The sequence below is a fragment of the Neorhizobium sp. NPDC001467 genome (assembly GCF_050275975.1).
Lineage (GTDB): Bacteria > Pseudomonadota > Alphaproteobacteria > Rhizobiales > Rhizobiaceae > Neorhizobium.
Genome location: NZ_JBNNPS010000002.1, coordinates 1 through 56,649, shown reverse-complemented (window position 1 = coordinate 56,649; position 56,649 = coordinate 1). Strand labels below are relative to the sequence as shown.

Below are 56,649 nucleotides of genomic sequence, written 5' to 3'. Positions count from 1 at the left end.
TCTATCGTCACGCGCTGGCGGCGCGCACCGCTTTTTAGCCAGTAGCGCTTGCCGGGCTCGATGCCGCCCTGCTGGAGGGCTACCAGTTGCGCATCGAAGGCGGTGCCGGTCATCGGCTGGGCATCGACGGACACGATGGTATCGCCGCGCGCAACATCCACTGGACGATCGAGAACCAGTGTTACCGCGTCGCCGGCGACGGCGGCGTTGCGCACGAGGTCGAAGGTTACAATCTGGCTGACATTGGCAATCGTGCCGGAGGGAAGGATGGCGACGCTGTCTCCGGGCTTGATCGAGCCGCCGGCAACCGTACCCTGATAGCCGCGAAAGCTTTCGCCGGGTCGTACCACACGCTGCACGGGCAGGCGGAAACCGCCGGTCTGCGATGACCGTACGGTCGCCAGTTCCAGCGCCTCGATCAGCGTCGGACCGTCATACCACGGCACGGCGTCCGATGCCGGCAGAACGACGTTTTCCCCCTTCAGAGCCGACATCGGAATGGCGATGATCTGGCGTACCCCGATCGATAGGGCAAATTCCCGGAATTCATGGCTGATGCGTTCGAAGATCGCACGGTCATAATTGACGAGGTCGAACTTGTTGACGGCAAGCACGAACTGTCGAATGCCCATCAGCGCGGCGATCGTCGCGTGACGGCGGGTCTGTTCCAGCAGGCCGGCGCGCGCATCGGCGAGGAGCACGGCGAGGTCGGCCGTCGAGGCGCCCGTCGCCATGTTGCGGGTATATTGTTCGTGGCCGGGCGTATCGGCGACGATGAATGAGCGCCGGTCGGTCGAGAAATATCGATAGGCGACGTCGATCGTGATGCCCTGTTCCCGTTCGGCCTGCAATCCATCCAACAGGAGCGCGAAATCCGGCAGGCCGAGATCGTTCTGGGCGCCGCTGTCGCGCGCAAGCGTTGCCGCCTGATCTTCCTTGACGGCCTTCGTGTCCCAAAGGAGACGGCCGATCAACGTCGATTTGCCATCGTCGACGGAACCGCAGGTGATGAGACGCAGCGGTCGCGCGTCGCGTGTCATGCGTGCGGCTGATTCCGCAAAGGGAAGAATGGTGGCGGACGGGGATGCAGCTGTTGCGCTCATCTCAGAAATATCCTTCGCGCTTCTTCTTTTCCATGGAACCGGACTGGTCGCGATCGATGGCGCGGCCCTGGCGTTCGGAAACGGTGGCGATTTCGAGTTCGGCGATGATTTCGTCCAGCGTGCCGGCGCTCGAGCGAATGGCGCCCGTCAGCGGGAAGCAGCCGAGCGTGCGGAACCGGATCATGCCGTGCTGCACCGTTTCACCCGGCAGCAGCTCCAGCCGCGGATCCTCGGCCAGGATCATCATCCCGTCGCGTTCCACATAAGAACGCGTTGCCGCGTAATAAAGCGGAACAAGCGGGATGTCCTCCGCCTGGATGTAACGCCAGATATCGACCTCAGTCCAGTTCGACAGGGGAAAGGCACGCACGCTTTCGCCGTTGCGGATCATGCCGTTATAGACATTCCATAGTTCGGGACGCTGGTTGCGCGGATCCCATTTGTGATCGGGCGTACGGAACGAATAGATGCGCTCCTTGGCCCGGCTCGCTTCCTCGTCGCGTCGCGCGCCTCCGAAGGCGGCATCATATCTGCCGGCATCGAGTGCCTGCTTGAGTGCTTCGGTCTTCATCACGTCGGTGTAAAATGCCGAGCCGCGCGTGAAGGGGGTGATGTTCTCCTGAGCGCCACGCTTGTTGGTATGCACGACGAGATCGAGGTCGTATTCTTCGGCAATCCGGTCCCGGAACTCGATCATTTCCCGGAATTTCCAGGTCGTATCGACATGCAGAAGCGGAAAGGGCACACGGCCGGGGTAAAAGGCTTTCCGCGCCAGATGCAGCAGAACGGACGAGTCCTTGCCGACCGAGTAGAGCATGACCGGATTATCGAACTCGGCGGCCACCTCTCGGAAAATATGGATGGCTTCGTTTTCCAGGGCTTTCAGATGCGGATCGAGCGGGGGTCTGGAAACGGGCGGGTTCTTGATTTCCGTTTCCTGTACGGACAGGGGCATTTCAGTCTCCGGGAATTCTCTACAAACACAAAATTTTGGCCAGGCCTTGAAGATCGTCGGGATCAGCGACAGCCGTTCTCCGTTGCAAGGCTCACGGGGCCAGGCTGAGCGGCGTTTCGGGCTGCCGGGGTGCCATGCGTGTTGTCGGGCACATGCAGACCGCATTCGCGCTTTTCATCGTTTTCCCACCACCATCGGCCGGCCCGTTCGGGTTCGCCGGGCTTGATGGCGCGGGTGCAGGGTTCGCAGCCGATCGAGGGATAGCCACGACCATGCAGCGCATTGACAGGGATGGCCTGCGCGTCCACATGCGCCTTGATGGTTTCCAGATCCCAGTCGGCCAGCGGATTGACCTTGAGCAGATTGCGCTCGGTATCGAACGCCACGAAAGGCGTTGCCGCGCGATTGCCGGACTGGCCGCGCCGCAGGCCGGTAATCCAGACCTCCGCACCCGAAAGCGCGGCCGCAAGCGGGATCAGCTTTCGCACATGACAGCAGGCATGGCGGGCCTCGATGCTGTCGTAAAAGCCGTTGAGGCCATATCGTGCGGCATAGGCATCGATGGCGTCCTGTTGCGGCCGGAACCGCTCGATGGAGATATTGTAGCGCCCTTCGGTCTCCGCGATCAGATCGACCGTTTCGTGGAACAGGCGACCGGTTTCCAAAGTGGAAACGGTGATGGGGAGGCGGTGCGTGCCGATCGCCGCCGTGATGACCTGATCCTCGATGCCGAGGGAGGTGGTGAACACGGCGCGACCAAGGCTTGCTGCAAGCGAAAGCCGATCAGCAAGGTCGAGATCTGCAAATCGGGTATCGAGAGAGGCAATCTCCGCTGGGGCGGCATGAACTGACATGACTTCATTCCGGTTTGAATGGCTGGATTATCCGTCATCATCGACGGTGGAGGCCAGGAAAACGGGTTTCAACCTCGACGCGCCAAGAGCAAATATCTCTCCAAACGTCGAGCAGCGCAGAAAACTGACGTTTTAGGAGCTCGACCCCGCAGCGAGCGCCCGGCCGCGCCGGTCCTGTGGTTGTCGCGTCAAAAGGCCCTTTTTGTCTCATCCCGGGCCTCGTCGGCGGGCCGCTGCCATGCAGGCGGAGACATTCTCACCGAAGGGCGAATTGCGTTAATCGCCGTCAACAAACTTTACCTCCCCCAAGCCCGTATTTGTTTGTACTCGTTCACCATTGGCGTTAGTCAAGGATAGTCCCGCGGCGCGGCTTTCAGGGGTCGCGGCGACGGGTGTGGCTCTCCACTGCAAGGACGGGCGCAACAGCAATCTGTCGCGTGCGTCCGAGCATGCGGTGCGTGTGAATATGATGGTCGCGTTGTTATGATATCGCAGAGGGCGAAATATGCTTTGAGAGCGCTCACCGCGCTTGCGCAGGCGCATCCGCATGAACCGATGATGATCTCGGAAATTGCCCGGCAGCAAAGCATTCCAAAAAAATTCCTTGAGCAGATTCTGCTGGACCTCAAGCGTTCGGGCATGGTTGTCAGCCGGCGCGGCAAGCAGGGCGGTTACCTGCTCCTCAAGCCCGCGAACGAGATCAGCTTCGGCGAAGTTCTGCGTCTGGTCGACGGACCTATCGCGCCGCTGCCCTGCCTCTCGCAGACCGCCTATCGCAAATGCGAGGATTGCGATGGAGAACATCTCTGCGAAATCCGCCATGTCTTTGCGCGCGTCGCCGATGCCAGCCGGGACGTCCTGTTCAATACCACGATTGCCGATGCAGTGGCCGGGGCGGGATCGACGCACATGCCGGTGCGGGAACTGATGACGGCGTGATGTTCACGTCGGTTTTCCCGCAACGTGCTGCTCCGGTGGTGTATAAGGCGCGGTCGGCGCCTCAAGCGTTTCCCCGATCGCACCTGTCAGCGTCGAAAGCTGGCAGCCCCAGTATGGGTCGCATCCGTTTCGAAGGTCAGATGACGTTGCAAAACACCGGTTTGTCCTCTCCGAAACAGGGCTTACGGACGAACGGCCATTTCCCTTCACGTTGATTTTTCGACCGATGCGTTCTGTTCCCGGGCACTGGCGTAACGCATTCTTTGTCGTCCCGGTCCCCGCAAGCGAAACAGTTTTGCCTTCTTTTCGCCGCGAATTGACTAACACGACCTGATCACTAGTGTTTAGCGTGAGACAAGGAGAGACCTCATGCTGAACTTTACCGACGGAATTGGAAAGCGACTGCTGGCTGTCGCACTCGGTGTGACGCTCGCCGCCGGCAGCGTGGCGCCGGCTTTTGCGGCCTCCCAGCTGCTCAACGTGTCCTACGATCCGACCCGTGAGCTGTACAAGGATTTCAACGCCGCCTTCATCAAGCACTGGAAGGCCGAGGGCGGCGATGACGTGACCATCCGTCAGTCGCACGGCGGCTCCGGCGCGCAGGCGCGTTCGGTGATCGACGGGCTCGATGCCGATGTCGTGACGCTGGCGCTTGAAAGCGATATCAATGCCGTCCAGCAGACCGGCAAGATCAAGGATGACTGGCGCTCGCGCCTGCCCAACAACGCTTCGCCCTATACGTCGACGATCGTCTTCCTCGTGCGCAAGGGCAATCCCAAAGGCATCAAGAACTGGGGCGATCTGGTCAAGGGCGACGTACAGATCGTGACGCCGAACCCCAAGACATCGGGTGGCGCCCGCTGGAACTACCTGGCCGCCTGGGCTTGGGCAAATGAGGAATTCAAAGGCGATCAGGACAAGATCAAGGCCTATATCGCCGATCTCTACAAACGCGCACCCGTGCTCGATACCGGTGCCCGCGGCGCGACCGTGACCTTCGCGCAGCGTCAGATCGGCGATGTTCTGCTTGCCTGGGAAAACGAAGCCTATCTCGCTGGTGAGGAATTCGGCAAGGATGCGTTCGAGATCGTCGTCCCGCCGATTTCCATTCTGGCCGAGCCGCCGGTCGCTGTCGTCGACAGCGTGGTCGATGCAAAGGGGACGCGCAGGGTCGCCGAAGCCTATCTGCAATATCTCTATTCCGACGAAGGCCAGAACATCGCCGCCAAGCATTTTTATCGCCCATCGAAGCGCGAGGCGGTGAAGCCTGAACTCCTGAAGCAGTTGCCGGATATCAAGCTCGTCACCATCGACGATCCGCTGTTCGGCGGCTGGAAGAAGGCACAGCCGGACCATTTCGGCGATGGCGGCATCTTCGACCAGATCTACAAGCCCGGCGCGCGGTGATGCCGCTGCACGATCCGTGACACTGACGGCACGGTGCGGTAGTCTCGACCCGCACCGTGCCATGTTGGGCTTAAGAGAAACTCGGAACCAAGCATGACCGCATCCGCCACCGCGTCCAGCGCGCGCTGGAGACTGAAGCAGCCGAGCATCATTCCGGGTTTCGGTTTGACGCTCGGCTTTTCACTCGCCTACCTGTCGCTGATCATTCTCATTCCCATCGCCGGCCTTCTCTGGCGCACTGCCGAGCTCGGCTGGTCCGGCTTTTTCGGCATTCTGTCTGACGAACGCACGTTGCGGGCGCTCTACGTGTCCTTCGGTACGGCTTTTGCCGCCGCCTTCGTCAATGTCATATTCGGCACGCTTCTCGCCTGGGTGCTTACCCGTTACCGCTTCCCCGGGCGTCGGCTGATCGATGCCATGGTCGACTTGCCCTTCGCCCTGCCAACCGCCGTCGCCGGTATCGCCTTTGCAGCGCTTTACGCGCCGAACGGCTGGATCGGCGCGCTGTTCATGCCGTTCCGCATTGCCTTCACCCCCTATGGCATCGTTATCGCTCTGATCTTCATTGGCCTGCCCTTCGTCGTGCGTACGGTGCAACCGGTCATGGAGGAAATAGACCGCGAAGTGGAGGAAGCGGCAGCCACACTCGGTGCCAACCGGTTCCAGACGATCTTTCAGGTTCTGCTGCCGGGCCTGACACCTGCGCTTCTGACCGGTTTCGCACTGGCCTTCGCCCGCGGCGTCGGCGAATACGGCTCGGTCATCTTCATCGCCGGCAATATCCCCTATGTTTCGGAGATCGCACCCCTCCTGATCGTCATCCGATTGGAGGAGTTCAACTATGCCGGTGCCACCGCGATCGCCACGATCATGCTGGCGATCTCGTTTGCGATGCTGCTGGTCATCAACCTTATTCAGGCCTGGAGCCGCGGAAGGTATGGCCATGTCCGATAACCGCCGCCGTTTCCGCAATCCGGCTGATGAAGGCTTTGCGACCAAGCTCGTCCTTGTGGGACTGGCGCTGCTCTTCCTCGCCTTTTTCCTGTTTTTGCCGCTGGTGTCGGTCTTCGTCGAGGCCTTTCGGGAGGGCTGGGTCACCTATGAGGAGGCCCTGACCGAACCCGATGCCTGGGCCGCAATCCAGCTGACGCTGACGGTGGCCGCCATCGCCGTGCCGCTCAATGTGATTTTCGGGGTCGCCGCTGCCTGGGCCATCGCCAAGTTCGAGTTCAAGGGCAAGGCGTTTCTGATCACGCTGATCGATTTGCCGTTTTCCATCTCGCCGGTGATTTCGGGTCTGGTCTACGTCCTGCTGTTCGGGAGCGCCAGCCTGCTCGGCCCCTGGCTGAAAACCTACGGCATTGAGATTCTCTTCGCCGTTCCGGGTATCGTGCTTGCCACGGTCTTCGTTACCTTTCCCTTCGTCGCGCGCGAGCTCATCCCGCTCATGCAGGACCAGGGCACGGGCGACGAGGAAGCGGCTCTGTCGCTCGGCGCATCCGGCTGGCAGACTTTCTGGTATGTCACCCTGCCCAATATCAAGTGGGGGCTGCTTTACGGCGCGCTGCTCTGCAACGCTCGCGCCATGGGTGAATTTGGTGCGGTCTCGGTCGTTTCCGGCCGCATCCGGGGTCTGACCAACACCATGCCGCTGCATGTCGAGATCCTCTATAACGAGTATAACATGGTGGCCGCCTTTGCGGTGGCCTCGCTGCTGGCACTGCTGGCGCTCGTCACGCTCGCACTCAAAACCCTTCTCGAACTTCGCTTCGGTGCCGGCGCCGCCGGCGGCAGACATTAGAGGCCCCGTCCCGCATGGAAGTCACCATCAACCATCTCCACAAGGAATTTGGCCGGTTCGCAGCGCTGGACGACGTGTCGCTGCAGATCGCCTCCGGCGAACTGATCGCTCTGCTTGGTCCGTCCGGCTCCGGCAAGACGACGCTGCTGCGCCTGATCGCCGGATTGGATCATCCGACGGCAGGTCAGGTCCTGTTCGGTCAGGACGACGCGTCGCATCGCCGCGTGCAGGAACGCAATGTCGGCTTCGTGTTCCAGCATTACGCGCTGTTCCGGCATATGACCGTCGCGCAGAATATCGGTTTCGGCCTCAAGGTTCGACCGTCTGCGACCCGGCCATCCAAGGCCGAAATCCGCAAACGCGTCCTCGATCTTCTCGACATGGTACAGCTTTCGGGTCTGGAAGATCGGTATCCGAACCAGTTGTCCGGCGGCCAGCGCCAGCGTGTGGCGCTGGCCCGCGCCATGGCCATCGAACCACGCATCCTCCTGCTCGACGAACCGTTCGGCGCGCTGGATGCCAAGGTCCGCAAGGAGTTGCGCCGCTGGCTGCGCGAATTTCACGATCGGACCGGCCACACCACAGTGTTCGTCACCCACGATCAGGAGGAGGCGCTGGAACTGGCCGATCGCGTCGTCGTCATGAGCCAGGGGAAGATCGAGCAGGTCGGTTCGGCCGACGATGTCTACGACCGGCCGCAATCGCCCTTCGTCTTTTCCTTCATCGGAGAATCCTCTCACCTGCCGGTCGAGGTCAAGGGTGGCACGGTGCTGTTCCAGGGCGAGCCGATCGGCGTGTCCGAAGAACGCGAAGTCCAGGGTGACCTGTTCTTCCGGCCGGAAGATGTCTTGCTTACGCAGGAGCGCGACGCGTTGTTCGGCAAGGTTACCGCAAGCCGCCGTCTGGCGGGCACCCGTATCGCCGAGATCGATATCGCCAATAACGGTCACGCTCCCTTCCATGTCGAAGTGGAGGTGCCGCTGCATGCGCCGGTCGAACTGGGATCGGACGTGCGCTTCCGGCCGACACGCTGGAAGATCTTTCCGCGGTGAACGCGGAGGTGGCCGGACAGCTGTAATGAACCCTTGAGGGCCAGACGCAAGTTTCGCTAAATGAACGTCTGCTAAATAACGACCTGTTCATGTCATTGGCAGGTCTAAAATGGCGCAGAGTGCCCCTTCTTCCGCAACGCGCGATGCGCATCCGGGCGCGTCACCGTCGGCAAACCCACCCCAGCAAAGCCGAGGCCCGGACAGAAGTCACTTCTTTTTTTTCCTGCTGCTGGCGGGCACGGCCTTTTTTGCAACGATGTTGCTGGTAGAAGGCAACCTGTTTGTCCAGGGCTGGCAGTTGCTGCTCGTCCTGCTCGTCGGCAGAAGCGACCTGGCGGATGTCGCATCGCTTCTCGCGGGAACGGCTTGAAACGCTACATGCTTTGTCCCCGCCGCCAGCGTGGCCAAGAACGATTCTGATGGAGAGCAGCCGCGGCCGAACTCCAGCGTCGGCTGCTTGGCACGTTGAGGGCCGACACGAAACCGGCTAGGACATCCATTCGCGTTTTTGGTTGGGAGGCACCATGACATCCGTTCGAAGCGCCGATGCGCCGGCAATATTCCCCTTGGATCACATCGACCGTTTCTGCCGCGAGGTGCTGGCTGCCTGCGGAGCGTCCGCATCCACATGCGAGGCGGCAACGAGGGCGATGATGCACGGCACGCGCTACGGCGTCGACAGCCACGGCGTGCGCCTGCTCAACCATTACGTCACTGCGCTCGAAGGCGGTCGGGTCAACAAGACCCCGAACCTGTCCTATGCCCGACAGTTTGGCGCCATCGCCACGCTCGATGCCGATCATGCTCACGGCGCGCTTGCAGCCTATACGGCCATGGAAAAGGCAGCCGAACTATCGACAATGTTCGGCATCGGCGCTGTCGCCATTCGCAACAGTTCGCATTTCGGTGCGGCTGGTGCCTATGCGCTGGAGGCTGCGCGCCAAGGTCTGATTGGTTTCGCAACCTGCAATTCCGATAGTTTCGTGCGCTTGCACGACGGCGCGATGCGCTTTCATGGCACCAATCCGCTCTCCTTCGGCGTTCCGGTCGCCGGGGAAGATCCATGGCTTCTCGACATGGCCACCAGTTCCATCCCCTATAATCGTGTCATGCTCTATCGCAGTCTCGGTATTCCGCTGCCGTCGGCTGTCGCATCGGATGCCAGGGGCATCGATACATGCGATCCGGACGAGGCGGACATGCTGGCGCCGCTGGGGGGCGCCTTCGGCTTCAAGGGAGCGGCGCTTGCCGGGGTCGCCGAAATTCTGAGCGCCGTCCTTTCGGGCATGCGGTTGAGTTTCGATATCGCGCCGATGCCTGGTCCGGATTTTGCAACGCCCCGGCAGATGGGCGCCTTCGTCCTGGCGATCAACCCGGAAGCCTTTGTGGAGAGGGACGTCTTCGAAGCGGGCATGGGGCGCTACCGCACGGTGCTGCGCCAATCCGCCGCCCGGGAGGGTGCAAGCATCATGGCGCCTGGCGACCGCGAATGGACGGTCGCAAGGGAACGCGAACGCGACGGCGTGCCGGTCGATCCCGAAACCCTTGCGGCTTTCGAGAGGCTTTCCGTCCGATACGGGGTGGATTTGCCGAGCTAGGACGAAGCTGGCTTGCCTCACCTACCGAGGCAGCCGGGCTATTTGGACAAAGCGCCGCCCAAAGCGATGCGACCGGGTGTTTCCACCGTGCAATATATGCCGAGCGTGCGCTTGTTATGGCGCAGGATCGCCCGCAAGATGTCAGGCTCTTCTTCCAGTTGCGGCTGAGCGACCAGCGTCAGGCCGCAGCGCTTGGTCGCTTCCGTGGCCCGCAGCGTGACGTCGGCCAAGCAAAGCGCCCGGCCGATCCACTCGGTCTCGGCAAAACCTGCACAGGTTCCCGTTCTAATCAGGACATTCGGCCGGAACCGGCGCTGGTCGATCGTTACGTCCGGCAATATCGCCTGCAGCGCTGCCAGCGACGCCGTGGTGATCACATGCAGCGGCGCAAGGTCGTAGCGGTTGCCGATCTGGGGCAGGAACGCGGTTGATTGGCACTCGCTGCCATATCTGCCGATCGCGACCTTGAACCCGAAATGCGCCTCCAGCATCGGCAGCAGACGCCGGTCGTGAAGGTCGAGCCAGCAGCCGTCAGGAAAGCCGATCCTGACGGCGTCACCAGATCCGGCACTGCGCAGAAAAAGCGCGGCGCGCCATCGCGGCTCCTTCTCAGGCGCGGCAACAACACCGGATGCCGGATCGAACAGCGCGTATTGGCGGTCGCCTTCGATCCCGCGCGAACCGACCACGGTGCTCTCGCAAAGCTCGCCGCCAAGCGAACTGACGGGATAACGCCATATTTCTGCAATCTTACCGACCGTGTCCATCGCCTGCCAACGCACGAGAAATCAATGCCGTTCCGTCATTTTCTCATGCGGTCAGGCGCTGCGGTGTGACCGTGCCCGCTACATCGGCAAGAATGGCATCGGCCGCCGTTTCGGCAAGCTCCGCTGCACTCGTCATGCCCTGAACGAACGGGTGCTTGTGCAGAAGGAACGGGATGGCGATGCAATAAAGCCTGTTCGACAAAAGGCCGGTTCCCCGCGGGCGGTAACAATCGTCAAGATCCATGCCGCCGGTCCTTTTCATGCGTGCCGCATCGTCGCTGATCAGGCCCCTGGTGGGATAGGGCGTGGCTGCGGGTTTGATGCCACCTTGCTGGAGGAGCGTCGGGAAAGGCAGGTCGCGGGCGGAAAGCGCCGTCTGACCGGTCGCATCGATAAAGCTGTCGAACAGTTCTTCCCCGCTTGCAAAGCGCACCCGTGCGCCTCGGGCAAGACCGTCCCTGTCGATATCGTAATCCTCGCCGAGGCGAAGGATGTCCAGCCGGCCGGCATTGTGCAGCGCCAGCAGACGCTTGATCGAAAGATGCGGTACCGTGGCATATTCATCGACGAAAATGCTCTTGAACGATCGGTTGAACCGTTTCAGGTCCTCCGTGTCGAGGTGGCGGATAGCGCGCTCGATGACTTCATGCGTGATGAGAATGGCGTAGCGCCAGGGCACGGTATAGCGCAGCCGCACATTGTGCTCCGCCTCGGCCAGATTGGCGCCGGCCCAGGCGAAGGGATCGACGTCGGACCGGCGCCCGTAATAGGCTTCGGCAAACGTGTCGGCGGTCAGATCGTGTAGCCCGATTTCCGCGGCATAATCCGCGTCTGCCGCGACGATCTCTTGGCGGAAGAGCTCGAAAACACGATCGAGCAGCCCATGGGAGCCGCGGGCGATTTCTGCCGCCACCGCCTCTTCGGTACAGATCCTCGGTGCGAGATAGGGAAGGGGGCAATAGAAATCGGCTTCCGGCAGCAACCCCTTGCGCGACATCATCACGGCGTGAAAGTCCTCGCTGCCGGATGAAGCCTGGAATTGCAGGGCGCCTGCTTCATCATGGACGAACGCGCCGCAGGCCGTTGCCACCGTCATCAGCGCATCGATACCGCTCAACGATGTTCCAAGAATGCCAAGGCGTCCGGAACAGGCAGACTTAAGCGCTGCCGCAGGCCAGGGCGAGGCGAAATATCCGGGCGCGACCTGCGTATCCTCGGCCCAGTTATGCCCGGTCGCCATGACGACATGATCGAAGACAGCGCCGAATTCGCCGCCCGGCTCGATGACGCTCAGGCGAATTTCGTCAAGGCCGAGCGCGATATCGCTCACCCGGTGCCCGGCACGAATATCGACGGCATGGCCGCGCGCACGGACCTGCCGGACAATGGTTTGAAACTGGTCCTGCAGATAGTCGCCCAGCACGAGCCGCGGATAGAATTGACGCCCGTTGATCCGCGATCGGATGATGGCGAAACTGTCGAGGTAATCGTCGTTCCGACGATTGAGCCAGTCGACCAGCGTTTCGGGTAGCGGCGGGATCTCGATGCTCGGAATGTTGGAAAGCATGGCCGGATCGTTGTTCCCCGGGAGATAGGGCGTGCCTTTCCCGGCCTGCGCCTCGGCCTCGAAAAGGGTGATCGACAGCGGGATTTCCGATCGGCCAAGCCGCTGAAGTGTGAAAATGCCGGTTGGACCCGACCCGATAATGCAAACTCGTCCGCCCATACGCAGATACGCTCCAGGCCGCCCTTTGCGGCATCCAATCTTAACGGCCGGATCGATCCGCAGTTCCATAGGGCCTTTGTGCGTACTGTGGTGGACCAGGAGGATTGCCGCCAAACCGGCGGAACTCAACAGACGGACGACTGTTTCCCCTCGGATTGCCGGCGAAGGCGAAATGGGGAGCGTGGAATGTCGCAGCTTGTATGCGCAATGTTCATCGAGGGTGACAAGGCCCTTCTGGTCAGGCGTGCAGCGCATCGAAAATGGTCGCCGCTGCTGTGGGACATGGTGGGTGGCCATGTGGAAAAGGACGAAGGGCTGGATGTGGCGCTTGTGCGGGAATGCCAGGAAGAAGTCGGCCTGACGCCGTTGGCCTTCAACCTCGTGGCAACGCTGTTCGAAGAGGACGATCGCAAGCACAAATCGCCCTTCTACGTCTATGCAGTGCGGCGCTGGGACGGGGGGCGCCCGCAGCTTCTCGGCACCGAGCATAGCGAACTCGGCTGGTTCCGGCGTTCCGAGATCGAGAGCCTCGATCTGGCGATGCCTGCCTATCGCGATGTCCTGCTGAATGGTCTGGGACAAGTCTGAGGGTCATGCCGCCCGACGAAGGACGGCTGCATATAGCGCTTGGCGCATGCAGAAACGGAAGATCACGCGAAGACCGGGTTTAACTGCGCCGCAGATCGAGCTGGGTTGTCAGGATGCTTTTGCCCGAGGACGGATCTCGGTCGATGGTGCGGATACGCAGGCCGTTGCTGCCCACTTTCTGGATTGTCATCGTCGCCTTGCGGTCCCCATAGACTGCATTTGCCCAGGTGACGTCGAAGCTGATCGTATTTCCGCGACGGGCGCCGGAAAGTCTGGAGGGTTTACCCGACACGCCCACATAGGTTCCGGAAAAAGATATCCCCGATGATGCCACCTTCGCGGTGAAACTGCGCGATACAAGCGCCAGCGCCCGGCACGTGCCATCCATCGAGAACCTGGTCGCATCGGCATCCGATTTCATCTTGCAGGATACCCTGACATTGCTGCCCCCGATTTTGGTCAGGACGGACCCTCCGCCCGTCCACTGCCCCTCTATCGATTTCAGGAAGCTTTCTTCGGAGGCAGCGGCGCTCGATGCGACAGCACCGGCAAATATCATGGACAGGATCGAAACGTATTTCATGATGCACCTCGTCCTCGGTAATACGCTAGCTTGCTTCGTTTCACCGCTTGTGCGCGGCACTAGAATTTGGGCGCCGCCGCTCAACGCCGACCCTCGACCTCAGCGCGGTCTGCTTCCCTTTCCAGCCACTGACGTTTCGAAACGGCGGGCGGGGTCTGCTCCACGGTGGTGCGGCTCGAACGCCAGCGCCGCGCGACCCAGATGCCGATAGAACCCAGGAGGAACACGAGAAGCGCGGCCAGAAACAGCATGGGTAACACATCGGTCATGGAACTCTCCTTACGGCAATTACTCATGTAGGAAACTGCGCGGGCCCGCGCTGGTTCCATCCGCAGCGAGGAGCAGCGGCCTCCGCTTCAAAACTTTCAACAAATCTTTATTTTACGTATGAATTGAAAAATATTGACGCGTGTAAATTTTGAGCCATATGTATGGTTCATACGCCGGTGCATGGAAGCCGACCGGCGAACATGCTTCCAAAGGCTTCAAGGACGGGAGGAATGAAGATGACCCTCAAGAATTTCGCAAAGACGCTGCTGGTTTCCGCCAGCCTGACGTTTGCCGCCGCGAGCGCGCATGCCGAAGGCATCGGCGCGTCGCTGCTGACGCAGCAGCACCCTTTCTATAACGAGCTTGCCAAGGCGATCACCGCTGAAGCCAAGGCCAAGAACGTGTCGGTCGAGATCTCGATCGCCAATCAGGACCTCAACAAGCAGCTCGCGGACATTGAAGACTTCATCGTCAAGGGCGTCGATGTCATCATCATGTCGCCGGTGGACAGCAAGGGCGCTCTTGCGGCCGTTGCCCGTGCACAGGCCGCCGGCATCAAGGTCATTACCGTCGACGTTCCGGTCGAAGGCGCCAAGGTCGCCTCCTATATCGGCACCGACAACTATGCCGGTGGCGTCAAGGCCGGTGAACTGATGGCCGAACAGCTCGGCGGCAAGGGCCAGGTCGCCATCATCGACTACCCGCTGGTGCAGTCCGTGGTAAACCGCGTCAACGGCTTCAAGGAAGCCATTGCCAAGCATCCGGACATCAAGATCGTGTCGATCCAGACCGGCATCACCCGCGCCGAAGCGCTGGCCGTTGCCCAGAACATGCTGCAGGCCAACCCGGAAATCGGCGGCATTTTCGGTTTCGGTGACGATGCAGCACTCGCTGCCGCCGTTGCCGTGAAATCTTCGGGCCTGACCGGCAAGGTCAAGGTCATCGGCTTCGACGGCATGCCGGAAGCCATAAAGGCAGTCGATGCTGATCCGGATTTCGTCGGTGTCATCCAGCAGTTCCCGGACCAGATGGGTAAGCTCGCCGTCGAAACCGCGATCAAGCTGCAGGCGGGCGAGGAAGTGCCGACCGAACAGCCGATCGTTCCAGGCGTTTACACCAAGAAGCAGTAAGTCCTCCCAAGACGCTCTGCGCATGAGGCAGACTCTGCGTTGAGACTGCCTTCTCCGGTGGTCCACTCCCCCAGGTGGACCACCGAAATCTGCAGTTTTCCCGCCTTCTCATGCGGCGCGCGATCTGCAGGATGAGGAATAAGGAGCGGTTTCCGGCGCGATCGATTGCGCGAAGTGCTCATAGATAAGGTGACGCCATGGCATTTTCAGGCGACAACGTGATCCTCGAAATCAGAGACATGTCGAAGGAATTCGGTGCGGTCAAAGCGCTGAAGAACATGCAGCTTTCGGTGAAGCCCGGCCGCGTGCACACGATCCTCGGCGAAAACGGCGCCGGCAAGTCGACGCTGATGAAGATTTTGGCCGGCGTCTATCAGCCGACGACGGGATCTATCGTGCTTGATGGCCAGCCTTACGCGCCCGCCAATCCGCAGGATGCCGCCAAGGCGGGTCTCACCATCGTGTTTCAGGAACTCAGCCTCTGCAACAACATGACGGTTGCGGAAAACATCCTGGCGACCCGCGAACCGTCGCGTGGCGGCTTCATCAACGACAAGGCGCTGGCGCGCAAGGCGGCAGAACTGGTGAAGGAACTCGGCCTGCCGGTCTCCGTCAGCGATCAGGTCGGTGACCTCTCTATCGCCCAGCGACAGCTGGTCGAGATCGCCAAGGGCCTCAGCATCGAGGCGAAGGTCGTCATTCTCGATGAACCGACATCCTCGCTCAGCGACAGCGAAGCCGACATCCTGTTCGACATCATCGGCCGCCTGAAGCAAAAGGGCGTCGCCATCATCTACATTTCTCACCGCATGGAAGAAATCATGCGGCTGAGCGACGATATCACCGTCGTGCGCGATGGCAGCTACATCACCACGCGCGACAAGACCGAGGTAACGATCGCGGAACTGATCGCGCTGATGGTCGGTCGCGACATGAACGAGATCTATCCGCCGCGTGGTGTGGCCGCTCCCGCGCTCAGCGAAAAGCCGGTTTTGAACGTCAGTGGCCTGTCTCGCGGCGAAGAGTTCGAAAACGTCTCCTTCGATGTCCGCCCCGGCGAAATTCTCGGCTTTTTCGGCCTGATCGGTTCCGGTCGATCGGAAGTGATGAACACGCTGTTCGGCATGGCGCCAGCATCGGCCGGCACGGTCGCCATCGACGGCGCGCAGGTGAAGATCAGCTCGCCGGTCGAGGCCATCGAACGCCGTATCGGTTTCGTCACCGAAAACCGCAAGGAAGAAGGCCTTGTGCTCAGCCACAGCGTCGAGAGCAATATTTCCATGGTGGCGCTGGATGGTTTTTCGAGCGGCCTTGGCTTCCTGAGGCGTCGTCGCGAACGTGAGGCCGCCAATGCGGAGGTCTCGCGCCTCGCGATCAAGACGGCTTCGCTCGATACCATTGCCGGCTCGCTGTCAGGCGGCAACCAGCAAAAAATCGTGCTGGCCAAATGGCTTCTCACCAAACCAAAAATCCTCATCCTCGATGAGCCTACGCGTGGCGTCGATGTCGGCGCCAAATTCGAAATCTACAAGATCATCCGCCAGCTGGCGGCGGAAGGCACGGCAATCCTGCTCGTGTCCTCCGAACTTCCGGAAGTCATCGGCATGAGCGACCGCATCGTCGTCATGAGCGAAGGCAAGGTCACGGCAATCGCCGACCCTGACCAGATGACACCGGAAAACATCATGCACTTTGCCACGGGATATGCATCATGAGTGACAAGAGCGCAGCCGGCGCCGCCTTCAAACAGGTCATGAAACAGTATGGCGGTATCTTTCTATCGCTGATCGTTCTGTGCGTGATCTTCTCCGTCACCAACGGCCGTTTCATGTCGGTGGCCAACTTCCTGAATATCCTGCAGCAGGTGTCGGTCATCGCCATTGCCGCCTTCGGCATGACATGGGTCATTCTGCTCGGTGAAATCGACCTGTCGATCGGCTCGATCATTGCCGTTGCGGGCATGGTCGGCGCACAATGTTTCGCCTTCGGCATGAGCTTTGTGCCGGCACTGCTTCTGACGATCGCGGCCGGTGCCCTACTCGGTCTCGCCAACGGCGTGCTGACGGCCAAATTCCTGCTGCCGTCCTTCATCGTCACGGTGGCGACCATGGGCATCTATCGCGGCATGGTCAGCCTGCCGACCAATGGCGCGCCGGCGATGATCATGGAACCGAGCTGGACCGCCATCGGTACCCAGAGCTTTATAGGCATCCCGATCGTCATATGGGTGGTCGCCGTGCTCTTCCTGTTCAACCATATCCTGCTCAGCAAGACCAAGTTCGGTCGCCGCGCTTACCTTACCGGCGGCAACCGTGAGGCGGCACTTTATTCCGGTATCAAGGTGGATCGCCTGAAGATCATCATCTTCATGATCTCCGGTGTGATGGCGGCGATCAGCGGCGTGCTGCTCTCCTCGCGCCTGTTTTCCGCCCAGACCAATGCCGGCATGAGCTACGAACTTGACGCCATCGCCGCAGCCGTTCTCGGCGGCACCAGCCTTGCCGGCGGTGTCGGCACCATGATCGGCACGCTGATCGGCGCTCTTATCATCGGTGTCCTCAACAACGGCATGAACATGCTGTCGGTGCCCTATTTCTACCAGCTCATCGTCAAGGGTCTCGTCATTCTCGTCGCCGTCTATCTCGATGTGCGCTCGAAACGCGCCAAGCAGTAATTTTTAAGAGCAAGCAGACCCATGTCGAAAATTCTCACCATCGGCGAAATCCTGGTCGAAATCGTCGCCACCAATCGCGGCAACGGTTTTCGCGAAGCCGTGCCGCTGATCGGCCCGTTTCCTTCAGGGGCACCCGCAATCTTCATCGATCAGGTCGGCAAGCTCGGACAGGACTGTGCGATCATTTCGCGCGTCGGTGACGACGATTTCGGTTGGGTGAATATCAACCGCCTGACGCAGGATGGCGTCGATGTCTCCGGCATCGACGTGCTGCCTTTGGGCACGACCGGCAGCGCCTTCGTGCGCTACCGCGAAGACGGCGGCCGCAATTTTGTCTTCAACATCCGTAACAGCGCCTGCGGCGAGATCGACCTGTCGGACAAGACGCTCGCGCTCATCGACACCTGCACGCATATGCACGTTATGGGCACCGCGCTCTATGCGCCGAGCGTCGTCACCAGCATCCTGACCGCTGTCGAGCGCATCAAGGCCGCCGGCGGCACCGTTTCCTTCGATCCGAACCTGCGCCCGGAAATCCTCGACAGCCCCGGCATGCGCGAAGCGTTGCAGACGGTTCTGTCGAAAACCGACCTGTTCATGCCGAGCGGCGAGGAACTCTTTCTGTTCGCCGAGGCGAAGACCGAGAAGGAAGCGGTTGCCGAACTGCTGGCCAAGGGCATCAAGGCCATCGTCGTCAAGCGTGGCGACAAGGGGGCCAGCTATTACGACAAGGACACTCAGGTCGATCTTCCCAGCTACACCGTCGAGGAAGTGGATCCGACCGGTGCGGGCGATTGCTTTGGCGCCACCTTCGTCACCTTTTGGCTGAAGGGCATGCATCCGGCCGAAGTGCTGCGCTACGCCAATGCATCCGGCGCCCGCGCCGTCACCAAGGCCGGCCCGATGGAAGGCGCCTCCACCCGCGCCGAACTCGACGCTCTCATTCAAGCGCAAGGAAATGCCTGACATGCAGCAAAGCTATCTTCTCGACATCGCCAACTGGCAGAACGGCTCGGGCGTCAAGGGCATTCCGTCGATCTGCTCGGCGCATCCGCTGGTGATCGAGGCCTCCATGCTGCATGCCATGAAGCAGGATGCCTATCTGCTGGTCGAAGCCACCTGCAATCAGGTCAACCAGGACGGCGGTTACACCGGCATGACCCCGGCAGACTTCCGCGCCTTTGCCGAGGAGATCGCCGAGAAGGTCGGTTTCCCAATCGAAAGGCTCATCCTCGGCGGCGACCATCTCGGCCCCAATCCATGGAAGCATCTGACGGCCGACGAGGCGATGGCGAAGGCCTGCGTCATGATCGAGGCCTTTGCGCTGGCCGGGTTCACCAAACTCCATCTTGATACCAGCATGGGCTGCGCCGGTGAACCGGTCGCCCTGCCGGATGCGCTGACGGCCGAACGGGCGGCCCGCCTTGCCGCCGTTGCCGAAGCCGCGTTGAAGGGTTCGGATGGGGTCAAGCCGGTCTATATCGTCGGTACCGAGGTGCCGATCCCGGGTGGGGCCATGGAAGAGCTGGACGAACTCGAAGTGACCAAGCCGGAAGCGGCGCGCGAAACGATCGCCGTCCACGCCAAGGCCTTTGAAGCCGCGGGCGTCTCCGACGCCTTCTCCCGTGTCGTCGGCGCCGTCGTGCAGCCGGGCGTCGAATACGGCAACGAGAACGTCATCCCTTACGCACCGGAAAAGGCAAAGGCGCTGAGCGCGACGCTCTCCGACATGCCCGGCATGGTATTCGAAGCCCATTCCACCGATTACCAGACGCGCGAAATGCTGCGTCAGCTGGTGCTGGATGGTTTTGCCATCCTGAAGGTCGGCCCGGGCCTGACCTTCGCGCTGCGCGAAGCCTTTTACGGCCTCGACCAGATCGCCGAGTTCCTGTTCCCGGGCAAGCGCTCCGAAACGCTCATTGCCACCGTCGAACGCGTGCTGACTGCGGACCCGAAAAACTGGGACAAATATTACCACGGCTCGGAAGCTGAAAAGCACATTCAGCGCCATTTCAGCTATAGCGACCGTATCCGCTATTATTGGCCGCAGCCGGAAATCGATGCGGCTGTGAAAGCGCTGTTCGATCTTATGGACAATGTGGAAATCCCCGAAACGCTAGTCAGTCAGTATCTGACAGGTGCCTACGCGTCGGTGCGTGACGGCAAGGTTCGGCGCTTCGCGCGTGACCTCGCTCTTGGCGCCGTGGACCGTGTCCTGGAAGATTATTTCGAAGCCTGCCGCGCCTGATCGGCGCGGCTTGTCTCGTCCAGAAGAATTTGATTGAACAACGTTTAAAATTTAAATCGATTAGCAAGCGGGTGGGAAGTCCATGTCAGAAAAGCCCATCGCCGGGTCCATCAACGCACCGATCAAGACGATGGAGGACTTTTCCGAATTTGTCGGATTGTCCCGGCCTACCGTATCGAAATATTTCAACGATCCGAATTCGGTGCGTGCCAAGACCCGTGGGCTGATTGAGGTGGCGTTGAAGGAGAGCGGTTTCCGGCCGAACATGTTCGCCGTCAACCTCAACCGCCGGCGCAGCAATATCATCGGCATCATCATCCCGAATTCCACCGATCCGTTCTACATGGCATTGACGCGGCGCGTCGAACTGATCGCCAATGCCGCCGGTTTCCTCGCCTTTGTCCTTTCCTCCGATGGCAATGCCGAAATCGAGGCAAAAGCGATCGAAACGTTGAAATCGATGAATGTCGCCGGCGCCATCATCGCGCCGCTTGGGGTACAGTCCCAACACGAGACGCTGAAGGCGCTCGGGGAATCCATTGCGCTGGTCTATGTGGATTCGCCGCTCGACGAGACCTCCCCCTTTGTCGGCACAAACAACCGCCAGAGTTTTCAATTGATCGTCGATTACCTCGTCCGCTCGGGCGAGCCGCCCTGTTATCTCGGCATGCCACCAGTCAATACCAATGCCGCAACCCGCGAAACGGCCTATGCGGAAGCGATGCGCCAGCTGAAGATGGAGCCCGTTGTTCTGGAAACGGCCCATGACGGCAGCTGGGATTTCGAGCGGTTCGGTTACGAGGAAACCATGCGCTTCCTCAAAAGCGGAGGCTTCCCGACGAAAACCATCCTTTGTGCCAACGACCGTGTCGCCTTCGGCGCGATTTCGGCGGCCTATCAGCATGGCTTGAGGATCGGCCAGTCCGCCGGCAGCGACATCCGCATTGCCGGTCATGACGACCATCCGCTGTCGCGCTATGCCTGTCCGCCGATCACCACGGTGGCGCAGAATTATAATGAAATCGGCCGGCTGGCGATGGAGCTTCTGTTCCGCAAGCTTGACGAGATGGAAGGCGCGGAAGCCTCCAGCGAAAGCGAGCGCATCCTGCTCAACGCGGAAATCATGCTTCGGGAATCAGCCTGACGGTTTCGTCAGGCTTCAGCTGGCGTTACGGCCGCGTGCCGATCAACCGCTCGTATTCCTTTTCGCATTCGCCATAGACATCATGCGCAAAAGCTTCGAGCGCTTCCCTGTCGCGTACGATGATGACGCCGCGTTCGGAATAAATCAGCTTCTTGCCCTCCAGCATATGGAGGGCTGTCGTCACGCTCGGGCGGCGCACAGCCAGCATGATCGACAGAAACTCATGGGTGAGGCTGATCTCATTGCCATCCGTGCGGTCGTGGCACATCAGGATCCAGCGCGCGAGCCGTTCATCGATATGATGCACGGCATTGGAAAGCGCCGTAAATGCGCATTGCACGGCGAGAGCCTGGGCATAGCGGGCCAACAGGCCTTGAAGGTCGCGGTCCTCCTGGATCGCCGCCTGCAAGCGGTCGCTGGCAATGCGGTAGCTCTCCCCCTGAACCTGCATGAAGATCGCGTACGGGTCCTGTCCGGCATCGAGCACCAGCGAAGCCGGCGTCATGCCGTCGCGGCCGATCATGCCGATTTCGGTCTGCTGGCCTTCCGGCGAACGGGCAACGATCGAGGCGATACCGGCTTCCGGAAAATAGGCGTAGGAACAGGCTTCGTTCGGTCTGGAAAGCTCGAAAGCGCGAGGCAGTTCGACCCGTTCGAACGCGTCTTGCAGCCTGGAGAAGCTGTCAGCGGACATCAATCGGAGCAAGTTGTTCCGAACCATGTCTTGCCGAATATCACCCATCAATCATTCCCGAATGCAGTCAATTGCGAAAACGGCGACCGCCCTTCGTCAGTTCCATCTATGGTCATGGAATCCGGCAGGCAACCCGCCAGAACGGCTCAGTACGGTATCGGACATAATCGGACGATCAGCTCCAAGAAGGCTACATTGCCGGCTTAGGAACAAACGGCTGGATTCATGTCTGCGTCTTCCACACGGCCGATCCTGCTTCTCGAGGATCAGCCCCTCATCGCGCTTAAATTGGAAGACCTGCTGGTGGCTGCCGGCATGGGCGAAGTGGTGTGTCTGCGCTCGGTGGAGGAGGGGCTTGCCTGGCTCGAGGCCCGCTCCCCATCCGTCGTTGTCCTCGATTACCACTTGAAGGACGGGGCCAGCGTTCCCATTCTCGAGCTCGCCACCCGCCGCGACATTCCCTGCGTCGTTCATTCCGCCCTGCCCAAACCCGAGGATCTGGATCCCCTGTTGGTCGAGACCATCCCGTGGCTCGACAAGCCGAGCGATCCGCGCGTCTTCATAGACACGGTTCTGGCGATGGCGACCGGTCGCAGCGCCACCTGAGCGCCATTCAAATTTCTCGAAAATCCCCGAGCAGACGCGCATACTCGTTTTCGCTCGTGCCGTAGGCATCGGCAGCAAAGGCCTCCAGTCCCCGCCGGTCACGTACGATAATGGTGGCGCGTTGCGAAAAGATCAGCTTGTTTCCCTCAAGCGTATGCAGGGCCGTGGTGACGCTCGGACGGCGCACGGCCAGCATGATGGACAGGAACTCATGGGTCAGGGACATTTCGTCGCCGCTCAGGCGATCGTGGCACATCAGCACCCAGCGCGCCAGCCGCTCGTCGACGGAGTGTACGGCATTGGAGAGCGCCGTCGTTGCCGCCTGGGCAGCAAAGACCTGAGCCCAGCGTAACAGCATCGTTCGCACCCGCGGGCGTTGCTCCATCAATTCGATGAGCCTTTTGGTTTCGATCCGGTAGCCGGAACCATCAACCTGCATCACCACGCGATAAGGATTGCTGCTGGCGCCCAGAACGGCCGAGGCCGGGCTCATGCCTTCCCGGCCGAAAACGCCGATTTCCGTCTGATGGCCTTCGGGCGATACGATGACGGTAGAGCCGATGCCATCCTTCAGAAAATAGCAATCGAGTGTTTCTTCGCCCGGCAAGGAAAGTTCGCGCTTGCGCGGTAGCGAGACCTCCTCGAGCCAGGGTTCGAAAGCATCCAGATCATCCGGGTGTAAGGATGCCAGAAGGCGGTTGCGCATGGACATCGGCTTGGTCCCTGTAACTGGCCGGCTGGTCGGCGAAAAGCAGTCTGTTTCGCAGTAAATGCCGCAGCAGCGAATAAGTGCCGTCGATCGGCGTCGCGAAGGACAGTGGCCCGTCGTGAACCGCTGGCATGTCGCCTGTGCCGGCTCCCTGCCAGGACGCCAGGGCTGCAGTGTGCCCAGCCCGAAGCGCCTTTCCGAGCACACGGGCGCTCATGATCTGATTGCAGTCGCTGATGGCGGAATGACGATCAGGAAATGATGCGGGAAGATCCGCACGAGTTTTGAAAGACGTTGCCGACTTGTCAGCGGAACCGGGCGGCACTGCAAGGCAGGGCGTATCGCCGGGCTTATACGTCGTTGCCGCTGAGGTAGCGGGTCCGCTTTTCGTGCAGCCTTCGCCGATAGCGCTGCTGACTGGCGGCCAGGTGCGCGCGCATGGCGTCGCGAGCCGCCGCCGCATCGGAGGTCGAGATGGCGGTGAGAATAGCCAGATGCTCGCGCTGCAGCCTTGTCTGGTAGTCGAAGGACAGCACGTCTTCGGTGGCATATGGCGAGCTCACGTCGCAGGGGATGGTGCGGCTTCCCAGCGAATCCAGCACTTCGACGTAAAACGCATTATTGGTGGCCTCGGCGATGGCACGGTGAAAGGCGAAATCGGCAGCGCCTGTTGGCTTTCCCTGTTCCAGCTGATGTTCGAACTCGAAGAACCGTTCCTGGATCTGCGCTTCCTGGGCGGCGCTCCTGCGCGTGGCGGCAAGGGCCGCACTCTCCATCTCCAGCGCGATGCGGACTTCAAGCACGTTGAGGGCATGCGAGATATTGCCCAAGCGATCGTCCGCCATCGTAGGCGTCAGTGTCGACGACGGCTGGCGGGCCAGCACGAAGATGCCGGCACCCTGCCGCGTCTCCACCAGCCCCTCGGCAGCCAGCGTCGCGATCGCCTCCCGGACGACGGTGCGGCTGACGTGGAAACTGTCTGCCAGTTGCGTTTCGGTCGGCAATTTATTGCCGATCGCCAACTGTCCGGACAGGAAATCCTCGCGCAGCGATACGAGGATGCGCTCGGACAGTTTGCGCCGGCGGACCGGCTCCGGATCAGCGTTTCCCGATGAAATGACTGTCATTATCTCGCTTGCGTGCGCTGTAATTGGACAAATGACGGAAACTGCCGAAATCGATCGCGACAATATCCGGCGTTCACCAACCGACTTCTATACTTCAAGCTGTTACTCTCAAAGGGTTTTTGTGATTTTCCGGGAATCGCAGCAGATTTTACGTTGTGCAGGTTGTCTGCATTCCAGCGACATGTATGATGAATCCAACTCATAGGTTTTGGGAGATAACATGAGTCACACGGATTTCACCAATCGCTTCGCCATCGATCCGATGACCGCAGCGGGCTTCAACACGGCGCAACTGCGTGACCATTTCCTTTTGCCGACGTTGTTCGTCGAGGGCCGTATCCAGCTCCACTATACCAATTATGACCGGATGATCGTCGGCGGCGCCATGCCGACGTCGTCGCCGCTCGAACTGGAAACGATCAATCCAGCCGGCACGGATGCGCTGCTCGCCCGCCGGGAACTGATCGCCGTCAATATCGGCGGCGCCGGTTCGGTGACGGTCGATGGCGAAAAATTTGCATCCGCCACGCGCGACATGGTCTATGCCGGCCTTGGCTCAACGGTTAGTTTTGCATCCGACCATGCCGCCAATCCCGCAAAATTTTACCTCTTGAGTGCGCCGGCGCATTTCAAACATCCATCCAAACATATCGGGATTTCCGATGCCAAGCGCATCGACCTCGGTTCGCAGGCCACCAGCAATGAACGGTCGATCTTCCAGTTCATCCATCCGGAAGGCGCAAAGACCTGCCAGCTCGTCGTCGGCATGACCACGCTTGCCGAGGGCTCGGTCTGGAACACCATGCCCTGCCATATTCATGACCGCCGCATGGAAGCCTATCTCTATTTTGACCTGCCGGAAAAGGCGCGCGTCATCCATCTGATGGGCGAGCCGGACGAAACCCGCCACCTGATCGTCAAGAACGAGGAAGCAATCCTGTCTCCAGGCTGGTCGATCCATTCAGGCGCCGGCACGTCCAGCTACACATTCATCTGGGCCATGGCCGGCGACAATGTCGATTACACCGATGTCGATCCGGTCGCCATCGAAGACCTGAAGTGAGGCACGATCATGTCATCCAGCGATCTGTTCGTTTCGGCGGAAGGTGCCGAATGGGCCAGTCCTGAGCCCGGCGTCACCCGCCGGATCATGACCTACCTGCCGGAAATGATGATGGTGGAAGTGGTGTTCGAAAAAGGTGCCATCGGCGCCAAGCATAATCACCCGCATATTCAGGCAAGTTATGTCGCGGAAGGCGCGTTTGAAGTCACCATCGACGGGCGCACCGAAACGCTCGTCAAGGGCGGGAGTTTCATCGTGCCGCCGGATCTGGTTCATGGCGTCAAGGCGCTGGAAGCCGGACGGTTGATCGATGTCTTCACACCGCACCGCGCCGAATTTCTGAAATGAGAAAGCCCATGACCTTGTTCGATCTTTCCGGCCAGGTGGCTGTTGTCACCGGCGCCAACACCGGCATTGGCCAGGCCATTGCGATCGCGCTTGCCGAGGCTGGCGCCTCCATCGTTGCCGTCGGGCGCTCGTCGATGGCGGAAACCGAGACGGCGGTCAAGGCGGCTGGCGCCGGTTTCCATGTCATTCAGGCGGATCTCAGCACCATCGCGCCGGTGAAAGCCATTGTCGCCGAGACTATCGCAACTTTCGGAAAGCTCGATATTCTGGTCAACAATGCCGGCATCATCCGCAGGGCCGATGCCGTAGATTTCACCGAGGAAGACTGGGACGCCGTCATAGACGTCAACCTGAAGACGGCGTTTTTCCTGTCTCAGGCCGCCGGTCGCCACATGCTGGAACGGGGTCAGGGCAAGATCATCAATATCGCCTCGCTTCTGTCTTTCCAAGGCGGCATCCGCATCCCCTCCTATACCGCTTCCAAGAGCGGCTTGGCGGGACTGACGAAACTGCTGGCCTGCGAATGGGCGGGCAAGGGCGTCAATGTCAACGCGATCGCGCCCGGATATTTTTCGACCAACAACACGACGGCGCTGCGCGACGACCCGGATCGCAATCAAGCCATCCTTGCGCGAATTCCGGCCGGTCGCTGGGGCACACCGTCGGAGCTCGGCGGTGCCGCCGTCTTTCTCGCGTCGAAGGCCTCGGATTACGTGCACGGCACGGTTCTGCCGGTGGATGGCGGCTGGCTCGCGCGCTGACGTCTTCGGTCGTCTTCTGCTCTGCCGGTCCCGGAGCGACATTTTGAGAGCGGTCGTTCCCGGTGAGCCGTGGGACGTCCCCCGTTGCGCGCTGCCGGCAGAACCTCCTATGTCTTGCGCGGTGCGTATTTTGCACGCTGATGCGCCACAAAGGCACGCACGGCGGGGGAACTCTCGGTTTTGCGGTAGGCGATGGCGAGGTCCGAAGTTACTGGATTGCGCACCAGCCGCAGATAACGAACGCCCGGCAGTTGCAGGCAGGACAGCGATTGCGGCCCGATCGCCGCGCCGAGACCGACCGCCACCATGCTGGCAATCGTCGTGAAATCGCGGCCCGTCGGCGTGATTGTCGGCTCGAACCCGGCGGCCTGGCAGGCGGCGAGCGTGTTGCAATGAAAGCCGACATCCGCGGGCTGTCGCGGCGTGATGAAGGTTTCCGTCGATAGCGCGGAGAGGTCCACTTCCTCGACCGAGGCAAGCGGATGGTCCTGCGCAAGCGCGATTACCAAGGGTTCCCTCAGCACGGTCATCGTGGTGACGCCAGCCGGCACAGCGACCGGCGGGCGGATATAGCCGAAATCCAGCTCTCCTTGCGCGATACGTGTCAGTTGCATGCGCATTTCCGTCTCGACCAGATGCATTTCGATATCGGGAAAGTCGGCACGGAACGAGGATAGCGATTCTGTTAGGACGCCCGAATAGGCGACGGAGGCGACGTAGCCGATCGAGATGCGGCCTGTCTGGCCACGTCCGACCCGCCGCAGTTGCAAAAGCGTGGCATCCGTCTGGGCGACGATCTTGCGCGCCTCATCGAACAGCACCTGGCCCGACAGGGTCAGATGCACCGACCGCTTCGCCCGGTCGAGCAGCGGCAAACCGACCAGCGTTTCCAGATTGCGGATCTGCTGGCTCAGACCGGGCTGCGCGATCCCCAGCCGCAAGGCGGCGCGTTCGAAATTCTTCTCCTCTACCAGCGCAATGAAATAGCGAAGATGACGCAATTCGAACTGCGTTGCGCGAGGTGTGCGGGGAGCGGCCATTGAGATACTCGAAATAATTCACGCTTATGCAGCTTTGCCGGTTTCATAACTGATAGTTCTGAAAAATCCATGCGGCAATTATTGGCGAGGGAAAATGATCCGCTGTAAAGGTGAGCCGGAAAGTCCAGATTAATGTCCGGGCGCGATGGCGCTTGCGGAAAACTGAGCGGGGGCGCCTTATGATCCTGTCGAGATACTACGTCATGCTGACCGCCTCCGTCACTTTCGCCTTTTGCCTCGGCACGTGGCAAGCGGTTGCACAGGATGCGGACGGCTCGACGATGCTGGCGCCGATCGTCGTTACCGGCAATGGGGACGATCCCAAGGGGCCTGTCAAAGGCTATGTCGCCAAATCCAGTTCCACCGCGTCCAAGACCGGTACGCCGCTTATCGAAACACAGCAGTCGGTATCGGTTGTCACCCGCGACCAGATCGAGGCCCAGAATGCGCAGACGCTGGGCGAAGTGCTTGAATACACACCCGGTGTGGTAGGCCAGCCTTACGGTGCGGATCCGCGCTTCGATTCTCCGAGCATTCGCGGTTTCGATGGGCGCCAGTCGCAGTTTCTCAACGGCCTGCGGATGATGCGCACCGCCGGTGCGCCGGCGGTCGAGACCTACGGGCTTGAACGGGTCGAAGTCCTGCGCGGCCCGGCCTCGGTCATGTACGGCCAGGGCAATCCCGGCGGCATGACCAACATGATCAGCAAGCGGCCAACATTCGAGACCTTCGGCGAAATCGGCGTGCAGGCCGGAAGCTATGATTATCACGGCGCGTTTTTCGATTTCGGGGGCACTGTCGCTGACAGTGATACCCTTGCCTATCGACTGACAGGCATGGGTCGCAAATCCGGCGAGCAGACGGATTTTCTCGATGACGACCGGTACTTCATCGCGCCGGCCCTGACCTTTAAGCCCGATGAAGACACGTCGCTGACAATCCTGACGAGCTTGCAGCACGACAATCCCAGCACGCCCTCCGGCCTCCCGCCATCGCTAACCCTCAATGCGACCAGCTTCCGGTTGCCACGCGACTTCTATGTCGGCGACAGGGGTTTTGACCGATCCAGCCGCACGCTGGCCAATCTCGGCTACGAGTTCGAACACCGTTTCGACGAAACCTTCACCTTCCGGCAGAATTTTCGCTATTCGCGGTTCGACTGGGATTACCAGGCCGTCAGCCTGTCCTCTCTGAATGGTGGCATGCTCAACCCGCGTACGTTGCGGCGCACGACACTGTTTCAGGGCGAACATCTGAACACGTACAATATGGACAACCAGCTCCAGGCCGATCTTGCCACGGGCGCGCTGGAGCACAGGATCCTGTTCGGTCTCGATACGCGCTATTTCGACAACAATACCCGCTCCGATTTCGGCACCGCGCCCGGCCTGGACATCTTCGCGCCCGACTACGACCAAAATTTCGTCAGTACGCTGACCTCGTCCTCGGATATAAGGTCCGACCTTACCCAGATCGGTCTCTATGCCCAGGACGAGATCCGTCTCGACAACTGGCGCGCCACGGTCGCCCTGCGCCAGGACTGGGCACGCACAAAAAGCGCGTCCACCAATCTGGCCGGCTTGACCACCCGCTATGACCAGCGCGACAGTAAGCTGACCGGCCGTGCCGGGCTGAGCTATCTCTTCGACAACGGCATTGCGCCCTATGTCAGTTACGCCACTTCGTTCGAGCCGGTCGCGCCTATCCGCCGAAGCGCAGCCGTGACCGTGCCGGGCGAACCGACCACAGGGGAACAGGTCGAGGCAGGCGTAAAATACCAGCCGGAAGGGTTCGACGGCTTCTTCAGCGCCGCGATCTACGATCTGAAACAGAAGAATGTCGTGCGCACCGTCGCCACCAATGTGCAGGAGCAGATTGGTGAAGTTCACGTCAGGGGCCTGGAGCTGGAGGGCGTCGCAAGCCTTGCCGAAGGGCTCGACCTGCGTGCCGCCTATACCTACATGGACGCCAGAGTGTCAGATACCGGCCTGCGTCCGGAAACGGTACCCGACAACACGGCCAGTCTGTGGCTCAACTATACAGTGCAGGAAGGCACGGCGCTTGAGGGGCTGGGCATCGGCGGTGGCATGCGATATGTCGGAAGCCGCTACGGAAACGCTGCCAACACATTCAAGATGGATGGGAATATCCTCTTCGATGCGGCCCTCAGCTACCGGCGCAACGGCTACAAGGCTTCGCTCAACATTCAGAACATCGCCGACGAAACCTATCTGTCCAATTGCGGCACATTCGGTTGCTATTACGGCGAAGGAAGATCTGTTATGTGGAAGCTGAGCTTCACCTGGTAAGTCTGAATGGCATTTCAATCGAAGGTCCCGGCGCTACGCCGTCGAGACGCACTTGCGGGTATGGCGGCCTTCCTGTTGGCCGCCCCCGCGACGACGGCAGGCGCCGAGCGGCAAGCCCTGCGTATCGCGGCCGTCGACTGGGCCATGCTGGAAACATCGGTCGCGCTTGGCGTCATGCCGGTGGCGGCGACCGAACTCATCCAGTTTCGCACCGACGCCGTCGAGCCGGCCATTCCGCAAACGGTGATCGATCTTGGCCTGCGCGGCTCGGTCAATCTGGAACTTCTGCATCTGGTCAAACCCGACCTGATCCTGATTTCGCCCTTCTACACCCGCCACGAGGCGGCCCTGTCGGCGATCGCGCCGACCCTGTCGCTGCCTTTCTACATTCGCGGCGAACCGCCGTTCGAGAAGGCGCTTGCCGCGCTCAGGGTGCTCGGGGAGCGTCTGGGCCGACAGGAACAGGCATCCCGTGCGCAGGCCGAGAGCCTGGACAGGCTCGAAACGCTGCGCCTAGGTCTCGGCCGTTTCGCCGATCGCCCCACCTATCTCGTCAATATCGGCGATGCCCGGCATGTGCGCATCTTCGGCACCGACAGCATGTTCGGCGATGTCCTGTCGCGGCTCGGCATGCGCAATGCCTGGAACGACCGTTCGCGTTTCACTTTTGCTGCACCCGTGCCGATCGAACAGCTGGCTGCCGAGCCCGAGGCGCGCATCGTCATCATTTCCGACATTCCGGCCCAGTCACGCCGCGATCTTCGCAACAGCCGGATCTGGAACAGTCTGGCGCCGGTGCGGGAAGGCCGCTTGCTGCAACTGGGCAATATCGGCCCCTATGGCGGCGTGATCGCCGGCATGCGCTTTGCCCGCCTGTTTTCTCAGGCCTTGCAGGCGGGGGCCGCCGACAAATGAAACATGCCATCCGTCTGTTGCCTGCCATCGCCATTCTGGCCGGCGTCATCCTGTTCGCGCATGAGGCACAGCGTCTGGTCGAGCCTCTACGCTGGTTGCCTGTCCTGACGGACGGCGCCACATCCATGAACGAGATCATTCTTCTTTACGGCATCTTTCCGCGCGCGGCGGTGGCACTTGTCGCTGGCGCTGCACTGGGGCTGTCCGGTGCGCTTCTGCAGCAATTGCTGCGCAACCCGATCGCCGACCCTTCCACTCTTGGCATCTCTGCCGGCGCGCAACTCGCCATCGTCGTCGCCACCCTGTTTTATCCCGATCTGCTGGATGGCAACCGCACATTGGTCGCCCTGCTTGGTGCGGCTGTCGCGGCCGTTATCGTGTTTGCACTTGCCGCCCGCCGCGGCTTCGAGCCGGTGACCATGGTTGTCTGCGGGCTTCTGGTCGGCGTCACCGCCGCCGCCTTTTCCGCCGCCCTCACACTCGCGCAGGGGGAATACCTGATGTCGCTGGTGACCTGGAATGGCGGCTCACTCAGTCAGCAGGACTGGTCGGTATTCCAATCCCTGGCGGTCGAATTCGTTGTCCTGGCTGTGCTGGCAGCCCTGCTGATGCGGCCGCTTCTGCTGCTTGCGCTGGGCGATGCCGGTGCGCGCGGGCTCGGGGTCAACCTGGCAGGTATCCGCCTTGCGGTTGCCACGGTTGCGACCGCGCTTGCCGGCTTCGTCGCAGCGGCTGTCGGCCTCGTCAGCTTCGTGGGCCTTGCCGCTCCGGCGCTGGTGCGGGGGCTCGGCATCAGGCGCCCCGCCGTCGTGGTGGCATTGTCGCCTTTGGCCGGTGGGCTGCTTCTCTTTCTATGTGACGGCCTCGTCCAATATGTTGCAAGCAGCGCCGGCGAGACCTTTCCGACGGGGGCGTTGACAGCCCTGATCGGTGGCCCCTTGTTATTGTGGCTTTTGCCGCGCGTGCGCACGACGGCACTCCACGAGCGGCCGGCCCTGATCGTCCGCCCCGTCCGCTTCCATCGCGGACTGCCGCTGTTTGCGCTCGCAGGCGCGGTCGTCCTTTTTCTGGCTTTCGTGATTGCCCGCGACGGTCTCGGATGGGTGCTGCTGGCGCCGGCACAGATCGCCGATCTCGCGCCGCTGCGCTGGCCGCGCCTCGTCGCGGCATCGGCTGCCGGGGGGCTGCTTGCGCTGACCGGCGCCATCCTGCAGCGCATGACCGGAAACGCCATGGCAAGCCCGGAGGTGATCGGCGTCAGCGGCGGCGCCGGTCTGGGCTTTGCCGCGGCGCTGAGTCTTTTGCCAGCCGGCGGTGCGATCACCCAGCTGGGCGGTGCCGCCGTCGGCGCGCTGATCGTCATGACGCTGGTATTGGTCTTTGCCGGTCGCCGTCACCTACCGGCAGACAAGCTCCTGCTTTGCGGTATCGCCATCGGCTCATTGAGTTCCTCGGTTCTGGCTGCCTTGATGGCAATCGGCGACCAGCGCTCCTGGCAGATCCTCGCCTGGCTCGGCGGCTCGGCCGCCACGGCAACAGCTCAGACGGCGCTTTTGCTAACGGCGGTCGCTGTGGTCGGCCTGCTGGTCTCGATGTTCCTGACCCGCTGGCTCGCGGTCCTGCCGCTGGGAGCGCCGGTCGCCCATGCGCTCGGACTTTCCGTTCCGTTAAGCCGCGTTGTGCTTCTCATCATCTGCGGCCTTGCCACAGGCGCAGCATCGCTGCTCGTCGGTCCGCTCAGTTTCGTCGGGCTTATTGCTCCGCATATCGCGCTGCGCGCCGGTTTCGTGCGCGCGGGCGACCATCTCGCCGCCTCATTCCTGCTCGGCGCAGTTCTGATGGCCTTTGCGGATTTCGGCGCCCGGACCGCGACCTTTCCTTATGAACTGCCGCTCGGCCTCTTCGCGGCCATCATCGGCGCACCCTATCTGATCTGGTTGGTCGCCCGGGCACGATGATGCGGTACAGATCTCCACCGTGGGACGGACGCCTTCACCGGTCGTGCCCGTGCTGAAAAGCAGGCGATCACCGCGACATGATCACGCCTGGAAGGGGCAGCAGCGCTAGCCGAAGCTCACGGTTCAGTGCCCCGGTCCCTTCAACTGATGATGTTCTCGTCGCCCTGCGACAAGGGAAACCGGATGTCGCAGGTCAGCCCGGTCCGGCCATAGTCCAGCACCGTCTTGCCGCGCAATTCGTAGCGGATGCTGCGCTGGATCAGGGTCGTGCCAAACCCGTCTTCGTTGGGCTGCTCGACGGCAGGTCCGTCGACTTCACGCCAGCGCAAGGCAAGCCACGGTTCCCCGTCCACCTCTTCGCGCGTCCACTCGATCGCCACGCGCCCGTCGGCATGAGAGAGCGCGCCATATTTTATCGCATTGGTCATGAGTTCGTTGAAGACGAGGCTCAGCGCCAGCGCGGCTTTCGGGTCGAGGTGGATCACCGGCCCGGCGTTGATCTTGAAGCGGTCGGCCTGTCCGTGCGGTGCAATGGTGCGCTCCAGAACCTGTAGCAGTTCGGCGTCCGTCCAGTTGCTTTCAAACAGCAATGCATGCGCATCCGCCATGGCGCGCAGCCGCCCGCCGAGGTTCTCCACGTAGCTTTCCACCGTGCCGCTGTTGCGCGCAGTGCGTCGCACGATGGACATCACCATCGCCATCGTGTTTTTCACCCGGTGGCTGAGCTCGCGAACAAGCAGTTCCTTCTGGTGTTCCGCGCGGCGGCGCTCGGTACGCTCGCGTGCTTCGGCAAGCGCCCGTTCGACGGCTGCCGGCAGGCGGATGAGCCGCTGCTTGAGCACATAATCTGTCGCGCCGCGGCGAAAGGACTCGATCGCCACTTCCTCGCCCAGCACGCCGGATACGAAGATGAACGGCACGTCCGGCACCTGTGCCGCGGCCAGTTCCAGCGCCGACATGCCGTCGAAATCCGGCAGCGAAAAATCGGCCAGGATGACGTCGAAATCGCGTTCGCCCAGTGCCTTTACATAGGCGGCCCTCGACGAGGCCCGGCGAATTTCCGGTACCGGCGAAATTCTTTCCAGATGTTCCGCAATCAGCTCGGCGTCGAGCGGGCTGTCCTCAAGTAGAAGAATGCGTGGGCGCGCAGGCGCATGATCAAGTGGCATTGCGTCCAAATCCCGGTGGTGGTTCGTTGAGAATGGCCCAGAACACGCCGAGGTTTCGAATAGCCTGGAAGAACTCGCTGAACTCCACAGGCTTTACCACAAAAGCGTTGACGCCGAGTTCATAGGACCGAACAAGGTCCTGCTCTTCTCGCGAGGAGGTCAGCATCACCACAGGGATATGGCGAAGACTTTCGTCCTTCTTGATCCGTTCGAGCACTTCCAGCCCGTCGATCTTGGGCAGCTTCAGGTCGAGCAGGACGACGGTCGGGTTGCCGCCCTCTGCACCGGCATGGGCGCCTGCGCCCAAGAGATAGTCCATCGCCTCGGCGCCATCGCGGGCAATGACGATCTCGTTGGCCAGCTGGCATTTCTCCAGTGCCGCCAGGGTCAGTTCCAGATCGCGAGGGTTGTCTTCGACGAGCAGTATCGGACGCAATTCAGGCAAGGATCTTTCCTTTCCCCTGCTTGGGCAGGGTAAACACGAAGGTTGCGCCTTTGCCGACATCCCCTTCTCCATGGATAATTCCATGGTGTCGTTCGATGATTCGCCGCACGAGGGCAAGGCCAATACCCGTTCCCTCGAAATCCTCGGCCCGCTGCAGGCGCTGGAAAACGCCGAAAAGCTTGTCGACATAGGCCATGTCGAAACCCACACCGTTGTCGCTTACCGAGTAGGTCGTGCGTTCTTCGTCGCCGCTGCCGGTCACCGCGATGCGCGCGGGCGCGCGGGGCCGGGAATATTTGACCGCGTTTTCGATGAGGTTGAACCATACCTGCCGCAGCAGCGTGGCATCGCCCCATGCGACGGGAAGCGGATCGATCGACCAGTCGATGTCGCGGCCCGGGTTTGCCATCACGACGCTGTGCACCACTTCGGCCACAAGCTTGTCCATGTCCACCATCTTGTGGGCGATCGCGGCACGACCCAGCTGGGAAAAATTGAGAAGATCATCGACCAGCCGCCCGGCGGAAACGGCCGCATCCGAAATCGTTTGCAGATAGTGCCGCGATTTTTCGTCCAGCGTTGCCTCCCGCTCGCGCAGCAATTGGGCGAAACCGACGATGTGACGAAACGGCGCGCGCAGATCGTGCGATACGGAATAGGAGAAGGCTTCCAGTTCCTTGTTGGACCGCTGCAGCTCGCCGCTCAGCTGCGCCAGTTCCTCGGCCTTGCGCAGGACGATGCCGACAATGGCCGCGCGCAGTTCACGGGCGGCGCCGATTTCCGCATCCGCCCAGGGCACGGAGTGCAACCGCACCTCGTTGCTCCAGCGTTCGAAGGAAGCGCGAGGATGGATGTGACCCTGCTCGCGCACGATCTTATGCGGGTTGCCGCCCCATTCGACCGTGCTGAGCACTTCCGGCCGGAACCAGATCAACCAGCTTTCATGCAGTTCGGAAATGCGGATGGCAATGATACCGCTGGCATCGGCGGCAAACGCCTTGGCCGCCGGCATCTCCATGGGCAGCGCGTTGGTGACGACCACTTCGGCGTCCGGTGTGCGCCCAAGCCAGGTGATGATCCCAGCGATCTGGTCGCGCGTCGGGGTAGTGCCGACGCAGTGGCATTCTCCGCCCGCCACAATCGCCGCGCCGGATGCCTGAACCTGTGCCAGAAGGTCCTCGCGGCTGGAAATCAGCCCGTCCAGCCAGTAGGGGCTGGCGCTCATGGCGCTGAGAAGCCGGCCATGCACGCGCGCCAGCACGATGCCGTGGGCCGCTTCATCGGCATGTTGCTGCGCGGCGATGCGCATGGCGAGCGTCTGGACGATGAAGTCGCAGGCTTCCCGCGTCACCACCGGCACCACGTGCGGGGCGTGGCTATGGCAGGCAATCAGCCCCCATAACCGCCCGTCCACCATGATCGAGACCGACATGGAGGCGGCCGTACCCATGTTGCGCATATATTCCAGATGGATGGGCGAGACGCTGCGCAGTTGCGCCGCACTCATGTCGAGCGTCGAACCGGTCTGCGGGTTGACTGCGGGTTCCAGCATGACCGGCCGGTAGTTAACGTCGGGAATGATGCGCACCCGGTTGGAGGCATAAAGAGCGCGCGCTTGCGCGGGAATGTCTCCGGCCGGGAAGCGCAGGTCCATGTAGGAGGGTAGCCGTCCGTTTCCGGCCTCGGCCACGACATGGCCGTTCCAGTCCTTGTCGAAGCGGTAGGTCAGAACCCGGTCGAAACCCGTCAGCTGAGCGATGAGCCGAACCGTGGTCGACAGCGCGCCGGCCAGGTCCGGCTGACCTGCCAGCTGCTGCGCGAAACCCCGCAGTCTCAGGAACACCTGATCGGCGGCAGCGCTGGGCGATGCCTCGACCTCGGCAACGATCATCGCGTCAACACGATGGAATACGAAGCTGAAATCATCCGCCTGCAACTGCAGTTGCGGTTCTTCCGATGCATACCATGCGAGAATGTCTTCCCGGTACCGGCCGACGGGACCTTCGACGGCAACACCCCTTTCGACGGGATGGCCGAGGAAGTCGCTCGCGTTGGCGCTGACCTGCAGCACCACAAGATCGGTGGCACGCAGAACGATCATCGCGCCATGCGGCTGAATGGCTCCGGGAATATGGATCGGTTCCTGCGCACAGGTCTCAAGGTCAAGATCCGGCAGGGTCACGTCGATACTCCAAGGCTTGCACTGGTCTGTCTGGCGGATGCCGCCGCTGTCCATTGTCTGGTCCAACATAGGCATGCTGCAGCTGATGTAAACGCCTTCGCGCTAAATGACGCGGGCTACAATAGGTTCCAGCCTAACGGGCGCGCATCATCCGCAATCATGGCGAGCCATGTTTGATGGCAGGTCAGACGTGTGCGGGCCGGTGATTTCCAGTGCAGTCGAATGCCATGCCAGCCCGGGGACCTATAAGCTCACACGCCACGGTGCGGACCGCGAACGGAGGAGTCTGAAAAGACGACAGCGGTGCGAACGAAAACACCCGCAAATGGAAAGGGCGCATTTCCCTGCGCCCTTCATCTCTTTGCCCTCAGTCAGAATTCTTCCCAGTTGCGAGGCGCCAGCGCGGCATTGCCGTGGAAGCCCGGCGCGGCCGCTGCGCGCCCGGTCACAGCCGGGGCAGGGGCTGCTGCCTTCCGTGCAGGCGTCGGTGCTGTCGAGGAGGCGGCTCCGGTCGCCATGGCCGCTTCGACCCGCCGTTGCTGACCATGTACGGCGTTGCCGACATTGAACTGGGCAATGAGCTTGAACAGTTCCTCTGCCTCGGCGGCCAGCGCCTGGCTTGCGGCCTTCGACTGCTCCACCATGGCGGCATTCTGCTGGGTGCCCTGGTCGATCGTGTTCACAGCCCTGTTGATCTCCGCCAGTCCGTTCGACTGCTCGCGGGCACTTTCCACGATCGCGATGACGTTGCCGCTGATCTGCTGAACCTGCGAGACGATCTGGCCGAGCGCCGTCCCGGTACGATCAACCAGCGTCACGCCTTCCGTCACCTGGGCCGCCGATGCGGTGATCAGCGCCTTGATTTCCTTTGCGGCCTTGGCCGAACGTTGCGCCAGTTCGCGCACTTCCTGGGCAACGACCGCAAATCCCTTGCCGGCCTCGCCGGCGCGGGCTGCTTCAACGCCGGCATTGAGGGCCAAAAGGTTGGTCTGGAATGCGATCTCGTCGATCACGCTGATGATGCTGGAAATCTCGCGCGACGAATTCTCGATCGCGCCCATGGCGGAAATTGCCTCGCGTACCACGACGCCGGATTGCTCCGCATGACTGCGGGTGGCCTCGACCAGTTGTCCGGCCTCCTGCGCGCGGCGACTGCTATCGGCAACGGTCGTGGTGATCTCCTCGAGCGCGGCGGCGGTTTCCTCCACCGATGCAGCCTGCTCGTCGGTCCGCTTCGACAGGTCGTTGGAGGCGCTGCGCACCTCGGCGGAGGCTGCGGCGATGCCGCTGGCATTGCGGGCAACGGTCGTCATGGCATCGCGCAAACGTTCCACCGTCCGGTTGAAATCGACACGCAGACGTTCGAGCGAAGGAATGAACGGTTTTTCGACGCTGCTGGTCAGGTCGCCGGCCGCCAGATGAGTGAGACTGTCTGCGAGAGTTTCGACATTATCCACCCGGTCGGTAATGTCGGTTGCGAATTTCACGACCTTGAAGACCTTGCCGTTCATATCGAAGATCGGGTTGTAGGAGGCCTGGATGTGAACGACGCGCCCGCCCTTGCCGTAGCGCGTGAATTCCGCCGCGGCAAATTCGCCGGCCTGCAGGCTTTTCCAGAGGTTCCTGTAATCCTCGGTCAGCGCATAGGCCTTGTCGCAGAACATCGAATGGTGCTGACCGACGATTTCGCTCAACTGATAACCGACCGTCTTAAGGAAATTCTCGTTGGCGCTCAATATCCGGCCATCGGGCGTGAACTCGATCATGGCCTGGGCACGCGACACGGCAGCGATCTTGCCGGCATCGTCGGCCGCCTTTAGCTTGGCCTCTGTGATATCGGTGGCGAACTTTACGACCTTGTAGACCTTGCCGCCGCGAAACACCGGGTTATAGGAGGCCTCGATCCACACCTCGCGGCCGCCCTTGCCGATCCGCTTGTACTGGCGGCGGTCGAATTCGCCACGGCCAAGGGCTGCCCAGAACTGCCGGTACTCCTCGCTTCCCGCTTCTTCCGGCGCCACGAAAAGCTTGTGGTGCTGGCCGATGATCTCGGAGGCTGCATAACCCAATGCGGCGCAGAAGTTTTCGTTCGCGGCAAGCACGCGCCCGCTGGGATCGAATTCGATAATGGCCTGCGAACGGCTCATGGCCTTAAGGATGCGGGTTGCATCGGACGAAAGGGTAAGGGGCATGCTGATCTCCGGAGAACCGTTCCAGCGCGACACAAAATGATCTGATAGCTTATAAGAGAAAAATTTTCGCAACCAGAAGATTAATGGACCGATCTGGGATCTTTAAAGTACAATCTTAAATTTCGACTGGGAACGATATAGACAAAACAGCTTTCGAAGCCGTGAATATCGGACGAGAAAGCGTTTTATATTCGATGCTATTTTAGCGAAATTGTCCTGATCGACCTCATTACCGAAGCCGCAATATAAATACGCACGACATTTCAGGCCAGAGATCGGACGACCTGGAGCGGTTTATGTTCAGAAGGCGGGGTTACCGCGAGGCGGAGGCGAAAACATCGCCCAGAAGGTGGGCGAGCTTTTGCGGGCTCCACGGCTTGGGCAGAAGCGGCAGGCCGGTCAGTTTCTGCTTCAGTTCCGGGAGTTCGGCATAACCGCTGCAGACAATCACCGGCACGTCATTGGCGCGCAGGAATTCAATGACCGGAAAAGACATTTCGCCATGCAGGTTAAGATCGACGACGGCGCCATCGAGATGCATGTCCTTTGCCGCATCGAGCGCCTGGCCCACCCTGCCGAAAGGCCCGGCAACCGCATAACCACGCTCGATCAGAAAATCTTCCATATCCATGGCAAGAAGAAGATCGTCTTCGAGAAGGAGAATGGTGGGTCTTTCGGCGATTTTCGGAACTGTCTGCACTGCCTTTTCCTGCTGGTCGGTCGTCATTGCGTCCGCTTACTTGCGGCGTGCGACGAAGAATTCAAGCGTTTTCATGAATTATCATGAAGACGTGATCGGCGTGGTTTACGAACCCTCATCGGGAATGTTCAGGACCTGGCCGCAGGCCTTGCAGTGAACGGCATCGGCATCGTGGCGCTGCAGCCCGCATTGCGGGCAGGGGAAACGTACCTTGTAGGGCCTCACGACGGCCTGCGCCAATCGCACGAACAGCGAAATCCCGACGATCATGGTGACGACCGAGGTCAATTTTCCAAGCGTGCCGGGAAGGGTAATGTCGCCGAAACCGGTCGTGGTTACCGTCGCGACGGTGAAATAGAGCGCATCGACAAAGCCCTCGCCACCCTGCCGGTTGTAGAAGAAGCTCGTATAGACAAAGCCGGTAATGACGAACAGAAAGACCAGGAAGTTGATGACGGCGCGGATGACATCCTGAAGGTGGCCACAGCCCGCGCGCAGAAGAATGACCCGAAACAGAGCGCTGTTGCTGATTGCCCAAAGCCGCATGATGCGCAAAAAGGCGAAATTGAACAGTGCCTCGGGAAAGAGCAGCGTCGCCAGAATGAAAAGATCGACCCAGGTCATGGGGCGTTTGAGGAAGGTCGCGAACGAAGGCGCCGCAATCGCGCGCGCAAACAGTTCGCCGGCAATCCATACCGCGATCGCGTAATCGATGATGAGATAGGTCGGGCCGGAGCGCAGATAGGGGCCAAGCAGGAAGAATGCGAGGATCGCAAGGTCGATGCACGACAACAGCGCCTGCCAGCGCAGAGCCCACCTGTCGCGGCCCCGCTCGATCCGTTGCAGTTTTGCGCGAAAATGTCGGGAACGGGCTTGCAGGCTGGGGCTGTGGGGTCTCGTGCTCATGCGGCCCAGATAGACAGCTGGCTCATATGGTCAAGATCGTAACGCAGCGGTTCATGCCTCGGCCCGCCGCGTATCGGCGGCCTCGTCCATCGAACCCAGAATCCGGCTTTTGCCCACGTCTATGACATGCTGCATGGCGGCAACCGCTCGGGCCGGATCGCGCGAGGCGATGGCATGGGCGATGCGCAGATGGTTGCTGGCCACTTCGTCGATCTTTTCGGGCGAAGCGGCCGGCGAAGACAGTTGAAAGGAGATTGCCAGCGCCGCTTCGATCAGGGCGCTGGCCGAGCGCATGAACGGGTTGCCGGACATGCGAGCAACCGCCAGGTGGAATTCGAGATCCACCTTGGCAATGGTTTCGGGCGTGTGCGAAAGATCATCGAAGCGCGCGGCGATCGCATAGAGCGCGACGATATCGTCGCTGGTTGCGCGCACGGCCGCTGCCGCTGCTGCTGCCGGCTCCAGCGCGTTGCGCATTTCAGCAATGTAGTCGATGAAAGCATGATCGATGCCCGCTTCACAACGCCAGCCAAGCACGTCGGGATCAAAGAAATTCCAGCTGTCGCGGGGTAGGACACGCGTGCCGACACGCGCCTTCGGTTCGATCAGGCGCTTGGCCGTCAGCGTTTTCATCGCCTCGCGCAGCACGGTGCGCGATACGCTGAAACGGGCGGAAAGCTCGTTGTCGCCGGGAAGGATGGAGCCCTCCGGAATCCTGCCGGAAACGATGGCGCTGCCGAGTTCGGCAACCACATGGGCGTGGCTGCTACGGCGTTTGCGCCCGCTGATCGTCGTTTCCAGTAGTCCCAAGTCATGCCCCCTTCAGGCGCGCGATGTCGATGCGCCTGCTTGAATACCAGATGATGCCGCGCTGCAACACGATGAAGACGAAGAGCAGTATCCCGATGACGATTTTGGTCCACCAGGAGGACAGGGTTCCGTCGAAGACGATGTAGGTCTGGATCAGGCCCTGGATGAGAATGCCGACGAACGTGCCGGCGATCAGGCCGGTGCCGCCGGTCAAAAGCGTGCCCCCGATGACGACGGCTGCAATGGCATCGAGTTCCACGCCGACCGTGGCCAGCGAATAACCGGAGGAGGTGTAGAGCGTATAGGCTATTCCCGCGAGGCCGGAGAGAAAGCCCGACGTCGCGTAAATGCCGATCGTGGTCCGCCCGACGGGTACGCCCATCAGTTCGGCCGATTGCGGATTGCCACCCAGAGCATAGACATTGGCGCCAAAGCGGGTACGGGAGGCGACGATGCCGCCAACCACGAACACGGCGATCATCAGCATCGACATGGCCGTCAGCCGGCCGCCGCCGGGAAAGCGGAAGTAGAAGGCTTGGATCGTGTCGAGGAACGGATGCGAGATCGGTACTGACTGGGTCGAGATCAGATAGGCCGCGCCGCGGGCGAGAAACATGCCGGCCAACGTCACCACGAAAGGCGGGATTTGCAGGCTGCGGATCATTGCGCCCATAGCGCTGCCGAAGGCGGTGGAGATGACCAGGACCAGCGCGAAAGCCGTGACCGGATGTAGTCCGTAGGACCCGACCGTCACGGCAACGAAGACGCTGGTGAAGGCGATTACGGACCCAATGGAAAGATCGATACCGCCCGACAGAATGACGAAGGTCATGCCAACGGCGGCAATGCCGAGAAAGGCGTTGTCGACGAGGAGATTGCCGATCACCCTGGTCGACAGCATCGCTGGAAACTGCAGCGTGCAGAGCGCGTAGGCGATGACGAAAATGGCAAGCGTGGTGACGAAAGGAAGGTTGCGGCTATGGATCATCGTGCGCTTCCCCTTATGGTCACGTCATTGACGTCGCCAGGTTTGGTCGGCGTGGCGATCTGCCGCCGTCTGCGCCAGAAGCGCAGAAAGGACGTCAGCGTCAAAAGCGCCGGCGATTGCAGGGTGAGCACGATGACGATGATGACGGCCTTGATGATGAGGTTGAATTCCGGCGGGAAGCCTGACACCAGAATGCCGGTATTGATAGACTGGATGATGAGTGCGCCCAGGAGCGAGGCGGTGATGGAAAAACGCCCTCCGTTCAGCGAGGTGCCGCCGATGACGACGGCGAGGATGGCGTCGAGCTCCAGCCACAGGCCGGCATTGTTGGCGTCAGCGCCGCGGATATCGGCGGTGACGATGAGGCCGGCGACGGATGCCATCAGCCCCGAAATAGCGTAGACGAAAAAGATCAGGAAACGCGCCCGCACGCCGGCAAGGGTGGCGGCACGGCGGTTGATACCGGTCGCCTCGATCAGGAAACCGAGCGCCGAGCGCCGCACCAGAAGACCGACAATCAGTGCCATCGTCACCCAGATCAGGATGGGCAGCGGCACCCCGGCAAATGAACCGGAACCGAGGGCTGCAAATGTGTCGTTGGTGAACGTGAGGATGGCGCCCTCGGTGATCAACTGGGCAATGCCGCGCCCGGCCACCATCAGGATCAGCGTGGCGATGATCGGCTGGATATCCAGAAGCGCCACCAGCATGCCGTTCCACAGACCGCAGGTCAGGCCGACACCGAGCGAAACGAGTACGACGACCGGCAGGCTGTAGCCTTGGGTCACCAGACTGGCGGCCACCGCGCCGCAGATGGCGATGACCGCGCCGATGGAAAGATCGATGCCGCGGGTGGCGATGACAAGCGTCATGCCGATGGTCAGAAGCGCCACCGGAGCCGCCCGCACGAGCACGTCGACCAGGCTGCCGTAGATCCGGCCATTGGCAACGGAGAGATTGAGAAAGCCAGGAGCGACAGCCGTGATCATGGAAATAATAACGGCAAGTGCGATCAACTGCGGCGTGAGGCGACGCAAGCGGCGGGCGAGGGCTTGCATCATGCGGCCTCCGTTCGGGTGGGAGCGGCGATGGCGTGCATGATATTGTCGGCTGTGACCTGCGAACCCGATAGTTCCGCAATGTGTCTGCGGTCGGACAGGACGACGACTCGGTGCGCGATCGCCGTCAGTTCCTCCAGTTCGGAAGAGATGACGACAAGCGACATGCCCTCGGTGCAAAGCTGCTCGATCATCCGCAAAATTTCCGCATGGGCGCCGATATCGATGCCGCGGGTCGGCTCGTCGAGGATGAGCAGGCGTGGATTGGTGGCAAGCCAGCGGGCAAGAATGGCCTTCTGCTGGTTGCCGCCGGAGAGAAATTTTATGGGCCGGTCGGGATCGGCGGGGCGGATATCGAGCTGGCGAACGAATTCGTTCGCCAGTTCCCTCCGTTGCCGCGAAGAAATCGGTTTCGCCCAGCCCTGCCGCGCCTGAAGCGCTAGCGCGATGTTTTCGGCCACAGAAAAATCGCCGATAATGCCATCCGTCTTGCGCTCTTCTGGACAGAAGCCGAAACCGTTGGCGATCGCTGCTTCCGGAGAAGTCAGGACAATGTCGCGGCCATCCACCGTCGCGCTGCCGCTGTCGGCGCGGTCGATGCCGAACAGAAGGAAGGCGGTCTCGCTGCGGCCGGATCCAAGCAGGCCGGCCACGCCCACCACTTCGCCGGGGCGGATGGCAAGATCGAATGGGGACACGCTGCCACGCTTGCCGTAATCGGTAAAGCGGATCGCGGCATCGCCCGCCGGCATGACGCCTTCGCTTGCCTGATGATCACGCGTCACCTGCTGCAATTCGCGGCCGAGCATCATCGAGATCAGGTCCATGCGCGGCAGGCCGTCAATGTCGCGGCTACCGACCAGCTTGCCGTTGCGCAGCACGGTGACGCGATCCGCCACCGCATAGACCTGATTGAGAAAGTGCGTGATGAGAACGATGCCGAGCCCGTCGGCCTTCAGTTTGCGCAGGACGGAAAACAGCACTTCGACTTCCTGCGCATCGAGGCTGGCGGTCGGCTCATCGAGCACCAGAACCTTGCCCGAAAGGTCGACGGCACGGGCAATGGCGATGATCTGGCGGATGGCGACGGAATAGGTGGAGAGCAGCGCGTCGACATCGATGTCAAGACCATAGCGGGAAAGGAGGGCGCGCGCGCGGCGGCGCATTTCGCGCCGGTCGATCAGGCCGAAACGGCGCGGCTGGCGGCCGAGAAACAGGTTTTCCGCGACCGTCAGATTTTCCAGAAGATTGACTTCCTGATAGACGGTGCCGATGCCGAGCGCCTGCGCCTCGCCGACGTTAGCGGGCGAAACCTCTTCGCCATCCAGCTGCATCGTGCCGGCGTCGCGTGAATAGACGCCGGTAAGGATCTTGATCAGCGTCGATTTGCCGGCGCCGTTTTCCCCCAGGAGCGCGTGGATTTCTCCTTGCCGCAGGGAAAAGTCGACGCTGTCGAGCGCGACAATGCCGAGAAAGCTCTTGGTGATCGAACGTGCTGCCAGCACCGTATCGGCCTGCGGACCGACGTGCTGAATGGTCTTTGGATCTGTCATGCTCACCTGTCCGCATGGTTCATCGGCGGCGGCGCGCAAAAAACGCGCCGCCCATGCTGCGTCAGTGATGCGGGCACCAGTCAGGATGCCCGCCTTGGGTCACGCCTCAAGGGGAGGGATCAGTAACCAAGCCCCTTCTTGGACTCGTACACCTTCATCGGGTCGTCCTTCTGGGTGTAGAGCTTCGATTCGGTCTGGATCCACTTTTCGGGCTCCTTCTTGTCCTTCAGATACGCTTCCAGCGCTTCGAAGGCGGGGCCCGCCATGTTCGGCGTCAGTTCCACGGTGGCGTTGGCTTCACCCTTCGCCATCGCCTGGAAAATATCCGGCACGGCGTCGATCGAAACGATCTTGATGTCGGTGCCGGGCTTCAGCCCCGCTTCCTTGATTGCCTGGATGGCACCGACAGCCATGTCGTCGTTATGGGCATATACGGCACAGATATCCTTGCCGCCGCCTTCAGCCTTGATGAAGCTTTCCATGACTTCCTTGCCCTTGGTGCGGGTGAAGTCACCGGTCTGCGAACGGACGATCTTGATGTTGGAAGCCGCCTTGATGGCTTCTTCAAAACCCTTCTTGCGGTTGATGGCCGGCGAGGAGCCCGTCGTGCCCTGCAGCTCCACGACCTTGCAGTCCTTGGAGCCGACGTCCTTGACCAGCCAGTCACCGGCAACCTTGCCTTCATGAACCTGATCGGAGGTGACGGCCGTGAGATAGAGATCCTTCGGCGATTCGATCTCGCGGTCGAGCAGGATCACCGGAATGTTCTCCTCCTTGGCTTCCTTCAACACCGCGTCCCAGCCCGTGGCGACAACCGGTGCGATCAGGATCGCATCGACGCCCTGCGCGATAAAGCCGCGGATCGCCTTGATCTGGTTTTCCTGCTTCTGCTGCGCGTCGGCAAATTTCAACGTCACGCCGCGCTTTTCGGCCTCCTGCTTGGTGACGGTCGTCTCGGCGGCGCGCCAGCCGGATTCAGATCCGATCTGCGAAAAGCCGACGGTCAGGGCCTGTGCGGAAACGCTGGATGCAAAGGATAGTGTGAAAGCGACGCCAAGCGCCGCGAATGCTCTTCTCATCTTAAATCCTCCCAGAGATGAAATTAGCAAGTGCAATACTAACTGAGCATATAGTCATACTTTTGCAAGCGGAATTTCACCATGCATTGCCTCATTTTGAGCGATGGGAGCAGAAAGGCCGCCATAACAGGCAAAATCTGCCCGAAATATGAGCGATGCCGTCAGCAATTTGCGTGTTTATTGCGCCGACCGAATGCTTGACAATCCAAGCCCGCTTCCAATAGTCATATTTATCAGCAGCCGCGTCGTTATGGCGCAGGCGGCGGTGAATGTCGGCCCTGAGGAGGCGCCGGCGGGAGTGAAACACCTACAGGGTGATGTGTTTGATGCTGCGAATTCTTCAGGTTGCGGATGTGTCCGGTACGGTGCGGGTCGTCGCGTGGGATGGCGAGGGGCAGGCCCGGGTCGTCAACGGCGTAAAGTCCACCTACGAACTGGCGCAGCAGGCCATCGATGCCGGCCAGGGACTGGCGGACTATATACGCCATATCGGATCCGGCGATGCCGTCGATCTTGAAGAGGCCGCCGCGCAAAACCGCATCCTGCTGCCCATCACCCATCCCGATCCGGCCCATTTCATCGTCGCCGGCACCGGTCTTACCCATCTTGGCTCCGCCGATGGCCGCGACAAGATGCACAAGGCTGCGCAGTCTGCCGAACAGCCGACCGATTCCATGCGCATGTTCCTGATGGGCGTTGAAGGCGGCAAGCCAGCGGCAGGTGAGACGGGTGTCCAGCCGGAATGGTTCTACAAGGGAGACGGATCGCAGCTGCGTGCCACCGGCGAGGATCTGCAATCGCCGGCTTTTGCGCTCGATGGCGGTGAAGAGCCGGAGCTGGCCGGCATCTACCTGATCGGCAAGGACGGCGCGCCGTATCGTGTAGGCTTCTGTCTTGCCAACGAGTTTTCCGACCACGTCACCGAAAAGGGCAACTATCTCTGGCTCGCGCATTCGAAACTGCGTCAGGCCGCACTCGGGCCGGAACTGCTGGTCGGTGACCTTCCGGAGCACGTCGAAGGCACGTCGCGGGTGCGGCGCGGGGACGCGGTGATTTTCGAAAAGCCGTTCCTGTCCGGCGAAGCGAACATGTCGCACACCATCGCCAATCTCGAGCACCACAATTTCAAATACGACATCTTCCGCCGTCCGGGCGATCTGCACGTCCATTTCTTCGGCACGGCGACGCTCTCCTTCTCGGAAGGGGTCAAGACGGAACCGGGCGACGTGTTCGAAATCTCGGCGGCGCCGTTCAAGCTTCCGCTCGTCAACCGCCTGACCGTCGCCGAGGCGACGCCGGTCGAGATGCGCAAGCTTTAGGGAAAGACTTCAATGAGCACTCTTCGTCTCGGCATTGTCGGGCTTGGCAAGATCGCCAGGGATCAGCATCTCGGCGCGATCGAGGCCACCGACGGGATCGAGCTGGTCGCTGTCGCCAGCCGCAACGCTGCACTTGAGGGTGTGCACTGTTTCCACGATATAGAGGACATGCTGGCATCGGGTGTCGAACTCGATGCAATCTCGCTGTGCACGCCGCCGCAGGGCCGTTTTGCGCAGGCCAAGGCCGCCATAGAGGCCGGCAAGCATGTCATGCTGGAAAAGCCACCGGGTGCGACGCTTTCGGAAGTCTATGCGCTTGAGCGTATGGCGCGTGAAAAGGGCGTCAGCCTTTATGCGACCTGGCATTCGCGTGCAGCCGCCGCCGTCGAACCGGTTCGTAACATGCTGGCGAAACGCACGATCCGCTCCGTCTCTGTCGAATGGAAGGAAGACGTGCGCCACTGGCATCCGGGTCAGGCCTGGATCTGGGAGCCCGGCGGTCTCGGTGTCTTCGATCCGGGCATCAATGCGCTCTCCATCGTTACCCGTATCATGCCCGAGAGTTTTCACCTGACGGCGTCCGATCTGTCTTTCCCGGCCAACCGGGCTGCACCGATTGCCGCCAGCCTGACATTCGAAACTGCCGGTGGCGTACCCGTCGCCGCCGAGTTCGACTGGCGCCAGACCGGCCCGCAGACCTGGGACATCCGTATCGAGACCGATGAGGGTTCGATCGTCATGACCCATGGCGGCAGCCGTTTGATCGTCGATGACGTTGCGCAGATCGTCGAGGACGATCGTGAATATCGCCGTCTTTACGAGCGTTTCGTCGAGATTATTCCGGCCCGCGTGGTCGATGCCGATCTTTCGCCGCTCGTCCATGTCGCCGACGCCTTCATGCTTGGCCGACGCAACACCGTCGAAGCATTCGAGGACTGATATGACCGTGCAGTCCTTTCCCTCCATTCATTCGAGAACAGCGTCATGAGCAATTCTGAAAACGCACCCTCCAACGAGATTGCCGAAACCGACCGCAGGCGCGGCGAGGTGCGCAAGCTGCGGTCGCGCGCCTGGTTCGACAATCCCGACAATGTCGACATGACGGCGCTCTATCTCGAACGCTACATGAACTTCGGTCTCAGTCAGGCCGAGCTGCAGTCGGACCGTCCGATCATCGGCATCGCCCAGACCGGCTCGGACCTGTCGCCCTGCAACCGCCACCATCTGGAACTGGCCAATCGCCTGCGGGAAGGCATCCGTGAAGCCGGCGGCATCGCCATCGAATTCCCGGTCCACCCGATCCAAGAAACCGGCAAGCGCCCGACCGCCGGTCTCGACCGTAACCTTGCCTATCTCGGCCTCGTCGAAGTGCTTTACGGTTATCCGCTCGATGGCGTCGTGCTGACCATCGGCTGCGACAAGACCACACCAGCCTGTCTGATGGCTGCCGCCACCGTCAACATTCCGGCCATCGCGCTTTCCGTCGGTCCGATGTTGAACGGCTGGTTCCGCGGCGAGCGTACAGGTTCGGGCACCATTGTCTGGAAGGCTCGCGAACTGCTGGCCAAGGGCGAGATCGATTATGCCGGCTTCGTCAAGCTGGTCGCCTCGTCGGCGCCGTCCACCGGCTACTGCAACACGATGGGGACGGCGACGACCATGAACTCGCTTGCCGAAGCGCTCGGCATGCAGCTGCCTGGTTCGGCGGCCATTCCGGCGCCGTATCGCGATCGTCAGGAAGTCTCCTACCTTACCGGTCTGCGCATCGTCGAAATGGTCAAGGAAGATCTGAAACCTTCCGACATCATGACCAAGGAAGCCTTCATCAACGCCATCCGCGTCAATTCGGCGATCGGCGGCTCCACCAATGCGCCGATCCATCTGAACGGTCTTGCCCGCCATATCGGCGTGGAACTGACCGTCGATGACTGGCAGAAATATGGTGAGGAAGTGCCGCTGCTCGTCAACCTGCAGCCGGCCGGCGAGTATCTTGGCGAAGACTATTATCATGCCGGTGGCGTTCCCGCCGTCGTCAATCAGCTTATGACCCAGGGTCTCATCCATGAGGATGCGATGACGGTCAACGGCAAGACGATCGGCGAAAACTGTCGCGGCGCGATCATCGAGGACGACAAGGTCATTCGTCCGTTCGACCAGCCGCTCAAGGAGCATGCCGGATTCCGCGTGCTGCGCGGCAACCTGTTCGACTCGGCGATCATGAAGAAGAGCGTGATCTCGCCGGAATTCCGCGAGCGCTATCTTTCGAACCCGCAGGACCCGGAGGCTTTCGAAGGCCGCGCGGTCGTATTCGACGGACCGGAGGATTATCATCACCGCATCGACGATCCGTCGCTTGAAATCGATGCCCATACGGTGCTCTTCATGCGTGGCGCAGGCCCGATCGGCTATCCGGGCGCGGCTGAAGTCGTCAACATGCGTGCCCCCGACTACCTCTTGAAACAGGGCGTCACCTCGCTGCCCTGCATCGGTGACGGCCGCCAGTCAGGCACGTCGGGCAGCCCATCCATCCTCAACGCCTCGCCGGAAGCGGCTGCCGGTGGCGGCCTTGCCATCCTGCGCACCGGCGACAAGGTGCGCATCGACGTTGGTCGCGGCACCGCCGATATCCTGATTTCGCAGGAGGAACTGGAAGCCCGGCACAAGGCGCTCGCAGACGCCGGCGGCTATCAGTATCCGAAGCATCAGACGCCCTGGCAGGAAATCCAGCGCGGCATTGTCGGGCAGATGGAATCTGGAGCCGTTCTCGAACCGGCGGTCAAATACCAGCGCATCGCGCAGACGGCCGGCCTGCCGCGCGACAACCACTGACACCCCCTAGAATTCGGGAGTGGCCCGAGGGGGTCCGATAGGCGAAGTTGAAGAGATCTGCGGCGCAATAACGCCGCAGGGTTTGAAAGACGACGGCGGTCGCAGGACTGCGGTCAAGAGGAACGAGCGGCTCGTTGGGAGCACGCTTTTTTGGGAGAGTAGTCATGACTATGTTCAAATACCTGTCGACGGTGGCGATCGCCGCTGCGGTTGCCTTCGCGGCACCGGCCTTTGCCGCCGACAAGGGTCTCGTCGGCGTTGCCATGCCGACGAAATCGTCCGCCCGCTGGATCGCCGACGGCGACAACATGGTGAAGGTGCTGCAGGAACGCGGTTACCAGACCGATCTGCAGTATGCCGAGGACGATATTCCCAACCAGCTGTCGCAGATCGAAAACATGGTCACCAAGGGCGCCAAGGTGCTTGTGGTCGCCTCTATCGATGGCACGACACTGTCCGACGTTCTTGCCCAGGCCCACGATCAGGGCATCAAGGTCATCGCCTACGACCGCCTGATCCGCGACACGCCGAATGTCGATTATTACGCCACGTTCGATAACTTCCAGGTTGGCGTTCTTCAGGCCACCACGCTGGTCAAGGCGCTCAAAGCCGACACCGAAGCCGGCCCGTTCAACATCGAACTGTTCGGCGGTTCGCCGGACGACAACAATGCCTACTTCTTCTATGACGGCGCCATGAGCGTCCTGCAGCCGCTGATCGACAAGGGCACGCTCGTCGTCGGTTCCGGCCAGGTCGGCATGGACAAGGTGGCTACCCTGCGTTGGGACCCGGCAACCGCACAGGCCCGTATGGACGCCATCCTGTCCTCGACCTATTCCGACAAGAAGCTGAACGCGGTTCTGTCGCCTTATGACGGTATCTCGATCGGCATTCTGTCGTCGCTGAAGGGCGTTGGTTACGGTTCGGGTGACATGCCGATGCCGTTCGTTTCCGGCCAGGATGCCGAAGTGCCGTCCGTCAAGTCCATCATCGCCGGCGAGCAGTATTCGACCATCTTCAAGGACACGCGCGACCTCGCCAAGGTCACCGTCGACATGGTCGATGCCGTCATGAGCGGCAAGGAGCCTGAGGTCAACGACACCAAGACCTACAATAACGGCAACAAGGTCGTTCCGTCCTACCTCCTGAAGCCGGTTGCCATCGACAAGACCAATGTCGATGTCCTGGTCAAGAGCGGTTATTACACCGAAGCGCAGATCAAGTAATTCGCTAAGGCCGCGCGGCGTTTTCGCCGCGCGGCTCCTTTATATGGGGAGTTTTCATGCTTGATCCCGTCCAGTCCCTGGCGGAAAAGCCGCCTATTCTTGAAATGCGCGGCATTTCGAAAAGTTTTGGCGCCGTGAAGGCGCTTTCGGATGTCAGTTTTGCCGTCCGGGAAGGCGAAATCCACGCTCTCGTCGGCGAAAACGGCGCCGGCAAGTCGACCCTGATGAAAGTCCTGTCGGGCGTCTATCCGCATGGTTCCTACGAAGGCTCGATCCTGTTCGGCGGCGAGGAACGTCATTTTCGCGATATCAACGACAGCGAAAAGCTCGGCATTATCATCATCCATCAGGAGCTTGCGCTCATCCCGCTGATGTCGATCGCGGAAAACATTTTCCTCGCCAATGCGCCCTCCAAATTCGGCGTCATCGACCGCGACGCACGATATGCGCGCACCCGCGAACTGCTGGCCAAGGTCGGTCTCGCCCACGAAGCGCCCGAAACGCTGATCACCAATCTCGGCGTCGGCAAGCAGCAGCTGGTGGAAATCGCCAAGGCGCTGTCCAAGGATGTGCGCCTGCTGATCCTCGACGAGCCGACCGCATCGCTGAATGAAACAGACAGCGCCGCACTTCTGGAACTCCTGAAGGAATTCCGCCGCAACGGCATCACCTCGATCATGATCAGCCACAAGCTGAACGAGATCACCGAGGTTGCGGACCGTATCACCGTCCTGCGCGACGGGCGCACCGTCGGCACGCTTGATTGTCACGAAGGCGCCGTCGATGAAGATGAGATCGTGCGCCGAATGGTCGATCGCGATCTCGAAAGCCGTTACCCAGCCCGCACGCCGAATATCGGTGAGGTGATCTTCGAGGTGGAAAACTGGTCGGTCTACCATCCGCAACATTCCAGCCGGCAAATGGTCAAGAACGTCTCGATGACGGCGCGCGCGGGCGAAGTGGTCGGCATTTCCGGACTGATGGGTGCCGGCCGAACCGAATTCGCCATGAGCGTCTTCGGCCGCGCCTATGGCCGCGACATCAGCGGCACGGTCAAGGTCCACGGCAAGCCGGTCGATACGTCAGACGTCCACAAGGCGATCAAGGCAGGCCTCGCCTATGTCACGGAAGACCGCAAGCAGCTGGGCCTTATTCTGGCGGAAGACATCCGCAAGAACGTGTCCCTTGCGCATCTGGGCGGCGTGTCGAAAACCGGCGTTATCGACGACATCAGGGAAATGAAGGTTGCGCAGGAATTTCGCGCGCGCATGCGCATCCGCAGCCATAACGTCTACCAGGAAACCGGAAAACTGTCAGGCGGCAACCAGCAGAAGGTGGTGCTGTCGAAATGGCTGTTCACCGGTCCGGATGTGCTGATCCTCGACGAACCGACGCGCGGCATCGATGTCGGCGCGAAATACGAAATCTATTCCATCATCAACGAACTTGCGGCTGCCGGTAAGGCCGTCGTCGTGATCTCGTCCGAAATGCCCGAACTGATTGGCATCTGCGACCGGATCATGGTGATGCACGAGGGAGAATTCGTCGGCGAAGTGGCCGGCGAAGAAGCAACGCAGGAAAATATCATGCGCGCCATCATGCGCCGCAGGGAGAAATAAACCATGAGCACTCCACAGGAAGCAGCGGTCGCGCCCAAGGCGGGAACCGGTTTCTGGAAGGAAAACCTTCGCGATTACGGCATGCTGATCTCGCTGGTCGTGATCGTCATCTTCTTCCAGTTCGCCACCGACGGCATTCTCTTGAGGCCGCTCAACGTCACCAATATCGTCCTGCAGAATTCCTATATCGTCATCATGGCGCTCGGCATGCTGATGGTCATCGTGACCGGTCATATCGACTTGTCAGTCGGCTCGGTTGCGGGCTTCATCGGCGGGCTTGCCGGTCTGCTCATGGTGCGCTGGGGTGTCGATATCTGGCTGGCTATCATAGCCTGCCTGCTGGTCGGCGCCGTCATCGGCGGAATCCAGGGCTATTTCGTCGCCTACTTCAAGATCCCGTCCTTCATCGTCACGCTGGCGGGCATGCTCGTCTTCCGCGGCTTCATGATCGCCATCCTCGGCAGCCAGGCGATTGGCCCGTTCCCGCCCATCTTCCAGAAACTGTCCTCCGGTTACGTGCTTGAACTGATCTCGTCCGATGGCGGCATCTACATCACGTCCTTCCTCATCGGCATCGTGCTGGCCTGCCTGCTCGTGTGGCAGAATTTTCGCAACCGTTCACGCCGGCTGATGCACCAGGTCGAGAGCGAGCCTTTCGGCTTCTTCGTCGCCAAGAACATCATCGTCTTTGCCGCCGTCGGCTATGTCGCCTATCTGATCTCCTCGCATCGCGGCCTGCCCAACGTGTTGATCATCATGGCGGTGCTGATCGTCGCCTATGGCTTCTTTACCAATCGGACCATCCTCGGCCGGCAGATCTACGCCGTCGGCGGCAACGCGCGCGCAGCCGAACTATCGGGCATCAAGACCACCCGTCTGGTGTTCTGGACCTTCGTCAACATGGGCGTTCTGGCAGCCCTTGCCGGTCTCGTCGTCGCTGCCCGTTTGAACAGCGCCACGCCGAAAGCCGGCACGGGCTTCGAACTCGACGTCATTGCGGCCTGCTTCATCGGCGGCGCCTCTGCCTATGGCGGCGTCGGCAAGGTCACGGGTGCCGTCATCGGCGCCTTCCTGATGGGCGTGATGAACAACGGCATGTCGATCCTCGGCATCGGCATCGACTATCAGCAGGTCATCAAAGGGCTGGTTCTTCTCGGCGCCGTCTGCGTCGACGTCTACAATCAGCGACGCTGATCCGAATTGGCGCATATCTCGCTTGAGCACCAAGCGGGATTTGCGGTAACGACACGTGTATCAGTGAGCCTGAAGCCCGTTGATCCCTCGGGATCGGCTCTCGGCTTCAGGCCATCAAGGACAGCGGCGCCGTCATCTCGAAGACGGCGCCGTTTTCGTTTCTAAGGCTGTGGCGGCCCTGCAATTGCTTGACGAAACTGCCGATCAGTTTGCTGCCCATGCCGACGCGCCGTTCGGCCTCGCTGCCAAGACCCGGACCGTCGTCGCAAATGCGCAGGCACAGCTGGTCGGGTTGTTTCTCCAGAGAAACGGTCAACGTGCCGCGGGCGCGTTCCGTGAACGCATATTTGAACGCGTTGGAAACCACCTCGTTGATGATCATGCCGAGCGGCAACGCCTGTTCACGATCGACCGTCACCGACTGGAGAGCCAGGTCTAGCGTGACAGGCATGTCGTAGGCGGCGGCAAGATCGCGAATGATCTTTTCGGCATAGGGCGCCACATCCACCCGTTCGAACTGGTCCTTCTGGTAAATCTGCTCGTGCACGGCAATCATCGCACCGACGCGCCGTGTCATGTCGTTGCGCGCTTCGGGCGGCAGCGGTTGCAGGCGCACCAGCGCCAGCACGGCCTGCAGATTGTTCTTCACCCGGTGATGGATCTCGCGCAGCAGGAAGCGATTGCGCTCCAATGCCTGTTCCAATTCCTCGTTGCGCGCGGCATAGCGGTAGAGCAGCCGGGTGATCCAGATGGAGGCCAGCACCAGAACCACAACCAGAGGCACGGCAAAAAGGGCGTCGGACCAGACGCTGTTCCAGAACTGGTCCAGCACTTCCTGTCGTTCGATGGCGGTGAGCGCGATCAGCGGCCAGCCACGGACTTTCCAGAAACCGACGATGCGGGCGTAACCATCGATCGGCGACACCGCGCTGTGATAGACACCGGACTGTGCGCCGCGCGTCATGGGGTACCATTCGGTGGTGCTCAGATCGATGGCCTCGGCGGAAACGGGACGCCTTGCCACCAGCCAGCCGTCATCACGCACGGCAGAAACGGTGGAGTGCTCGCCAAGCCCCATCGACGCCCAGAAACGATCCATCGTCTCATTGGGTATGGCGATGGTGGCGACGCCGACGAACGCTCCGTTGCGGGTAATCCGGCGCCCGATCATGAAGGATGGCTTGGCCGTGCGCTCGTCCTCGAACAGCCGCGAGACGGTCATCGGTTCGCCCTTGCGCAGGCGTTCGAAATAGCCGCGGCCGCCATGGTTGAGCGGTGCGCGCCCCTGGGCGCTCGAGAGACGTTGCAGACCGTTTGCGTCAAATACGGAATATTCGAAGCCGGAGGGCAGATCGCCGACCGCTTCGGCGATGTTGGCGGGCGAATTCTGCGGGGAATCGATCGGTTCGTCGCCGAGCGCAGAATCGATGCGGCGCAGCGCCTGATTGCTGGCCTCCATCATCCATTCCACATGGGCGGCCACCACATGCGCAGACGACATCGCCCGAGCCTCACCCGCGGCGAGCGAACTCTTGTAGTTCTCGACAAGAATGAGCCCCGTCACGGCTGCGACAGCCACCAGAAAAATGCCAGTCAGCCACAAAGGCAGCGTCGGCATGGCGCGAAACGAACGCGGCGATGCGGGCTTTGTTTCTTTAGACACGACCGCTTGTCCCCTTCTGGTCCGTCAGTCGTATCACGCCGATGCGGGAGCGAAAACGCCATTCCATTGAATGCTTAACCAAAATTTAACCGAGGGAATCAGAAGGCCATGCAATTTAGAATTGCATGGCCTCTTTTGATCCTTAGCTAATTTCGGCTGGCTTTTCGAGCCTTTTCCAAGGCATGATCACATTTTGGCTGCGAGCGTTCAACCCATGCGCTCGGAGGCGTAACTGCCCGGGCTCGGTGCAAATACGATCGTGCGATTGCCGTTGATGAACACGCGGTGATGGATATGTGCATGGATGGCACGTGCCAGAACCTGCGCCTCCACGTCGCGGCCCAGCGATACATAATCTTCCGGGCTTTGCGCATGCGTGACGCGCACCGTGTCCTGCTCGATGATCGGACCCTCATCAAGATCGGCGGTCACGTAATGCGCCGTTGCGCCGATCAGCTTCACGCCGCGTTGATAGGCCTGCTTGTAAGGATTGGCTCCCTTGAAACTCGGCAGGAAGGAATGGTGGATATTGATGATCCGTCCCGACATTTTCTGGCACAGCGCATCGGACAGAACCTGCATGTAGCGAGCCAGGACCACCAGTTCGGTGCCGGAGTTCTCGACGATCTCCATCAGCTGCGCCTCGGCTTGCGGTTTGTTCTCCTTCGTAACCTTGATGTGGTGGAAGGGGATGTCGTGATTGACCACCAGTTTCTGGTAATCGAAATGGTTGGAGACCACGCCAACGATATCGATCGGCAATGCACCGATCCTCGAGCGATAAAGCAGGTCGTTCAGGCAGTGGCCGAAGCGGGACACCATCAGCAGAACCTTCATGCGTTCGGCGGCATCGAAGATTTCTGCCTGCATCGCGAATTTTTCCGCAACCGGAGCAAAGCCGGCCAGCAGCGCCTCGCGATCGATGCCTTCCTCCGAGATAAAACTGATGCGCATGAAAAAGCGGGCGGCATCAATATCGTCGAACTGGGATGAGTCGATGATATTGCAGCCCTTTTGCGCCAGATAACCGGAAATTGCCGCAACGATGCCGCGGCTGGTGGGGCAGGACACGGTCAGGACATAGCTGCTCATGGTCGATTCCTCGTTCGGCGAGCGCATGGCGAAGATGCACTCGATAGAGTGGATGGCGGCGGACCATATCGATGGCCTCACCGTAGGGGCAACGGATTTCTGCAACTCACCCGACGATTTCGGCGATCGACACCGCCCCACGGCCTTTAGCGACAACTATCGGCCGAGGCTGTGTGAAAACACCAGCGCATCCCATGGTATTTCGTCATCGAGCTTGGTCTGGCGGGATTGGTTAGATTTTGCGCCTATCGGATGC

The 56,649-nt window shown here is 61.0% G+C and carries 51 protein-coding genes and 1 pseudogene (1 of these 52 only partly in view); 28 read left to right on the top strand and 24 right to left on the bottom strand.

Translation table 11 applies throughout. The features are described 5' to 3' along the window. From cysN to ACQKKX_RS05215, 3 genes are all read right to left on the bottom strand, one after another. A protein-coding gene (gene cysN, locus ACQKKX_RS05225) for a sulfate adenylyltransferase subunit CysN (RefSeq protein WP_427569410.1) crosses the window boundary here: on the bottom strand, positions 1-1,103 show its 5' portion. Its footprint begins 388 nt before the window's first position; only the first 1,103 of its 1,491 coding nucleotides appear in the window; it begins with the start codon at positions 1,101-1,103; its stop codon lies off the left edge, out of view. A 1-nt stretch (position 1,104) separates the two neighbouring features. Then, a complete protein-coding gene (gene cysD / locus ACQKKX_RS05220; RefSeq protein ID WP_427569409.1) occupies positions 1,105-2,058 on the bottom strand; it encodes a sulfate adenylyltransferase subunit CysD in 954 nt (317 codons plus the stop codon). Positions 2,059-2,120: 62 nt separating this feature from the next. Next, on the bottom strand, positions 2,121-2,912 hold the full coding sequence (locus tag ACQKKX_RS05215; protein WP_427569408.1) for a phosphoadenylyl-sulfate reductase: 792 nt from the start codon (positions 2,910-2,912) through the stop codon (positions 2,121-2,123). Positions 2,913-3,395: 483 nt separating this feature from the next. On the opposite strand from ACQKKX_RS05215, the gene ACQKKX_RS05210 reads away from it, so the two are divergent. The 7 genes and pseudogenes from ACQKKX_RS05210 (at position 3,396) to ACQKKX_RS05180 (ending at position 9,709) form a co-directional block, all read left to right on the top strand. Further along, the gene (locus ACQKKX_RS05210; protein WP_427569407.1) at positions 3,396-3,851 is read left to right on the top strand and encodes an RrF2 family transcriptional regulator; all 456 of its coding nucleotides are present in this window, start codon (positions 3,396-3,398) and stop codon (positions 3,849-3,851) included. Between the two features lie 369 nt (positions 3,852-4,220). After that, positions 4,221-5,258 carry a sulfate ABC transporter substrate-binding protein gene (locus tag ACQKKX_RS05205; protein WP_427569406.1) on the top strand — a complete coding sequence of 346 codons (1,038 nt, stop codon included), beginning with the start codon at positions 4,221-4,223 and terminating at the stop codon, positions 5,256-5,258. Between the two features lie 93 nt (positions 5,259-5,351). After that, positions 5,352-6,212 carry a sulfate ABC transporter permease subunit CysT gene (cysT, locus tag ACQKKX_RS05200; RefSeq protein WP_427569405.1) on the top strand — a complete coding sequence of 287 codons (861 nt, stop codon included), beginning with the start codon at positions 5,352-5,354 and terminating at the stop codon, positions 6,210-6,212. A 52-nt stretch (positions 6,213-6,264) separates the two neighbouring features. Further along, a pseudogene (cysW, locus tag ACQKKX_RS05195) lies at positions 6,265-7,059 on the top strand (sulfate ABC transporter permease subunit CysW); the annotation flags it as partial. Between the two features lie 14 nt (positions 7,060-7,073). Then, positions 7,074-8,111: a sulfate/molybdate ABC transporter ATP-binding protein gene (locus ACQKKX_RS05190; RefSeq protein ID WP_427569404.1), complete on the top strand. Its 1,038-nt coding sequence runs from the start codon at positions 7,074-7,076 to the stop codon at positions 8,109-8,111. A 109-nt stretch (positions 8,112-8,220) separates the two neighbouring features. Continuing rightward, positions 8,221-8,481 carry a hypothetical protein gene (locus tag ACQKKX_RS05185; RefSeq protein ID WP_427569403.1) on the top strand — a complete coding sequence of 87 codons (261 nt, stop codon included), beginning with the start codon at positions 8,221-8,223 and terminating at the stop codon, positions 8,479-8,481. Positions 8,482-8,635: 154 nt separating this feature from the next. After that, the gene (locus ACQKKX_RS05180; RefSeq protein WP_427569402.1) at positions 8,636-9,709 is read left to right on the top strand and encodes an Ldh family oxidoreductase; all 1,074 of its coding nucleotides are present in this window, start codon (positions 8,636-8,638) and stop codon (positions 9,707-9,709) included. A gap of 38 nt (positions 9,710-9,747) precedes the next feature. Here ACQKKX_RS05180 and ACQKKX_RS05175 read toward each other — a convergent pair whose 3' ends face one another. Next, positions 9,748-10,476 (bottom strand): MOSC domain-containing protein, encoded by a 729-nt coding sequence (locus tag ACQKKX_RS05175; protein WP_427569401.1) that lies wholly within the window; start codon positions 10,474-10,476, stop codon positions 9,748-9,750. 43 nt (positions 10,477-10,519) lie between these two features. Further along, positions 10,520-12,202: an FAD/NAD(P)-binding protein gene (locus tag ACQKKX_RS05170; protein ID WP_427569400.1), complete on the bottom strand. Its 1,683-nt coding sequence runs from the start codon at positions 12,200-12,202 to the stop codon at positions 10,520-10,522. A 186-nt stretch (positions 12,203-12,388) separates the two neighbouring features. On the opposite strand from ACQKKX_RS05170, the gene ACQKKX_RS05165 reads away from it, so the two are divergent. Continuing rightward, positions 12,389-12,790, top strand: coding sequence for an NUDIX hydrolase (locus tag ACQKKX_RS05165; RefSeq protein ID WP_427569399.1), 402 nt, complete (start codon positions 12,389-12,391; stop codon positions 12,788-12,790). Positions 12,791-12,869: 79 nt separating this feature from the next. On the opposite strand, the gene ACQKKX_RS05160 is transcribed toward ACQKKX_RS05165, so the two are convergent. Together ACQKKX_RS05160 and ACQKKX_RS05155 are read right to left on the bottom strand one after the other, a co-directional pair. Continuing rightward, positions 12,870-13,457, bottom strand: a complete 588-nt coding sequence (locus ACQKKX_RS05160; RefSeq protein WP_427569398.1) for a hypothetical protein — start codon at positions 13,455-13,457, stop codon at positions 12,870-12,872. Continuing rightward, the gene (locus tag ACQKKX_RS05155) at positions 13,454-13,642 is read right to left on the bottom strand and encodes a hypothetical protein (protein WP_427569397.1); all 189 of its coding nucleotides are present in this window, start codon (positions 13,640-13,642) and stop codon (positions 13,454-13,456) included. Before ACQKKX_RS05155 ends, ACQKKX_RS05160 begins: the two co-directional genes overlap by 4 nt. 231 nt (positions 13,643-13,873) lie before the next feature. Here ACQKKX_RS05155 and ACQKKX_RS05150 point away from each other — a divergent pair, with 231 nt between their 5' ends. From ACQKKX_RS05150 to ACQKKX_RS05125, 6 genes are all read left to right on the top strand, one after another. Then, on the top strand, positions 13,874-14,773 hold the full coding sequence (locus tag ACQKKX_RS05150) for a substrate-binding domain-containing protein (RefSeq protein WP_427569396.1): 900 nt from the start codon (positions 13,874-13,876) through the stop codon (positions 14,771-14,773). Positions 14,774-14,970: 197 nt separating this feature from the next. Further along, positions 14,971-16,488 carry a sugar ABC transporter ATP-binding protein gene (locus ACQKKX_RS05145; RefSeq protein WP_427569395.1) on the top strand — a complete coding sequence of 506 codons (1,518 nt, stop codon included), beginning with the start codon at positions 14,971-14,973 and terminating at the stop codon, positions 16,486-16,488. Next, positions 16,485-17,447 carry an ABC transporter permease gene (locus tag ACQKKX_RS05140; RefSeq protein WP_427569394.1) on the top strand — a complete coding sequence of 321 codons (963 nt, stop codon included), beginning with the start codon at positions 16,485-16,487 and terminating at the stop codon, positions 17,445-17,447. The genes ACQKKX_RS05145 and ACQKKX_RS05140 overlap by 4 nt, the downstream gene beginning before the upstream one ends. A 21-nt stretch (positions 17,448-17,468) precedes the next feature. After that, on the top strand, positions 17,469-18,413 hold the full coding sequence (locus ACQKKX_RS05135) for a tagatose kinase (protein ID WP_427569393.1): 945 nt from the start codon (positions 17,469-17,471) through the stop codon (positions 18,411-18,413). A gap of 1 nt (position 18,414) precedes the next feature. Beyond that, on the top strand, positions 18,415-19,695 hold the full coding sequence (locus ACQKKX_RS05130) for a D-tagatose-bisphosphate aldolase, class II, non-catalytic subunit (RefSeq protein WP_427569392.1): 1,281 nt from the start codon (positions 18,415-18,417) through the stop codon (positions 19,693-19,695). A 130-nt stretch (positions 19,696-19,825) separates the two neighbouring features. Further along, positions 19,826-20,839, top strand: a complete 1,014-nt coding sequence (locus tag ACQKKX_RS05125) for a LacI family DNA-binding transcriptional regulator (protein ID WP_427570087.1) — start codon at positions 19,826-19,828, stop codon at positions 20,837-20,839. A 25-nt stretch (positions 20,840-20,864) separates the two neighbouring features. Here the strand turns inward: ACQKKX_RS05125 and ACQKKX_RS05120 are convergent, their stop codons facing one another. Next, a complete protein-coding gene (locus ACQKKX_RS05120; RefSeq protein ID WP_427569390.1) occupies positions 20,865-21,533 on the bottom strand; it encodes a Crp/Fnr family transcriptional regulator in 669 nt (222 codons plus the stop codon). Positions 21,534-21,758: 225 nt separating this feature from the next. Here ACQKKX_RS05120 and ACQKKX_RS05115 point away from each other — a divergent pair, with 225 nt between their 5' ends. Further along, positions 21,759-22,139, top strand: a complete 381-nt coding sequence (locus ACQKKX_RS05115; protein WP_427569389.1) for a hypothetical protein — start codon at positions 21,759-21,761, stop codon at positions 22,137-22,139. A gap of 7 nt (positions 22,140-22,146) precedes the next feature. Here ACQKKX_RS05115 and ACQKKX_RS05110 read toward each other — a convergent pair whose 3' ends face one another. Beyond that, positions 22,147-22,851, bottom strand: coding sequence for a Crp/Fnr family transcriptional regulator (locus ACQKKX_RS05110; protein ID WP_427569388.1), 705 nt, complete (start codon positions 22,849-22,851; stop codon positions 22,147-22,149). Between the two features lie 347 nt (positions 22,852-23,198). Continuing rightward, on the bottom strand, positions 23,199-23,975 hold the full coding sequence (locus tag ACQKKX_RS05105) for a FadR/GntR family transcriptional regulator (protein ID WP_427569387.1): 777 nt from the start codon (positions 23,973-23,975) through the stop codon (positions 23,199-23,201). A gap of 220 nt (positions 23,976-24,195) precedes the next feature. On the opposite strand from ACQKKX_RS05105, the gene kduI reads away from it, so the two are divergent. Genes kduI through kduD form a run of 3 tightly spaced genes read left to right on the top strand, consistent with a single transcriptional unit; the run spans position 24,196 to position 26,147 of the window. Beyond that, positions 24,196-25,038, top strand: coding sequence for a 5-dehydro-4-deoxy-D-glucuronate isomerase (gene kduI / locus ACQKKX_RS05100; protein ID WP_427569386.1), 843 nt, complete (start codon positions 24,196-24,198; stop codon positions 25,036-25,038). 9 nt (positions 25,039-25,047) lie between these two features. After that, on the top strand, positions 25,048-25,386 hold the full coding sequence (locus ACQKKX_RS05095; RefSeq protein WP_427569384.1) for a cupin domain-containing protein: 339 nt from the start codon (positions 25,048-25,050) through the stop codon (positions 25,384-25,386). 8 nt (positions 25,387-25,394) lie between these two features. Then, on the top strand, positions 25,395-26,147 hold the full coding sequence (gene kduD / locus ACQKKX_RS05090; RefSeq protein WP_427569383.1) for a 2-dehydro-3-deoxy-D-gluconate 5-dehydrogenase KduD: 753 nt from the start codon (positions 25,395-25,397) through the stop codon (positions 26,145-26,147). A 107-nt stretch (positions 26,148-26,254) separates the two neighbouring features. Here the strand turns inward: kduD and ACQKKX_RS05085 are convergent, their stop codons facing one another. Then, on the bottom strand, positions 26,255-27,187 hold the full coding sequence (locus ACQKKX_RS05085; protein ID WP_427569382.1) for a LysR family transcriptional regulator: 933 nt from the start codon (positions 27,185-27,187) through the stop codon (positions 26,255-26,257). A gap of 179 nt (positions 27,188-27,366) precedes the next feature. Here ACQKKX_RS05085 and ACQKKX_RS05080 point away from each other — a divergent pair, with 179 nt between their 5' ends. The 3 genes from ACQKKX_RS05080 to fhuB are packed head-to-tail and all read left to right on the top strand — an operon-like array spanning position 27,367 to position 32,369. Then, complete coding sequence (locus ACQKKX_RS05080) at positions 27,367-29,496, top strand: TonB-dependent siderophore receptor (protein WP_427569381.1); 2,130 nt, start codon at positions 27,367-27,369, stop codon at positions 29,494-29,496. A gap of 6 nt (positions 29,497-29,502) precedes the next feature. Continuing rightward, the gene (locus ACQKKX_RS05075) at positions 29,503-30,411 is read left to right on the top strand and encodes an ABC transporter substrate-binding protein (RefSeq protein ID WP_427569380.1); all 909 of its coding nucleotides are present in this window, start codon (positions 29,503-29,505) and stop codon (positions 30,409-30,411) included. Next, positions 30,408-32,369: a Fe(3+)-hydroxamate ABC transporter permease FhuB gene (gene fhuB / locus ACQKKX_RS05070; RefSeq protein WP_427569379.1), complete on the top strand. Its 1,962-nt coding sequence runs from the start codon at positions 30,408-30,410 to the stop codon at positions 32,367-32,369. The genes ACQKKX_RS05075 and fhuB overlap by 4 nt, the downstream gene beginning before the upstream one ends. Before the next feature lie 140 nt (positions 32,370-32,509). Here fhuB and ACQKKX_RS05065 read toward each other — a convergent pair whose 3' ends face one another. The 11 genes from ACQKKX_RS05065 to ytfQ all read right to left on the bottom strand — a co-directional run bounded on the left by ACQKKX_RS05065 (position 32,510) and on the right by ytfQ (position 45,451). Beyond that, complete coding sequence (locus tag ACQKKX_RS05065; RefSeq protein ID WP_427569378.1) at positions 32,510-33,538, bottom strand: sensor histidine kinase; 1,029 nt, start codon at positions 33,536-33,538, stop codon at positions 32,510-32,512. Beyond that, positions 33,528-33,983: a response regulator gene (locus ACQKKX_RS05060; RefSeq protein ID WP_427569377.1), complete on the bottom strand. Its 456-nt coding sequence runs from the start codon at positions 33,981-33,983 to the stop codon at positions 33,528-33,530. Before ACQKKX_RS05060 ends, ACQKKX_RS05065 begins: the two co-directional genes overlap by 11 nt. Continuing rightward, complete coding sequence (locus ACQKKX_RS05055) at positions 33,976-36,234, bottom strand: ATP-binding protein (RefSeq protein ID WP_427569376.1); 2,259 nt, start codon at positions 36,232-36,234, stop codon at positions 33,976-33,978. Before ACQKKX_RS05055 ends, ACQKKX_RS05060 begins: the two co-directional genes overlap by 8 nt. 302 nt (positions 36,235-36,536) lie before the next feature. Further along, complete coding sequence (locus ACQKKX_RS05050) at positions 36,537-38,357, bottom strand: methyl-accepting chemotaxis protein (protein ID WP_427569375.1); 1,821 nt, start codon at positions 38,355-38,357, stop codon at positions 36,537-36,539. A 313-nt stretch (positions 38,358-38,670) separates the two neighbouring features. Next, on the bottom strand, positions 38,671-39,084 hold the full coding sequence (locus ACQKKX_RS05045) for a response regulator (RefSeq protein WP_427569374.1): 414 nt from the start codon (positions 39,082-39,084) through the stop codon (positions 38,671-38,673). 78 nt (positions 39,085-39,162) lie between these two features. Then, a complete protein-coding gene (locus ACQKKX_RS05040) occupies positions 39,163-39,963 on the bottom strand; it encodes a potassium channel family protein (protein WP_427569373.1) in 801 nt (266 codons plus the stop codon). Between the two features lie 51 nt (positions 39,964-40,014). Continuing rightward, positions 40,015-40,773, bottom strand: a complete 759-nt coding sequence (locus ACQKKX_RS05035; RefSeq protein WP_427569371.1) for a FadR/GntR family transcriptional regulator — start codon at positions 40,771-40,773, stop codon at positions 40,015-40,017. A 1-nt stretch (position 40,774) separates the two neighbouring features. Then, positions 40,775-41,761 carry a galactofuranose ABC transporter, permease protein YjfF gene (gene yjfF / locus ACQKKX_RS05030; RefSeq protein WP_427569370.1) on the bottom strand — a complete coding sequence of 329 codons (987 nt, stop codon included), beginning with the start codon at positions 41,759-41,761 and terminating at the stop codon, positions 40,775-40,777. Then, positions 41,758-42,822, bottom strand: coding sequence for an ABC transporter permease (locus ACQKKX_RS05025; protein ID WP_427569369.1), 1,065 nt, complete (start codon positions 42,820-42,822; stop codon positions 41,758-41,760). Before ACQKKX_RS05025 ends, yjfF begins: the two co-directional genes overlap by 4 nt. Next, positions 42,819-44,372: a sugar ABC transporter ATP-binding protein gene (locus ACQKKX_RS05020; protein WP_427569368.1), complete on the bottom strand. Its 1,554-nt coding sequence runs from the start codon at positions 44,370-44,372 to the stop codon at positions 42,819-42,821. The genes ACQKKX_RS05025 and ACQKKX_RS05020 overlap by 4 nt, the downstream gene beginning before the upstream one ends. A gap of 119 nt (positions 44,373-44,491) precedes the next feature. Beyond that, on the bottom strand, positions 44,492-45,451 hold the full coding sequence (gene ytfQ / locus ACQKKX_RS05015) for a galactofuranose ABC transporter, galactofuranose-binding protein YtfQ (protein WP_427569366.1): 960 nt from the start codon (positions 45,449-45,451) through the stop codon (positions 44,492-44,494). A 326-nt stretch (positions 45,452-45,777) separates the two neighbouring features. On the opposite strand from ytfQ, the gene araD1 reads away from it, so the two are divergent. The 6 genes from araD1 to mmsB all read left to right on the top strand — a co-directional run bounded on the left by araD1 (position 45,778) and on the right by mmsB (position 53,638). Beyond that, a complete protein-coding gene (gene araD1, locus ACQKKX_RS05010; RefSeq protein ID WP_427569365.1) occupies positions 45,778-46,770 on the top strand; it encodes an AraD1 family protein in 993 nt (330 codons plus the stop codon). A gap of 12 nt (positions 46,771-46,782) precedes the next feature. Further along, on the top strand, positions 46,783-47,709 hold the full coding sequence (locus tag ACQKKX_RS05005; RefSeq protein WP_427569364.1) for a Gfo/Idh/MocA family protein: 927 nt from the start codon (positions 46,783-46,785) through the stop codon (positions 47,707-47,709). Positions 47,710-47,754: 45 nt separating this feature from the next. Then, positions 47,755-49,599 carry an IlvD/Edd family dehydratase gene (locus tag ACQKKX_RS05000; RefSeq protein ID WP_427569363.1) on the top strand — a complete coding sequence of 615 codons (1,845 nt, stop codon included), beginning with the start codon at positions 47,755-47,757 and terminating at the stop codon, positions 49,597-49,599. Between the two features lie 170 nt (positions 49,600-49,769). Next, on the top strand, positions 49,770-50,825 hold the full coding sequence (gene chvE / locus ACQKKX_RS04995; RefSeq protein ID WP_427570086.1) for a multiple monosaccharide ABC transporter substrate-binding protein: 1,056 nt from the start codon (positions 49,770-49,772) through the stop codon (positions 50,823-50,825). Between the two features lie 56 nt (positions 50,826-50,881). Beyond that, positions 50,882-52,444, top strand: a complete 1,563-nt coding sequence (gene mmsA / locus ACQKKX_RS04990) for a multiple monosaccharide ABC transporter ATP-binding protein (protein ID WP_427569362.1) — start codon at positions 50,882-50,884, stop codon at positions 52,442-52,444. A gap of 3 nt (positions 52,445-52,447) precedes the next feature. Next, positions 52,448-53,638: a multiple monosaccharide ABC transporter permease gene (mmsB, locus tag ACQKKX_RS04985; RefSeq protein WP_427569361.1), complete on the top strand. Its 1,191-nt coding sequence runs from the start codon at positions 52,448-52,450 to the stop codon at positions 53,636-53,638. Between the two features lie 106 nt (positions 53,639-53,744). Here the strand turns inward: mmsB and ACQKKX_RS04980 are convergent, their stop codons facing one another. Both ACQKKX_RS04980 and purU read right to left on the bottom strand, forming a co-directional pair. Then, positions 53,745-55,301 carry a sensor histidine kinase gene (locus ACQKKX_RS04980; RefSeq protein ID WP_427569360.1) on the bottom strand — a complete coding sequence of 519 codons (1,557 nt, stop codon included), beginning with the start codon at positions 55,299-55,301 and terminating at the stop codon, positions 53,745-53,747. Between the two features lie 207 nt (positions 55,302-55,508). Beyond that, positions 55,509-56,393 carry a formyltetrahydrofolate deformylase gene (gene purU / locus ACQKKX_RS04975; protein ID WP_427569359.1) on the bottom strand — a complete coding sequence of 295 codons (885 nt, stop codon included), beginning with the start codon at positions 56,391-56,393 and terminating at the stop codon, positions 55,509-55,511. On the opposite strand from purU, the gene ACQKKX_RS04970 reads away from it, so the two are divergent. Next, a partial coding sequence (locus tag ACQKKX_RS04970) for a hypothetical protein (protein ID WP_427569358.1) occupies positions 56,392-56,649 on the top strand: 258 nt, incomplete at its 3' end. The genes purU and ACQKKX_RS04970 overlap by 2 nt on opposite strands.

What these genes read in the sequence shown, in the direction of transcription:
- cysD (WP_427569409.1), bottom strand. Translation starts at nt 2,058, where the DNA reads ATGCCCCTGTCCGTACAGGAAACGGAAATCAAGAACCCGCCCGTTTCC.
- ACQKKX_RS05215 (WP_427569408.1), bottom strand. Translation starts at nt 2,912, where the DNA reads ATGTCAGTTCATGCCGCCCCAGCGGAGATTGCCTCTCTCGATACCCGA.
- ACQKKX_RS05210 (WP_427569407.1), top strand. Translation starts at nt 3,396, where the DNA reads ATGATATCGCAGAGGGCGAAATATGCTTTGAGAGCGCTCACCGCGCTT.
- ACQKKX_RS05205 (WP_427569406.1), top strand. Translation starts at nt 4,221, where the DNA reads ATGCTGAACTTTACCGACGGAATTGGAAAGCGACTGCTGGCTGTCGCA.
- cysT (WP_427569405.1), top strand. Translation starts at nt 5,352, where the DNA reads ATGACCGCATCCGCCACCGCGTCCAGCGCGCGCTGGAGACTGAAGCAG.
- ACQKKX_RS05190 (WP_427569404.1), top strand. Translation starts at nt 7,074, where the DNA reads ATGGAAGTCACCATCAACCATCTCCACAAGGAATTTGGCCGGTTCGCA.
- ACQKKX_RS05185 (WP_427569403.1), top strand. Translation starts at nt 8,221, where the DNA reads ATGGCGCAGAGTGCCCCTTCTTCCGCAACGCGCGATGCGCATCCGGGC.
- ACQKKX_RS05180 (WP_427569402.1), top strand. Translation starts at nt 8,636, where the DNA reads ATGACATCCGTTCGAAGCGCCGATGCGCCGGCAATATTCCCCTTGGAT.
- ACQKKX_RS05175 (WP_427569401.1), bottom strand. Translation starts at nt 10,476, where the DNA reads ATGGACACGGTCGGTAAGATTGCAGAAATATGGCGTTATCCCGTCAGT.
- ACQKKX_RS05170 (WP_427569400.1), bottom strand. Translation starts at nt 12,202, where the DNA reads ATGGGCGGACGAGTTTGCATTATCGGGTCGGGTCCAACCGGCATTTTC.
- ACQKKX_RS05165 (WP_427569399.1), top strand. Translation starts at nt 12,389, where the DNA reads ATGTCGCAGCTTGTATGCGCAATGTTCATCGAGGGTGACAAGGCCCTT.
- ACQKKX_RS05155 (WP_427569397.1), bottom strand. Translation starts at nt 13,642, where the DNA reads ATGACCGATGTGTTACCCATGCTGTTTCTGGCCGCGCTTCTCGTGTTC.
- ACQKKX_RS05150 (WP_427569396.1), top strand. Translation starts at nt 13,874, where the DNA reads ATGAAGATGACCCTCAAGAATTTCGCAAAGACGCTGCTGGTTTCCGCC.
- ACQKKX_RS05145 (WP_427569395.1), top strand. Translation starts at nt 14,971, where the DNA reads ATGGCATTTTCAGGCGACAACGTGATCCTCGAAATCAGAGACATGTCG.
- ACQKKX_RS05140 (WP_427569394.1), top strand. Translation starts at nt 16,485, where the DNA reads ATGAGTGACAAGAGCGCAGCCGGCGCCGCCTTCAAACAGGTCATGAAA.
- ACQKKX_RS05135 (WP_427569393.1), top strand. Translation starts at nt 17,469, where the DNA reads ATGTCGAAAATTCTCACCATCGGCGAAATCCTGGTCGAAATCGTCGCC.
- ACQKKX_RS05130 (WP_427569392.1), top strand. Translation starts at nt 18,415, where the DNA reads ATGCAGCAAAGCTATCTTCTCGACATCGCCAACTGGCAGAACGGCTCG.
- ACQKKX_RS05125 (WP_427570087.1), top strand. Translation starts at nt 19,826, where the DNA reads ATGGAGGACTTTTCCGAATTTGTCGGATTGTCCCGGCCTACCGTATCG.
- ACQKKX_RS05120 (WP_427569390.1), bottom strand. Translation starts at nt 21,533, where the DNA reads ATGTCCGCTGACAGCTTCTCCAGGCTGCAAGACGCGTTCGAACGGGTC.
- ACQKKX_RS05115 (WP_427569389.1), top strand. Translation starts at nt 21,759, where the DNA reads ATGTCTGCGTCTTCCACACGGCCGATCCTGCTTCTCGAGGATCAGCCC.
- ACQKKX_RS05110 (WP_427569388.1), bottom strand. Translation starts at nt 22,851, where the DNA reads ATGTCCATGCGCAACCGCCTTCTGGCATCCTTACACCCGGATGATCTG.
- ACQKKX_RS05105 (WP_427569387.1), bottom strand. Translation starts at nt 23,975, where the DNA reads ATGACAGTCATTTCATCGGGAAACGCTGATCCGGAGCCGGTCCGCCGG.
- kduI (WP_427569386.1), top strand. Translation starts at nt 24,196, where the DNA reads ATGAGTCACACGGATTTCACCAATCGCTTCGCCATCGATCCGATGACC.
- ACQKKX_RS05095 (WP_427569384.1), top strand. Translation starts at nt 25,048, where the DNA reads ATGTCATCCAGCGATCTGTTCGTTTCGGCGGAAGGTGCCGAATGGGCC.
- kduD (WP_427569383.1), top strand. Translation starts at nt 25,395, where the DNA reads ATGACCTTGTTCGATCTTTCCGGCCAGGTGGCTGTTGTCACCGGCGCC.
- ACQKKX_RS05085 (WP_427569382.1), bottom strand. Translation starts at nt 27,187, where the DNA reads ATGGCCGCTCCCCGCACACCTCGCGCAACGCAGTTCGAATTGCGTCAT.
- ACQKKX_RS05080 (WP_427569381.1), top strand. Translation starts at nt 27,367, where the DNA reads ATGATCCTGTCGAGATACTACGTCATGCTGACCGCCTCCGTCACTTTC.
- ACQKKX_RS05075 (WP_427569380.1), top strand. Translation starts at nt 29,503, where the DNA reads ATGGCATTTCAATCGAAGGTCCCGGCGCTACGCCGTCGAGACGCACTT.
- fhuB (WP_427569379.1), top strand. Translation starts at nt 30,408, where the DNA reads ATGAAACATGCCATCCGTCTGTTGCCTGCCATCGCCATTCTGGCCGGC.
- ACQKKX_RS05065 (WP_427569378.1), bottom strand. Translation starts at nt 33,538, where the DNA reads ATGCCACTTGATCATGCGCCTGCGCGCCCACGCATTCTTCTACTTGAG.
- ACQKKX_RS05055 (WP_427569376.1), bottom strand. Translation starts at nt 36,234, where the DNA reads ATGTTGGACCAGACAATGGACAGCGGCGGCATCCGCCAGACAGACCAG.
- ACQKKX_RS05050 (WP_427569375.1), bottom strand. Translation starts at nt 38,357, where the DNA reads ATGCCCCTTACCCTTTCGTCCGATGCAACCCGCATCCTTAAGGCCATG.
- ACQKKX_RS05045 (WP_427569374.1), bottom strand. Translation starts at nt 39,084, where the DNA reads ATGACGACCGACCAGCAGGAAAAGGCAGTGCAGACAGTTCCGAAAATC.
- ACQKKX_RS05040 (WP_427569373.1), bottom strand. Translation starts at nt 39,963, where the DNA reads ATGAGCACGAGACCCCACAGCCCCAGCCTGCAAGCCCGTTCCCGACAT.
- yjfF (WP_427569370.1), bottom strand. Translation starts at nt 41,761, where the DNA reads ATGATCCATAGCCGCAACCTTCCTTTCGTCACCACGCTTGCCATTTTC.
- ACQKKX_RS05025 (WP_427569369.1), bottom strand. Translation starts at nt 42,822, where the DNA reads ATGATGCAAGCCCTCGCCCGCCGCTTGCGTCGCCTCACGCCGCAGTTG.
- ACQKKX_RS05020 (WP_427569368.1), bottom strand. Translation starts at nt 44,372, where the DNA reads ATGACAGATCCAAAGACCATTCAGCACGTCGGTCCGCAGGCCGATACG.
- ytfQ (WP_427569366.1), bottom strand. Translation starts at nt 45,451, where the DNA reads ATGAGAAGAGCATTCGCGGCGCTTGGCGTCGCTTTCACACTATCCTTT.
- araD1 (WP_427569365.1), top strand. Translation starts at nt 45,778, where the DNA reads ATGCTGCGAATTCTTCAGGTTGCGGATGTGTCCGGTACGGTGCGGGTC.
- ACQKKX_RS05005 (WP_427569364.1), top strand. Translation starts at nt 46,783, where the DNA reads ATGAGCACTCTTCGTCTCGGCATTGTCGGGCTTGGCAAGATCGCCAGG.
- ACQKKX_RS05000 (WP_427569363.1), top strand. Translation starts at nt 47,755, where the DNA reads ATGAGCAATTCTGAAAACGCACCCTCCAACGAGATTGCCGAAACCGAC.
- chvE (WP_427570086.1), top strand. Translation starts at nt 49,770, where the DNA reads ATGTTCAAATACCTGTCGACGGTGGCGATCGCCGCTGCGGTTGCCTTC.
- mmsA (WP_427569362.1), top strand. Translation starts at nt 50,882, where the DNA reads ATGCTTGATCCCGTCCAGTCCCTGGCGGAAAAGCCGCCTATTCTTGAA.
- mmsB (WP_427569361.1), top strand. Translation starts at nt 52,448, where the DNA reads ATGAGCACTCCACAGGAAGCAGCGGTCGCGCCCAAGGCGGGAACCGGT.
- purU (WP_427569359.1), bottom strand. Translation starts at nt 56,393, where the DNA reads ATGAGCAGCTATGTCCTGACCGTGTCCTGCCCCACCAGCCGCGGCATC.